The following is a 57,671-nucleotide window of genomic DNA, read 5'->3' as shown; positions in this document are numbered from 1 at the left end:
TCTACGATGCTGGGATGCGTTTGACGCTGCCCGGATCGGTGGGCGCGCCGAGCACCTTCTTCGTTCGCGTTCGCAGTAACAATCAAGCCCCGACCAATCCCCAGCCACGCGATATTCAAAACGATCCAGCCGATGGGATCGCGTATGAAAACGACCTCGTTGGCGACGGCCTAACCAGCGGCACCTACCAGTTGCAATTGAGGATTGGCGAACTGCAGGAGCACGGCGGTTCGACGATTCGCCAAGCCGAGATTCGTTACGCAACGGCCGGTATCGAAGTTCGCGGTCTGCCATTGCACAGCCCGCTGTTGGGCGAAGCCTCCGAACCGATGACCGGTACCAGCGACGGCAACGATACGATCGGCGGTGCGATCGACCTGGGATCGCTCAATGCAACCGATCGCGCAGCCCTGTCGGCCGCCGGCCAGATCTTTGATCTTTCGGGGAGCGGACGTACCGACGACGTCGACTGGTTTGGATTCCAGATCGCACCCGATTCGGTCGATCCGTTGATCGCTGGCGCACAGCACACACCGGTTGTGATCGATGTCGATTACGCCGACGGCTTGGCCCGACCCAACACAACGATCTGGCTGTTTGGACGGCCTGACAACGGTGGTGTCTCCGGCAACGAAATTCGCTTGTTAGCATTTGGTACCGATTCAAACATCTTGGACGACCAAGGTGGACCCAACGAAGGAGTCGATCAAGACGACCTGTCGCGCGGATCGGGCGGTCCGTTGGATGCCTGGTTGGGAACGATGGAGTTGAGCGCCGGGAACTACTACGTCGCCATCACCAACAACAGTCGGATCAGCGATCAATTGGAGCAGTTCCAGACGGCGAATCCGAGCAATCCGTTGACCCGTGTCGAACCGATCACCAGTGTCCAGCGGATCTCGTCGGATCATGATTTCAATAACGATGGAGTCCAGGATAATTATGCTTTCGGCGTGATTCCGACCACGGGAGCAGCCACCGCGACACCACCGGTGACGGTTGCGTTTGACGGCAACAGTAATCGCATCGACTATACGCTCAGCGACGTCGTGCTGTACGTGACGACCAGCACGACGCTGTCGACCTACGATCCGTTTACGGGAAGACGCGAGTCGGTCGTTTCCAATTCGACCGATGGCGGCACCGTCTACAGCGTGCGCGACATTGCGATGCGACCCGACGGAAACCTGTACGGGTTTGGAGAGAACGGCGCGATCAACGATGCCAACTACGACAGCTTCTTGCGATTGTCGACCGAGGGTGGTGACTCCGAGAAGGTTGGAGATGCCGGAATTGAAACGTATGAACTCAACGACGCGGAGGATGCCGCTGCACGGGCGCGGAGCAATTCGCAAAGCACCACCGCACGCAACGGTGACGGTCTGTCGTTCGAAGCGATTACCTATGTCGGGGCCAACGGAAACAGTACTTCTCTCGGGCAGAATGCTGACGATCTGGCATTGATTTCGGTCTCGCAGCGCGCCGATTCCAGCGTCGATGCTTTGCACGACACAAATTGGATCTTTCGACACAATCCGTCCAATGGCACAGGGATCAGTTCCCCAAGTAGTGACCGCTCCAACGCGAACAGCGTGGTGGATGGTGGGCCAGGGACGTATGAGTCGGGGACCGAAGTCGTCGAGCGGGGATACATCGATACGGATATCGATTTGATTGCCAATACGCAAAGCGCGATGATCGACGTGTTGTCTTCGGTGAGTTTCGACGAGGAGCTGCTCTCGCTCACGCAGTTCGGCGGGACGGCGACGTTGGAGTTCGATGCCGGTCTGTCGATCGATTTTGACCTCAACTTCGGGGCGTTGGGCGACGGCGACCTCGTCTCGATCACCGATTCCGATGGTGGAATCCATTTCATTGAAGTCGATACGGGAGTCATTCTGCAAGCGACGGAGACGGGCGGGCTCACGAACATCAGCGATGGCGATACGTTGACAGTGACGACCGCATCGGGATTCCCGATCGAATTTGAGTTCGACAGCAATGGATCGTTGAATGATCCCAACCGGACCGCAATTGGATTCCAAGCGACCGATTCGGCAGCGACGATCGCCACCGCGATCGAAACCGCGGTGAATCTGTTGGACATCGACGGATTGTCGGCTGTTGCCGTGGGGGATCAGGTCGACATCACCGGTGAACAATCGATTTCGGTGCTCTCCAGTGGCCTGACGACGATTGGTGCTGCGGGAATTGTTAACGCCGGTGCGGTTCCGCTGTCGATCAACGCGTTTGCGACAAGCGAACAGATTGCCGAAGCGTTTGGCACTTTTGAAGGTGTGAACTTTCCGTTTGACTTGGATTCCGTAGCCGTTGGCTCTTCGACCACTTTCGCGGGTGCGACGGATATCAGCGTGCTCACCGCTTCGGCTACCTACATGACGGTCTCGGGCGATCCGTTGACCGCGGGCGTTCAGCCGGGCAACCTTCCTGTGGCAATGCTTGTCGGGGAATCCGAGGGTGAGCTGGCGACACGATTGGCTGATTTCTTGAAGTCGATCAATTTTGACGTCGACCAATACGGCACGAAGCTCGTCTCGGTCGATGGTTTCTTCAATCATCCAGGGACCAGCGCTGCATTTGGCGTGCAAGATTCACCTAACGTGCAAGCCTTATCTGGCGTGGGAGGTTCACCGTTTGGGCCTGGAGAGATCACCGGCCTCGCTTCGGTTGAAACCAATGCCTTCGGCGGTGGCGGGGACCGCGTCGAATTGTTTGCGGTTAGCGAGAAGGGTGATCTGTATCGCGTCGTCGGCAACACTGGTGGCAGTGCATTTCAACTTGGTTCATCCAGCAATCGTGGCGACTACATCGCTTCGTTGACCGATGCCAACGGCGATGCAATTCGCTTTTCGGGACTAACCGTTGGGCCGCGAAATCTCGACGGCGGTCGCTTGAGCGAGACGTTGTTTGGTGTTGCTGCCGACGGAACGATCTATGCGTTTGACACGATGGGGCGGCCTCAAGCCGTCTTTGCCAACGGACAAACTTCGCTGGCAACGGGACAATCGGGAGTGACCGGTCTCGCCTTCTCGAACCTCGACGTCAACCTGTGGCACGTTTCCAACAGCAATCCCGATAATGGCAATCCGTCGAGCGGCCAAGATGGTGTCGGCGTCGACCCAACCCCCGATGGCAACGTCTATCGAGGTGTTGAAGGTTCGGGCGGCGGCAACCACTTGTATTTTGGATTTGATAATCCACGCACCTCGGGCAATCTTCAAACGGGCCAATGGGGCGGAATTTACGACATTGGAAACACAGGAATCGTTGGAGATTATTCTGGCGACTACCTGACGTACAACTTCCCCGGCGGTGCGTTGGGGTCGATGGAGAGCAATCCGTTGGATCTTTCGGCTTACAGTTCGGCCGATCGTCCCGCGCTCTACTTCAACTACTATCTCGAAACCGAAAACGCCAACGAAGATCTCACCGGGGCTCGTTCCTCCACCAATCACGACGACTGGATGCTCGATTCGTTCCGCGTGTTCGCCGCGGGCGAGGATGGCGTCTGGCGTTTGCTGGCGACCAATAACAGCGACCGCACGGACGCGGGCGGCTCGCCCGATGGATTCTTCACAAACGGCGGTTTGAATCCCAGCCAGCCGCAAGCCTACAACGGTGGCAGCCGCGACGAGTTCGATGAGTTAGTCGCCGGTGGAACCGATCTCGTTCAAGAACTCTATGACGTGGGAGACAATGGAGCCCCCGACAGCTGGCGTCAAGCACGTGTTTCCCTGGACGATTTCGCTGGCCAATCGGGCGTTCGCATCCGCTTCGACTTCTCGACAGCCGGATCGATGGGCGTTGGGAATCCGTTCCAAGGTGGTGAAGAGTTGCGGGCGGTCGCCGGATCGCAGATCGCCGACGAACAACTCGTAACTCTGCAGGGCGGTATAAACTTAGAGTTTGACAAAGGGTTGGAATTGCGCATTCCCAGCGCGGTCAGTCTTCCCACGGGCGGCTACATACAGATCGACCAACATCGGTTTACCTTCCAGGAGGGCGGACCCGAGGTGGTGGGCGATGGGACCGTTAACTTTAGTTTGACCGACACCCCGGCGGCGATCGCCGCGCGTCTGCAGGCCGAACTGACCAGTGCGGGACTGCCATCCTTCCTCGATCCTGTTCAAGGGAATCGGTTGAGCGTGGTCGATGTCACGAGCAGTCGACTTTCGGTCGACCTTCCTGCGGATATGGTTGTCAGCCAGCCGGGCGTTGCTCTGGGGAATACGCCGATCGTCGTCCATTCGGGAATGACGGCCGATGAAGTTGCCCTCGCGGTCCAGGCAAGCCTTGCCACAGCGCTTAATGTCGCTGGGACGGAAGACTTCACCGATGCCTATCCGATTCGCAACGGCTATCTGATCAAGGTCTACGGTTACAGCGTGGTCGATTCAGGGCCGTTGGGGCTGACGCAAGACAGCAATGAATTTGATGGGTACGACCTTCCTGGCGACCAGTTTGGGCAATTCACTTCCAGCAGTCTCGACAACTCCTTCCGCGCTCAGGACAACGCATACCGCGGCGTCTACATCGATGACATCATCGTCGGCTTCCGCGAACGAGGCGAGATGGTGATCAATTCGGCGAGCGGTCAAACCGCGTTCACCGCCAATCTGGAATACGAACCGTATCTGGAAAATGGCGTGAAAGCGGAAACCGATCTTGGATATTACCAAGTCGAGATTCGCATCGGCGCCGACTACGGATACGATGGATCGGATGGTGGGATTCGCGATCTGGTAGTCGATCGAACGTTTAACACCAATGATCGCTTGGCGACCGGTGTGTCGTTGATTGCTCCGGCACCGGACCAGGTCTACGACGGGCAAACCTTTACGTTGTCCGATGGTACCGACACCGTCACGTTCGAATTTGACGACTCTACGTTGTTGCCCGGCTCGCTCGGATATGGGCTCTCGGGTGCGGGCAATGTTCGCGTGCCGTTTGATCCTAGCGGTGCGATGTCGCAAGCTGGTTTGGGACGCAGCATCCGCGATGCGATCAATGGTGCTCAATCGCAATCCGTCCTGGATATCACCGCGTCGATGTCCGATGGATCGGTCGACGGGGCGGCGACGGTGCTCGGTTCGACCAGCAATTCGCACATTGTAGCGCTGCATGGCGTCGTCGCGGTCGACAATTTTGGCAACGCCAATTTCGCCGACTTGAACAACCAGTTGCCAACGGCGTTCGACGCCGATGGGAATCCGATTCCCGACGATTACATCCTGCATGGCGTCGATATCTTCAACAGCGCAGAGGGGGGCGACCGCAATCGCCGTCGCGACCAAGGTCAGGTCCTGTTGCAAGGCAACGTGATCTCCGATTCGTTGCTGTATGGAATCAACATCATCCCGGGAGACCGCGACGCCGATAACTCGCCACTGGCCGGCACGCTGCCGCACGCCGGTCCGCCACGAGCGACTCAAGAGTTCAACGATGAACGTTTGGCTCCCGGCGTTTCGGTCTTTAACAACATCGTCGTTGCCAGTGGTACCGCGGGGATTCGCATCTCGGGTGAAGCGACGGAAGACGCCGCCGTGCCATTTGCGCGGATCGTGAATAACACGGTCTATGGCAACAGCGACACCGCAGGGATCGGTATCCAGGTCCAGAACAATGCGGGCCCCACGCTGTCGAACAATATCGTTGCGAACGTCGGCATCGGCGTTTCGGTCGATGCATCCAGCGATGCGACAACCGAAATCAGCACGTCGTTGTACTATCGCACCGGCACGGCGAGCACCTATCGCGGTGGCGATCTGGGAACATCGTCGGTTTTGATCACCGATGCCACGACGCCTGTGTTTGTCGATCCCGAAAACCGCAACTTCTACCCGGCCGTCGATTCGCCGGCGATCGACAGTTCGCGCGAAGGGATCAACGATCGCAGCTACCTGTTGACGATCAAGGGTCCGTTGGGGATCGGCGCCTCGCCGATCTTGGCTCCCGACCGCGACGTCACAGGCCAATTCCGTAACGATGATCCGAGCACGTCTGCTTCGGGAACTGGGCAAAACGTCTTCAAAGACCTCGGCGCATTTGAACGCTCCGATTTCACCGGTCCAGTTGCTTCGTTGCTCACGCCACAGGACAACGACAGCGGCGGGCAAGACAAGGATCCCAACGACACCTATGTTCAATTGACCCAAGGCTCGTTGAACTTCTTTGAGATCTTGATCTCCGATATCAACGGCACCGGGCCCGACGTGGCGACGATCGATCCCAATTTTGGTCCCGCCCCGGATCCCGCCGATCCGACGATCGATCTGTCGGCCGTCAGCATCACCGAAAATGGCCGTCTGTTGGTCGAAGGCGTCGATTATTCGCTTGGCTTCTCGCCCACCAACGGCAAGATTCTGCTGACTCCGTTGACCGGTATCTGGCGTCCCGAAAGCATCTATGAGATCACGCTGAACAATCGCGATCGAATGGTCCTCGCCGCGCCGACTGGATCCGCGGTTCAGGATGGCGATCAAGTCCAAGTGACCGATGAGAACGGCGTCGTGGCCACGTTGGAATATGACAGCGGCTACGTCTTGGTCGTGCCCCAAACATTCACGTTGGTCGTCCCGACCAACGGCGGAAGCGGGGTTCAAGATGGCGAGACGTTTACGCTTCAAGATCAGAATGGTGTCGAACGCGTCTTTGAACTCAACAGCGATTCGAACTTCAGCGCTTCGCGAACTCCGATCGAATTCGAAACGACCGACACCGCGACACAGTTGCGCGACAAGATCTTGGCAGCCATCAATGCGGTGATTACCAATTTGCCTGCCGGCGAGAGCACACAGTTGCAACCGGTTGCCGTGGGGACCGACAGGATTCAGATCGGCAACCATCCATCGCTCGATCTCAGCACCACGGGCGACGAACAGTCGGGCCTCACCCAGGAAGGCACCGTTGCGGCTGGGGTTCAAGATGGCGAATTGATTACGGTCACGCATCCCGGTGGCACGACGGTCTTTGAATTCGATACCGCTGCGGTATCAATGATCACCAATGGCAATCGCCGGATTGCGATTCAACCGACGGCGACGCACGAAGAAATCGCGGCTGCGATCGCTCAAGCGGTTCGCTCCGCCGGCGTCCAGTTGGATGCCGCTCGCGATCTCGGACAGGGCGTTGTTCAATTGGGCGGCACGTCCGATGTGACGGTCGATGTGGGCGGTTCCGCGGTGGGTGCGATTGGTACTCCCGGTGTCGAGCACGGTCTGCAATTGACGGTGCCGGTCGATGCCGCGGGTATCCCGTCGGTGGCCGACGGTACCAATTTCTCGTTAACGATCGCTGGTTCGACGGTTACGTTTGAATTCAATGATCTGGATGTCGATCCCGCGACGACTCCCGGTACTCAAGTGATCGGCTTGCGAAAGCCCGATCCGGCGAACCCCGGTTCGAACGTGCTGCGAACTGCGGATGAATTGGCCCAAGAAATCGCGAGCGTCATTGAAAATTCGAGCCTCGATCTTGTCCCGACTGCGACCATCGGCGGCATCGTTGAATTAAACGAACCGTTGGGGACGACGTTTGATCTCAACACCAGTGGTCTGACGGCCAGTGGAGTTGCGGGGGGAGCGATTCCGGTCGCCTTTAGCCCGTTGAACTTTGACAGCAGCCAGATGGCGTTGGAGCTGGTCCGTGCGATCAATGGCATCGATATCGCATCGGATCCGAACGATGGTCCGTTTGCCGGATTGGCTTCGCTTCGCGGCAGCGACACTCTGTTCTTGAGTGGCGTGACGAGCGTGGTCGATGCCAACAACGACATGATCGTTGGCAGCGTTGCGGCGATCCGCGACGTCGCTGGCAATGTGTTGAGTCCGAATCGCGCTAACAGCGAGACGCAGTTCACGATCTTGACGCCCGGCTTGAGTCTCGATTTTGGCGACGCGCCGATCGATTCGCTGTTGGCCGACAATGGGGCGCGACACGTGATCGTGCCCGGCAGCGTCTCGCTGGGATCCCAGCCGACGACATCGGAAATGGATGCAAACGTGGTCGGCGGCTTGGCCGACGGTGATGCCGGGGAAGATGGCGTCGATTTCCGTCAAGCGTTCTTCCATCCCGACTACACCTCGTCGCTGATCCAAGTCGACGTGCAAGGCGTTGGCATCTTGGATGCTTGGGTCGACTTCAACCGCGATGGCGACTTCGACGACCTGGGCGAGCAGATCATCTCGATGCGTTCGGTTTCGACCGGCACCGAAATGATCGCGGTACCGGCACCGATGGAAGGTACCTTCAAGGTGGGACCAACCTACGCCCGATTCCGCGTCAGCCAGATCGGTGGCGTGGACAGCACCGGGATCGCCGTGGGTGGAGAGGTCGAAGATTATCTGGTCGAGAACCTGCCTGGGCCGCCACCGGTAGCCAATCCCGGCGGTGTTGTCGACACTTACACGACCGCCGAAGACACGCGGTTGATCGTTTCGAGTCCATCGCTGGGGATTTTGCAAAACGATGGTCCGGGATTGTCGGTCTTTGATGCCGACGGAACCGGTTTCCCGAAACAGATCGAGATCGATGGTGGGGCCGGGATCGTTCAATTGGAAAGCGATGGTTCGTTTGTCTTCGAACCGGCACCAAACTTCTTCGGCACGGGAACTTTCACCTATCGCGCGTTTGATGGCCAAATGCCATCGAATGAGTTTGGCACCGTGACGTTGACGGTTACCCCGGTCAATGATGAACCGGTTGCCGTCGACGATCCCGCCGGAACGCCAGCCTTCCGCTATCTGGAAGACCAAGTCGTTCGCATTCCGTTGTCGGTCTTGTTGGCAAACGACGGTGGATTCCCCGCCAACGAAGCGGCCTTGGAGAATCTGCGGATTTCGTCGGTCGCCGGCATTACGCCAACGGTGCCAGGTTCGCCAACCGTGCCTGTGACCGTCGAAATCATCGACGATGCCAGCACGACCGAACCAATGGTCGAGATCCACCCGCAGCAGCACTCGGTCGGTATCGCCCAGTTCATCTATCATGTGACTGACGACGGAATGACCGATGGGGAGTCCCGTCCAAAAACATCGGCGATCCCCGCAACGGTGACGCTGGAGTTCTTGAAAGTCAACGACGCCCCGGTTCCAGACGAAGCCGCGCACGCGGGATTGAATTTGACGGTGTCGGAAGACTTGCCGTCCGATATCTCGATCGATTCAATCTTGAACGACGATGATCCCGCGCCCAACCGGATCAGTGATCGCGACATCTTTGAACTTACGTATCAGGAAGTGGTACTGTCACCGGACGCGGAGGGTTTGTTCCCCGGTGGAATTCAATTGGCCACCGAAAACGGAGGGACAGCCGTCCTTAGCACAAATGCCGCAGGGGATCCTGTCATCCGCTACACGCCACCAGCGAACTTCTTCGGCACCGACGCGATCTTCTACCGCATCGGCGATGTCGATACGGCGACCAACGGATACGAACCGCCGGTTTCGGCAACGCCAAGCGGAATGCCGCAATCGTATCTGCCGACAACCGCGCCGGCCGATCCCGACAATCCACCAGCGGACTATTTGCAATTGGCCGATGGCAGTTGGGTCCGTTTGCAAGACGATGCCAAGTCGACGGTGGGACGAATCACGTTGACCGTCAGCCCGCAGAATGATCCGCCGGTCATTGGCACCACGCAGTTCGAATCGCTCGAAGATCAACCTGTTGTCTTCGACGATGCGATTGCGTACTTCGGAATCGCCGACGGTCCCAATGAAACGGGTAGCGTCACGATTTCAGCGACCGGCAACGTTTTGACGACCACCGAAGGGGGCACGATCGAGATCGTTGGCAACCGCTTGACCTACACGCCGCCAGCGAACTTCTTTGGTCTCGACGAGATCCATTTGACCGTCACCGACGCCGGCACGCCATCGCTGCACACCGATGTCACAATCACCGCGACGGTTCGTCCGGTCAACGACGCACCATTCGACCCCAACGCTTCGACGCCGACATCGGTCAACGCGATCGAAGACGATAACAATCTGATTATCGACTTGGGCCAAATGTTTACCGACAAATTGGTCAACCAATCGGGGACCGATGAATCGACCGATCCCGACAACGTTGGCAACGTGCCGCAGACGTTGGTTGTTCAAGGCGTGCGACTCGCCGCCGGAGCCCCAGCGGGGGCGGCCGTCTCGCTGCTGGAAAATGGCAGCGTGCGAGTTACCTTGCCACGCGACTACTTCACCGAGATCGACGCGGTGACATCGGCTCAATCGCCGTTGGATCTGATCTACACGCTCAGCGATCAAGGGATCAGTTTTGTCGACGATGGAAATGGTGGCTTTGTCGCTCAATCCGACCCCAAGACGGTCGATGTGCCGTTGCAGTTGAAGGTCTTCCCGGTCAACGATGCACCGCTGGGCCGCGTTCATCGGTTGGTCGATCGGGTCACCGAAGACACTGCGTTGACGTTGGATGTCAGCGAATTGATCCCGACCGATGCGATTGTCGCTGGTTTGGGAGTTGGCGAATCATTGCCGGGAACGCTCGATTCGGCAGGGCCAAGCGAAGATCTTGGCGGCAACGCGATCAAGGACGATGCCAACGAAACGCTTTCGCAACACTTGATCGTATTGTCCCCCAACGCGAGTTCGGCAGAGATTACGACCAGTCGTGGTGGAACGGTTCTGTTCATCGATACCGATAGCGATGCGACCAACGGATTTGAACAGATTCGCTATACCCCGCCGTTGAACTTTGCCAGTTCCTCCGCTTCGGTTATCGATACGTTCACCTACACCATCCAGGACGATGGCGTCTCGTATAGCTTGGATGCAAACGGCAATCCGGTTGCCAACGCGACTCCCCTGCGTTCGACGGCAACGGTGGAGATCGAAGTTGTGCCGGTGAACGATCCGCCACAGTTCGTGATCGATCAGAATGTGACCGTCAGCGAAGATACGACTCTGTACGATGTCAACGATCCTGGGCACGTGACGCTGCCAGGGTTTGTGAAATCGGTTCGCCCAGGGCCCGCGGATGCATTGGATGAAGCGTCGCAAAACGTTCGATTCCAGATCACCACGACGAACCCTGGTCTGTTCGATCAATTGACGATCGACGAAGGGGGCGTGACAACCCAGCGACCCGATATCAGCATCGCCCCTAACGGCGATCTTGATTTCAAGTTGCAATTGAATCAAAACGGGATCGCGATCGTGACCGTAACCGCGATCGACGACGATCCAAGCAATCCGATGCAATCGAGCTCGCAAGAGTTCACGATCACGGTCGGTGCTGTCAACGATCCGCCCGAGTTTGGGTACCCGAATGCTCCCGATGATCCCAACCGGATTATCGTCCCCGAGGGAAGCGGATTTTATCTGGACGCCGACTGGGCTTCCCCGATCGCTTCAGGTCCCGCGTCGGCACTGGACGAACAAGGGCAGGCTGTCAACTTTGATGTCACGACCGATCGCCCCGAACTGTTTGCCTTGGCACCGTCGATCACCGCGGCGGGAGCGTTGCGGTTTACACCCGCGCCAAATCAAAATGGCGACGCGGTCGTCACGATTACTGCCGTCGACACGGGAGCGTCGGACGGCGGCAACAACAACCGTTCGCAATCGGTGTTGATGACGATCACGATCGTTCCCGTGAACGATATTCCGGTTCCCATGAACGATACTTACACCACCGATGAGAACACGTTGTTGCAGATTCCCGGCCCGGGCGTCTTGATCAACGATACCGACGTCGATGGCGACGTGTTGTTCGTCAACGCCTTTGGCGGAAAAGATCCGGGCGTCTTGACGGGAACGACCGCGCTAGGAGCGACGGTGACGTTTGTTCTCAACGGCCAAAATGAGGCGGATGGCGGATTTATCTACGATCCGACCGGTTCGGTCGCGTTGGACCGATTGACCGACGGAGAGTCGTTAGTCGATTCGTTCACCTACCAAGTGGTGGATTCGAACGGATTTCCCGGTTCGGTATCGGGCCGCGTCTCGATCACCGTCGCCGGTCGCAACGACGCGCCGCGTTTGGCAACCGACGGAATTCGTGTCGCCAGCAATCGCGTTACGATTATCGATGTGATGGATCTTGTCGAAGATCCTGAGTCGACGCTTGGTAGTGGAGCGGGGGTCGATGCCGAATCGCTTGCGGTGGCACTCGCGGCGCAGAATGGCACGTTGACCAACAATGGCGACGGTACGCTCAGCTACAATCCTCGGGAAAACTATCGAGGTTCCGATTCGTTCCAGTTTACGATCGCCGATGAACAAGGCAATCGCAGCGGACCGTTGACGCTGTTGTTGGAGGTTGGTGAAACGCCGATCACGGTCAACGATGCGGTCCGAACTTCGCTCGGTCGACCGGTCGATATCGATGTGTTGGCCAACGATCAAGGTGTGGCGGGGGCTTTGGATCCAAACAGTCTTCGGATTACAACGCCTCCGGCCGTCTCGGTTGGAACGGTTCTGGTGCAAGCCAACGGGGTCGTGCGGTTTGCTCCAGCGAACGGTTTTGTTGGGGTCGCGCGGTTCGAATACACCGTCGCCGATGTGTTTGGTTTAAGGTCCGATCCGACCAGCGTCGTCGTTTCGGTTTCAGAATATCCTGGACAAAACCCCAGCAACTTCCGAGACGTCAATGATAGTGGAGAGGTTTCGCCGATCGATGCGTTGATCGTTATCAACCATCTCAATCGCCAAACCGAAAACGATGTCGATCAGTTGATCGCCAACGGAACGATTTCAATTTCCGATGGTCCGTTTTTGGATGTCAATGGCGATGGATTTGTGACGCCAGCCGATGCGTTGACGATCATCAACTACTTGAACAGTACAAGTGGTACCAGCGGCGAGTTCCAGCCGGCACCGACTCCAGACGTCTCGAGTGTGGTTGTCGGAGCGGCGACGTGGATGCAACCGGAGCCCGAAGAGCCCGAGGAACTGACGGTCGAAGCCGCCACCGGGCTCGCGTTGGGCCAGTGGGCTGTCGAAGCCAGCCGGGGCGATGATCTGGATCAAGCGATCGATGAGATTGCCGATGCCAAGGAATTGGAGCCAACCGCCGAAGGACTCGACGAGTTCTGGAGCAACTTCTAAGCGTTGAGAATGTGCGAACAATCGGTTCAAGTCTTGTTAATCTGAACCGATTTTAGGGATTCTGAGGACATTCATCCCGCAGATTCGTTAGTAACGCGGACCGCTGCAGCGATTCTTTTGCTGCGGCGCTAGGCCACTGCGCGCACCGACATGGAATCGACGATTGCTTTCGTAGATTCCGGTCGTATCGATTTGTGCGAATTTATTGCATGGACTACTACGCGTAGCTACTATTGGGGCTACCCCCACATTGCGGGTGTTGTCGCCATGGGCAATGGCATAGGCAGATCGCTGCACCACGCATATTTAGAGCTCATTTCTCTGCATTTGTTTCACAAAAATAGCAATTAAACGATCGTTTTTTGTAAGGGCGAAATCGCATGACTTGGCGGACAGCAAAGAAGACTTTCGAGAACAAGACCCGCATCAAAAGCCGTTTGGAAAAGCGACGCCTGCTCAATGAGATCTTAGAACCGAGGCAAATGCTTTCGGTCGAGCCAAATTCGTTTTTGCCCTCTCTGCATGCCGAAACGCATGCGACCCAATACGGACCGTACGCTGCCGACGCGTTTGCAGCTTCGGTAGCCGCCGCGGAATTGCACGACCATGTTGTCGTTTCGGCGACTCCGCTGAACAACGCGGTAGCCGGTTCGTCCGGCACGGTTTACGCCGATCACGGCTTGCTTGAGACGCAGGCGATGCTCGAAGCCGACTTGGCCTATTATCAATCGCTTTCTTCGCAGGGTGATTCGGCGGTTGCTGGCCTCGCCTTTGCGCCGCTGGCCGATACATTCCGGCTGCACAGCAACCCCAGCGCAAAGCACACGCTCTTCATCGATGCCGACGGCGCTGTGACGACATCCTTTTGGGCGGGAGGTGCGACGATCACGTCTCCTGCGTATGATCCCGAAAATAACGGGGCTGGATTCACGACCACGGAGTTGATGCGGATTCAAGATCTTTGGCAACGCGTGGCCGAGGATTTTAGTCCCTTCGATGTGAATGTCACGACCGAAGATCCGGGCGAAGCGGCGTTGGTCAATACCGGCGCGGGGGACGATGCGTGGGGCATTCGGGCGATCTTGACTGTCAACGATTCGGGCGTTTGCGTTGGGTGTGGTGGCGTTGCCGGTTATCACACGTTCAGTGCCGGATATGCTTTTGAGGGTGCCACCGACTCGCCGGTCTGGGTCTTCAATCAAGGCGTCAATTCCGTGGCGACAACCATTTCGCATGAAGTGGGGCATTCATTGGGGCTAACCCACGACGGCGTGATCGGCGACGGGGATGACTACTATGACGGGCACGGCACCGGCGAGCACAGCTGGAGTTCGATCATGGGGGTTGGGTTCTATAGTCAGATGGATACCTGGGATTCGGGTGAGTATTACAACACGACCAACCCGGGCCAGGACGACTTGGCGACGATGACCAATTATGGTTTTGGTTTCCGCCCCGATGATCATGGCAATGCGATTGGCACCGCCACCAACCTGAGCGTGGCCGGAGGTTCGTTGACCGAGGATCTCGTGGCGTCGCAGTTTGGCGTGATTGGCGATCGCACCGACCGAGACTACTTCGGTTTTCAAACGGGATCGGGAACGATCGAATTAAACTTCGATTCGTACGCGGCGCGACTGTACACATCCAACGGTGCGGGAAGCTATTCGGTTAGTTATGAGAATAGTGAGGACTTTGGTTCCAGTCTCACCGAGACGCAGCACCGCAGCAATTTGAACATCGATGCGCGGTTGTACGATGTCGCGGGCAATGAGATCGCCGTGGCAACCGGTTCAGGGCTCAGCAAAACCCTGACCACCGATCTCGACGCCGGTTTCTACTACGTCAGCGTCGATGGCATCGGGTTTGGCAATCCCGCCAGCAGTTCGCCGACCGGCTACACCGATTACGGCAGCCTCGGTCAATACATGATCACCGGCACGGTGCCGAACTTCAACCAGACCCATCCTCAATTGATCGCCGTGGCGCCTAACGGAGGCGATCTGTTCGATTTGGATCCGGACGACCAGGGTGTCGCCAATGTTCGTCAAGTTGCACCGACCGAATTGACGCTGTCGTTTGCCAGCCGCGACGCGATCCGCCAGTCATCGGTCGAAGGGGCGATCTCGGTTCAGTACAGCGAAACGGGCGACTTTGCTAACGGGTTTGTCGATGTGCCGGTTGGGTATGTCGATGTGCAAGGGAGCCAGGTGACCGTCCGGTTCGCCGAGAATCTGCGCGATGGTTTCTATCAATTGTCGGTGACTTCCGATTTGACCGACGCGTCGGGCGTTCCGTTCGAACCGATCTATCCCGAATCGGTACCGGGAAATCCGACAGCCACTCGTGAAGTGATCGGGTTTGAATTGGAATTGGGAGCCAAGGTGACGGCGGTTGTTCCGCATCCGGGCACTCCAGCAACGAATCCGGACTATTTGAATCAAATCGAAGTCTATTTCGACGATCTCGATCTATTCCAAAGTGGGTCGGTGATCAACGAACCTTCGTTCTATCAATTGATCGACAATAAGGGGACGGTCAGCACCGAAGACGATGTTCCCGTAACACCAACCACGGTCGCGCGCGACGACGATGATCGCAAGGTCACGTTGACCTTTGCCGCTTCGCTGGCCAGCTTTGGCACCCATCTGCGACTCCGCGTCGGCGATGAATTCCAACCGGCCGCCGCGGTTTTGGATCGTCCAGCTGTTTTGACCGATCCCGGCGTGTTGGCTGCGGATGCTGCATTGCTTATCGCTCCATCGGCCAACGGAAATTGGTCGATCATTGTCAATGAAGAGATCGACAATGCGACTTCGTTCGACGCCTATCGCATGGCCGATAATCCCGGAGCCGCCAATGAACCAGGCCATCGCGATATCGACGTGACGCATCCCGGTGGCAGCGAAGATCACTACGCCATGCCAGGCAGTCGCGATGGCGACAACGGGATTTCGACGATGGCCTATACGTTCATGCGGAACATTCCGATCGGAACGCTGATTGGCCAACCGCAATACAACCAGATGAGCGCCCAGCAGGAAGAACGCTTTCGCGAGATTCTCGACATCTACGGAGAGGCTTACGGAATCGATTTCTATGAAGTTGAGGGGGCCGGCGGATTGCAGTTGTTGGTAAGCGATCTGAGCCTGCACGATCCCGCTTTGGTCAGCGGCGTGGGGGGCGTTGGCGGCGTGGCAGGTGGTGGCAAGGTCACGATGGATTACGTCGATTACCAAGATAGTTCGACCAATACCTTCGGTGGTGCGTTCTTCGATGTTGCCTTGCATGAGATTGGCCACATCTTGGGACTCGGTCACTCCTACGATCTGCCGCCGGGGACGTTCCAAGGTTCCACGGGGACATATCCCACAACTCCTGGAGTCAACACCGGTTCGGAATGGTCGTTCCCAGGGGAAGCCGATCTGATCCATGGCGAACACCTGCTGCAAAAGGAAGCTTTGGATGTCGATCTCTACCGAATCGATGTCGACCGGCCGGGCACGTTGGAAGCGCAAACGATCGCCGAACGGATGAGCTTTTCGAGCCTATTGGATACGCGGTTGACGCTGTTCCAAGAGCTGACCGACGGGGTTGGAAATACCCGGCTGGAATTGATCTCATCAAACGACGACTATTTTGGAACCGATTCGTTTATTCAATACGCGGTCCAACCCGGAACGTATTACGTTGGCGTCGCGGCGGAGGGGAACAACTTCTTCGATCCCAACGCTGGAACCACATCGGCCGGAGGCGTCAGCCAGGGAGACTACGATCTGCGACTGGACTTTAAGTCCGACGCGAATCCCAGCACGCCGTTGGATAACGGCGGCGCGTCCGTTTCCGCCGCGGCAACGGATGTCATCGTTGCCGATGGCAGTCTGTTTGTCGTCGGTGATCTTGTTCGTATCGGCAGCGAAGTTGCGCGCGTGACTGCAATTCCCGCCGCCAATCAACTGCAATTGGATCGCGCTCAACTGGGAACCGAAGCTGTCGACGTGGTCGATGGAACCTTGGTCACCAAGATCAGCACCTTGACCGATGGCGCGGGCAGTCCATTGGATGGCGATCGCGATGGAATCGCCGGCGGAAACTATAACTTCTGGTTCCGGCCTATCGAAGATCTCAACGGGCAGCAGACGTTGTTTGTGATCCCCACCGGGCAAGATGTGGTCGATTTCGATGGAGGCTTGGGGAATCCAGGCTCCTCGAGTAATCCATATCAAAACATTTCAGCGGCGCTCGATGCTGCCAAAACGATCATCGAGGACACTTCCAATTCGATCGCTCACGTGGTCGTTCGATTGTTGCCCGATGCGGGTGACGACGGCAATTTGCAAACGACCGACGACAATCTCGCCTACGAGATCGGTTTCGTTCAATCGTTGACCGACACCTTGGCCGATGGTCGCAATCTGATCCTCCCCGGCGGCGTCAGCTTGATGATCGAGCCGGGCGTGATCATGAAGTTCCTGGACAGCCAGATCTCGGTCGGCAGCAGCGGCGACGGCGACGACCGCAGCGGCAGTTCGATCAAGGTGCTCGGAACACCTCAAGATCCCGTTTATTTCACAAGTTACAACGACACCACGATTGGGCAAAATTCGAACCGCGATATCCGTCGGCCGGTTGGCCCCGGCGACTGGGGCGGGATCGAAATTCGCAACGACGTCGATCGCCAACAGGGGCTGGGAGATCTCGAATTCGAAGGGATCTTCGGCAACTACATCAACCACGCGCAGATCTCCTACGGCGGTGGGCAGGTATCCACAGTAGGTCGCACGATCGATCCGGTCCACCTGTCGGCGGCGCGGGCGGAGATCTCCTACAACACGATCCTCGACAGTTCCAACGCGGCGATCTCGGCCGATCCGAACACCTTCGAGGTTTCGGAGTTTGTCGCGCCGCGGTACCAGCGTTCATCGATCGGCGACGGTTTTGTCGCCGATTACGATCGCATCGGTCTCGATGTGTCGGATAACACTTTGTTGGGGAATTCGACAAACGGTCTGTTTGTTCGGTTGGATACCCCCGCGGGCGATGAGCTGTTGAAATTGGAGGTCGCGGCGCGATTCGACGACACCGATATCGTTCACGTGTTGGGCGAGAACCTGGTCATCAACGGGAACTCCGGTGGAGCCCTGCAGCACACAGTGAATGCATCGCCAATCGTCGGTCTGATCCCACAGGCGGGCGGCAATCTGCCCGCTGGCGACTATGAATACAGCTATACCTACGTCGATGCGTTTGGATATGAAAGCCTGCCTTCTGGGGATGGGAATCCACCAGTAGTTGGTCAAGCCGTTACGCTTTCGGGTGGTCAATCGGTGAAGCTGGAGAACATTTCGCCTGCCACCGGCGACTTTGTTGCGCGTCGGCTGTACCGCCGCGATTCGAGCAGCGGCGGGGACTTCTTGTTGGTCGCTGAGCTCGATAAGTCGACGCTCGATTACGTCGACAATCTTGTCGTCGCACCCGCGACCGCGGCAGTGCTCGAATTGGACTCGCTTCGTCCGCGGACCGATGCCAGTTTGGTGATCGATCCGGGATCGATCGTCAAGAATCAAGGGGCTCGGGTCGAGCTGGAATTTGGTGCCAATCTGATCGCCGAAGGGGTGTTGGGACGCGAGATCATCTTTACAGGTCGCGCCGACGATCGCTTCGGCCGCGGCGGAAGCTTCGACACCAACGACGACGGCGCGAGCGAAGGAAGCAAGGGCGAATGGGCTGGTATCTACGCTTCGCCCACCAGTGGGCTCAGCATCGATCATGCTCAGATCTCCTACGGCGGTGGAACGACGGGAACCGACGGCGGTACCGCGTTCTACAACGTGATCCAGATCCACCAAGCCAACGCGCGGATCGCGAACACTCTGTTTGAAGACAACGCCGACGGCGTCGGATCGCAACAGGACGCGGGACGCAGCGATCTGGCCCCCAATTCGAGCGCGACGATTCATGTCACCTCGGCTCAGCCAACCATCGTTGGCAATACGTTCCAGTCGAACGACGGCGCGGCGATCACGATCAACGTCAACGCAATGGATGCTGAATTCCGGTTTGACACCGGCCGGCAGACCGGCAGCGTCGACGCCTACGAAGTTCCACCGGCCAACGTCGGTCCCGTGATTCGTGGGAACCAGTTTGGGTTGGGAACTGACAGCGACGGAAAACTGCTCTCCAACGACATCAACGGCCTGTTGGTTCGCGGCGAAGTGTTGATGAACGAAGTCGTTTGGGACGACACCGACATCGTGCATGTGCTGCGGAACGATATCGAAATTCCCGACTTCCATACCTACGGCGGTCTGCGACTGCAGAGCAGCAACACCGAATCGTTGGTCGTTAAAGCCGACAGCGATGCGCAGATCCTGGCGACCGGGCGATCGTTGGATATCACCGATCGCATCGGCGGTCGGTTGTTGGTCCTGGGACAGCCCGGGTTTCCTGTGATCTTCACGTCGACAGCCGACGACACCGTCGGTGCCAGCTTCTCGCCGCTGGGCGAACCGCATCGCGATACGGTTCTGTCGCCAGCCAGCGAAAACTGGCAGGGCTTGAACTTTGATCCCTACAGCCACGATCGCAACGTCGCCACCTACACCGAACGCGAGGGATCGATCGGGGCGTTTGGCGATATCAACGGCCAGATCGGCAGCCATCAAGAATTGGGACTGTTGGCCAAGGATGAGAAATCGGGAGACGAAAACCTCCGCTTGGGCTACACCGTCTATGGTGCCATCGCCGACGTCGGCGATCAGGATACGTACCAGTTCGAAGGGGTTGCCGGGACGATGGTCTGGATCGATATCGACCGGACCGACCCACGTCTGAATTCGATGATCGAGATCATTGAAGTCGACGGCAGCGGGACGGGCAAAGTCTTGGCTCGCAGCACCGATTCGGCGACCGAAGATGCGAACCACAACTTGACCTACGTCGACCCATCGATGCGCGATGGGCATGCGATGCCGATGCGATTGGATCTCGATCCGGCGACCAATGCCGACGGCAGCTACCGCGATCTGTATTCGCTCAATCCGGGCGATGCCGGTTTGCGGATCGTGCTTCCCGGCACGACTGGATCGACGAAGAAATATTACGTCCGTGTCAGTGGAGAGAATGAGACGACGGGTGGGTACCAGATGCAGATCCGGTTGCGCGAGACCGATGAGGTGGGCGGTTCGGTCGTCCGTTACTCCGATCTCCGCTACGCCGACACCGCCATCAGCGCCATCGGTCTCCCCGCGCATTCGCCGCTGGCCGCCGAGATCATGCATCCCGGAGGGACCAGCACGATCAATATCGGCAGCTTCGCCAATACCGATCGCGGTGCGGTCTCCGCGGGCGGTTATCTGAATGCAAGCAGCAATCCGTCGGATACGTATACCTTCCAGATCGACCACGATTCGTTGCAACGTACTGTCCCTGGAATCAACACCTCGTTGGTCTTCGATATCGATTGGGCCGATGGCTTAGTCCGTCCCGATACCACGTTGTATGTGTTCGATCAAAGTGGCAACTTGGTCGCTTTGGGAACGAATTCGAACATCCTGGACGATCAAGTCACCCCGGTGGTTCCCGGCCAACCGACCACGCAAACCGACCTGTCGCGCGGATCGCAGGGAACGCGTGATGCGTTCATTGGCCCGTTGGAATTGCCCCGTGGCAGTTACTCCGTCGTCGTCGGCACCGCTGCGGAGATGCTGGCCGATATGCAGCAGTACACGCAGCAAAACGCGACAAACAAAAACTTCCGCCTGGAGCCGTTGGATCCGACGGTCCGGATTATCGACGACCGCTTCAGCACCGACGACTCGCGGTTCGAGACGATCAATCCGAATCCCGACCAGTTGCCATCTGCCAAAGAGGTAGCCTTTACGCCCGAGAGCGTGATCGATTGGCACTTTGGCGACATCCCGTTGATCGGAATCAGCCGCGTTGGGGTGCAGGACGGCAATAACTCTCAGATCAACATCTTTAATCCTTACACCGGTCGCCACGATGCGATCATCGATGAAGATACCAACCCGATCAATGCCGCGGCGCAGCGTTCGACGGGACTTGTACTCGCGATCGAACGCAATATCGGCACCAGAAGCGACACGAACACCGACACAGTCTACTCGATTAACGCCGACGGATCGTTTTCCACGGCTGGAACCACTGGAATTGAAACCTATGAATATTTCAATACCCGAGCCGCGACAAACAACCATACGAATCGGCGAGATAATGAAGGGATGTTGTTTAGTAGCCTCGCGTTCTATGAGGACAGCAATTCCTCAACCAGTTTTTTGTATGGGCTCGCTAATCGCGGTTTATTTGACGGTAGCGCGCTCGGTCCAAATAACGTGGCAAACGACACGGCCGACGTGATCAGTGGCGACGTAAGCGTCAATGCGAATAACCTGATTTATCTTCTGGACCCGATCACGGGGCGGGCCATTTCCCGCAACGGCTCGGATATGCCCGGAGGGTTTCAATCAGCAAACCCGCAGGACAGCAGATTCACAAACAATAGAAGTACTGAAATCGATGTGCCGCGCGAGGCGCCTTGGGCTGGTACCGACGTTATCGCCCAGATACAGGTCCCGACAAAAAGTGAAGCGGAGGACGAGACAGGTAATGTGAATTCGTTGGTGACCGCAATCAGCGGAACGACCCTCTATGCGTTCACGGATGCAGGTGCGGTTTGGCAATTTTCAATTGATGAGAATGGTAGCGGTATAGATTTTGCAAACGGCGACTTAGATGCAGATATGATTGTTGATCCGACCGCTCCGTCAGGATATCGCGTTTCGGATGCCAACCTGTTGCTCGATGGTCAGACGGGCGGCACCTTTATCCGCAACGAGGCAGGGGACAAGTTGATATTCGATCAGGTCACCAAGGGGCCTGCGAACTATACCGACCCTGTCAACGGGATTGCCGGTGTTCAGGACATGTACTTTGGCGTGGAGAGTGGAACAGGGAACCTGTACGCTTTTACAATGGATGCCACTGGTGGCGTTGCTCAACGCATCTTCCAGTACGGAGCCGAGAACGCTGCTGGGATGTACGCGCCGAGCACTCTGGCTGGTACCGGTCTGGCCGGTTTGTTCTTCAGCAACCTGGATCAAAACCTGTGGCATCTCTCCAGTAGTGCACCGGAGGCTGGTCACGGGATGGATGCGTTGGATGATCGTTCCGATATTCGTGGTGGCGGTAGCCTGCGATTTGGTTTCGATAGCCTCGGCGAAGACTACAACCACCTCGGCAACGATATCGGCACCGTTTACGCCGAGGATCTGCAAAGCTTCTCGGGCTACAACTTCCTCGGTGGTGCGCATGGAAACATCCAAGGCGAATCGATCGATCTGTCGGGAATCGATGCCGCCGACCTGCCGAAGCTGTACTTCAATTACATCCTCGATTCGGAAGATACAAACGCCGATGACAGTCCGTCGTCGTTCAGCGATGCAAATCTCGACGATGTGATGCGCGACTCGCTTCGCGTTTACGTCGCCGGATCGGATCAGCAATGGAAGCTGGTTGCCACGAACAACATGGACGATTCGTTAAACAATCGCGTTTGGGATGATTCGCGTGGAACCGTACACGAATACGATCCCGTGGGCAGCGGTGGCTACACGAATGTCGCCAATCAAGTCTTCGTCCAAGAACTGTTTGATGACAACGTCTTCCGACAAGCCCGGATCGATCTGGGCCCTTGGGCGGGAGACAGCGATGTCAAGATTCGCTTCGAATTTTCGACAGCGGGTGAGAGTCGCCCCGATCAAACCGATCTGCAGATGTTGCCGAGCGATCAAATTGTCGACGGGCAAGCGTTTACCGTCGACGGTTCGGTCGGTGGCAGCACTTACTCGGAGACCTTTGAGTACGACCTCGGACTTGTTGTGCGGATGCCTTCGGGAGCTCAGGTCGATGCGGCTGGCGGTACGTTGAACCTGACCCGTGATGGTGGTGCCTCAACAGTCGTCTCGCTGCAGATCGGTGGGAACATTTCTGCCAGCGACAGCGCCGCGACGGTAGCGGAAAAAATTTCAGCGTTGGTGGGCGGAGCGTTTATCAATCCAAGCGATCCGTCGCTGTTGCAATTCAGCAGCGAAGTATCGACGGGAATTTACCAATTTAGCGGTTTCGACAGCTACATCGTTGGTACTCCAGGCGTGCAAGGAGGGGCGAATCCGATCGCTGTCGATTACAGCATGGACATCGATCAGGTGCTGTTAGCGACGCAAAGCGTCTTGGCCACCACGATCAAAGATCCGACAGCCCCGGTTCAGTTGGAAAGTTTCCCTGCGATCGCCACCTCCAATGCGCTCCGCTTCTACGATGCAACCGTTACGCAGGATGCATCGACCTTTTCGACGGCCCCATTGGCACCTGCTTACAAGCCGATGGCACTGATCGGCGGTGAACACGCCGGCAATACGACGCTGCCGGGATCCGATTTTGGCGTCTACACCGACAAGACCGATGCGGTCTGGGAACTGTTGCGAGCGGGTGAACGTTCGCGCGGGCTGGGAGGATCGATGGGTGTCTATCTAGACGACATCGTTGTCGGTCTGGCGGAACGAGGGGAATCGTCGACCGGCGGCAGCAGTCCGAACTTGGTCGATGATCCCTATCACGAAGCATTTGTTTATTCGTCGAAAAACGGTGTCGCTCCGGTCGCCTTGGCGGTTCCCGAGGGGCCTTACCAATTGGAAGTTCGATTGGGACGCGAGTACCTGATGGATCCCGCGGGAACCGGAGTCCAAGTGGGCAAGGGAGAACGCTTCGATATCAACGACCGCTTGGCCGAAGGCTTTAATATTGAGATCGGCGATGGGGGAGCGCACGTCGTCGACGGCGACACCTTTAACCTTTCCAACGGTTACGAAACGCTAACCTTTGAATTCAACGACGTCACGCTCGGTGCACCGACTTCCGGAATCGATCCCGGCAATGTCGAGGTCCAGTACCGCATCAACAGCAGCGCGGGGGAGATCGCCGATGCGATCCGCGATGCGATCAATCGAAGCTCGGTTCGCGCCGTGCTGGGGATCGAAGCGACCTCCAGCGGCGGCCAGCTCAAGGACTCCAGCGACACCACCATCGTCTTACACGGCTACGCCGCGACCGACAATTTTGGTGGATCAGCATTTTCGGCCGCAACGAGAGTTGCCGATGCGGACGCCCGATTTGGTGACATTAATCTTACTTTTCCCGCATTCACGCTCGAGTACACTTCGGCAGCGCAAAGTCTCGACGACGAGCTTTACGAACTCGCGGTTGCTCCCGATGGCCAAGTTCGTCCTCTAATCAAGATCGCCGGCGAAGGCAACACCGTCGAACGCGCCGATCATTATCGGTTCACTGTCGACGAGCCCGCTACGACGGTCAATATCGAGATGCCCGACCCGACCTTCAACAGCATCATCGCGTTGGTCGATCTTTCCGATATCACCAATCCCACCCTGCTCGGGGCTAGTATCCTGGGTTACCCAGCATTCGTGGAACATACCCTCGACACCCCAGGCGAATACCAAATTGTCGTCGGAAAGATCTCCGACGCAGATCTGCCGTTGTTCCTGGATCCGACGAACCTGCCAAGCTTTTCCGACTTGCTTGACTTGAGCGGAGTGCCTGGGGCAGTTTCGCCATTCAGCCGCTTCCGGCTCGATCCGACCGACGACTATCAGTTGATCGTTGCAATCGATGGCAAGCGGACGCCGGTATTAAATCCCGTTGTCACCGGTCGTAACAACGGACGTGGCGAAGACAACGGCGATCGCAATCTACATCGCGATCAAGGGCAGTTTGTTATCGATTCGAACACGATCAGCTTCTCGACGTCGACCGGCATCGTCGTCGACGCGGGGGATGTTGGTAACGGAGTGAAGGTGCCGAACGAAGGGGATCGGCCTAAACCGGGAGCGGTCCAGAACTTCCCAACGCTTAACGTCAGCAACTTGGTCCCTGGCGCGGTGGTTCAGAACAATCTGTTGATTCGCAATGCCAACGGCATCTTGATCAGTGGCGATGGGACCGCGGCGGGGAGCAATCTGGGAGCCCCCGCTCCGTTTGCTCGCGTCGTTAACAACACGGTTTACGGTCCGGGAACCGGTATCCGTGTCAACGACGGGGCAAGCCCCACGCTGTTGAACAACGTCCTTGTCGAAAACGCCACCGGGATCAATATCGCCGGTGCCGGGACGACGGTGATTCGGGGAACGACGGTCGTCAACGAAGGGGCGATGGCATCGGTTCCTGGCACGGCGACTGAAACCGATCTAATTTCTATCGGTGGTGCGATCCAGTGGGACGATGTCTTTATCGTCGGCGACACGGTCAGCGATCCATCCCTGCCCGATTCGTTGGATCTCGGGGCGTCGGGACTGTTTGGTATGTTCGAATTCGATCCCGCCAGCGGCGTGCCGAATCTGTATCCTGCATTTGGCAGCCCGATCATCGATAAGAGCATCGAAAACCAAAACGATCGTTTGCTGTTCGTCTCCACGAAAAATTCGGTGGGGATTAGCCAGAGTCCGATCAAGGTGACTAATCGGGACGTGGTCGGCCAGTTGCGAGAAGACGATCCGTACGTCAACAACAACTCCGGCCAAGGTCAAGCGATCATCAAGGATCGCGGAGCAATCGATCGATCCGATCGCAGCGGGCCGTTGGCTCAGTTGTTGACGCCGTTTGATGGCGAACAATCCCAGGGCGTGTTGATCGACGGCGACGCGCGTGCCAATTCGGTCTTCCGCGACACACGCTTAAACGGTGTGCTGTCGTCGTTCCGTGTGCAGTTGAGCGAATTCAATCAAATCGGCCCCGACGCTTCGACGATCTCGGCGTTGTCGGTGATCGTCCGTGAGAATGGCCGAACGCTGGTCGAAGGGAAGGACTACACCTTTGGTTACAGCAAGACCAGCCGTCAGATCTCACTGACTCCCACTGCGGGAATCTGGCGTCCCGATGCCGTCTACGAAATCATCCTGCTGAACCAAGATGCCAATCTGTACGAATTCGGCTCGGGCGTCGCTCAAACCGACGGCGACACGTTCACGTTGTCCGATGGCGACACGCCGGTTGTGTTTGAATTCGATAGCGGTTTTATCTTGAACCTGAACCAACCGTTGGTCCTGAATGTGCTCTCGGGGATCACCACCAGCGGGATCGGACTGGGGGACCAGTTCTCGATCGCGCTGCCCACCGGTCCGGTGCGGGTCTTCGAATTTGTCGATGCCAGCGGAGCGGATGCGGTTCGAAGCGGAGGCCGCATTCCGGTGATCGTCGCCAATGGCGATTCGGCGACCAACGTTCGCGACGCGATCATGGTTGCGTTGCAGGGACAGGTCAGCGTCGATCTTCAATTGTCACCGGTCGTTGTCGATGGGGGCGTGCAATTGGGGGCGACCGCAGGTCAGATCGTGACACTGGCGACCGGTTTGGCAATCTCTGGTTCGGCCGACACGGTGGCCGACGGCCAGACGTTCTCCTACTTGGACGCGGGGGACTACGAAGGGACGACCGGCGTTTCCAAGACGTTTGAGATCAAAACCTTGACCGAAGTCGTTGGAACGACGATCCGATTGACCGAAGGAAATGCGACAGCGATCGATGCGGCCAATGGTTTGTCCGCTACCAGCACTTCGTTGCCTCTCTTCAATGCGTCCGGAATCCTGCCCAATGCGTTGCTGAAAATTGGCGACGAATTGGTCCGCGTTGTCAGTGTCTCGGCGAACACCGTGACCGTCGAACGGGGCCAATTGGGGACCGTTGCGGCCAGCATCGGCCATGGTGCGTTGGTGGAGAACACGGGAGCGGTGTTCGCGCTGGCGACCCCGGTTTCCGTCAACGAATCGGCGCTCGACAAGAGCGGCTTCGATGCCGACGAGACGCTGCTGACCGTTTCGGATGCTGCAGCGATCAAGACGAAGTTCGACAGCGATCAAGCACTCAACCCGCCGCAGAACACCTACATTCGCGTCGGCGATGAAATACTGAGAGTTCGTTCGGTCGACGGCGACACGTTGAAGGTCGTGCGTGGCCAGTTCGCCACGACGGCCGCTGCGGCGGCCAATACCGATCCGGTCTACTTGGTCGATGCCCTCGACGTGGCAACGATCGCAAGTCCCGCCGGTCAGGTCTTTACATCGACTAGCACAACGCTGACCGTTGCCAACGTGGCTCAACTGGGGCTGGCCCCCAACGATTACCTGCGGATCAACCACGAGATCGTTCAGGTTCTCGGTATCGCGGGCAACACATTGACGGTCGAACGGGGCGTCTTGGGAACGTCGGCCGCGCGAGCTGTCGACGGCACGTTCATCTTCCCCGTGGCGGCGTTTGACGCCAGCGATGGGCTGCGGTTGAACGGACTTAGCACCGCTGGCGGCAATGCGTTGGCAGACGGCGATTTCATCCGCATCAACAACGAAGTCTTTGTGGTCAGCGACGCGTCGACCAATCCGATCTCGGTGGTCCGAGGCCGATTCGGTACGGTACCATCCGAACCGGCGGTCGATGGCACGACGGTCACGCCGGTGACGGCCGACCAATTGTCGACACTGACGACAGCTGTCGATTCCACGCAGACGACGATCGATGTCACCGACGTGACGGCGCTTGGAATCGTGCCTGGCGATTACATCGTCGTGCGAGGCGGGCATTCCAGCAATCTGGCCGCGGCGACTTTGAAGACCCCACTGGATGCCGCGTCGCTCGCCGCCAACGATCCGACGTTGACCGTCGATACCGAAATTCCAGCTGGTTTGTACGAATTGAACGGTTCGATCGTCCAGGTTGGCGATCTCGTCGACTTTGCTGCCGACAGCTTCACCTATCGCGTGTTGGTGATCGAATCGACCGGCTTCGCTGCAGCGACGACTCCATTGTTCGCCGCCAATCAGACCGAAGTCATGGCGGTTCGCAGCATCGATTATGCGAACAATCGTTTGACCGTCGATCGTGGACAACTGGGGACCTCGCATCCCGCCGCCGGCGGCGTTCGCGTGGGAGCTGAGTTCTCGGCCTTCAATCTGGTCGAAGGCTTGAAGAGCCCATCGGGGTTGACGGCAACTCTCGACACATCGGGACTCTTCCGCGACGACGAGACCGTCCTGAAAGTCGACGACGTCGCCTCACTGAACGTCGCGCCAATCGACTTCATCATGATCGCTGGTGGCTTCACCACCGGACTGCAGGCGGGTGCGTTGACCCAGCCGTTGTCGGCAACCGATTCGACGTTGGTTGCTGGGGCCGGACTACTCAACGGCTACTACAACGTCGGTGACGAAGTGGTGCGAATCAGCGGCACCGTTAGCGGGTCGCCAGGGACCTACAACATCGAACGCGCTCAATTGGGAACGGTTGCTGTCGCAGCCGCGGCTGGGGCCGCGTTGTTGCCCGCGACGGCGACGACCCAGTCGGCGGAATACATGAAGGTTCTGGCTGTCAATCACGCGACCAACGAACTGACGGTCGCGCGAGGCCAATTGAATTCGGTCGCGGTGCATCATGCCGACAGTTCGGTTGTGACGTCACAGAATTCAGCGACCGCAACGACCATCACGACAGGTATCACCGGGGTCGAATCGACGTTCACCGTCGCCGATTTGTCCCGCTTGGCCGCGGAACCTGGCAACCTGTTGCAGATCGGTAATGAAGTTGTCCGCATCGTCGCAATCGACGGCAACGACATCACCGTCCTGCGTGGCTTCTATGGCACGCCGCAAGCGGATGTGGTCGCCGGTGCGAGCGTTGTGAAGCTGAGCCCTCGCAACGTCCCGATCTACGTCTTTGCCAGCGATTCGGTGGACGATCAAGTGGTCGACGGCGTGCGACGCGACGGGATTGCGACCAAGATCGCCGATGCGATGCGTTCGGCCGATCTGCGATTGGATCGCGCTCAAGCGATCGAAGGGGGCCGCGTTTACATCGGTGGAACCGAAGGGGATCGGTTCGATATCCAAACGCTTTCGGGAACCGTGGTCGGTCAGCCGGGCGTCACCAAGTCGCTGTCGATTACTGTTCCGGTAGGCGATTATTCGTTTGTTGGCGGCGTCGCGGGAGCGAACGATCTGCAGGGCCAATCGTTCGAAATCGCAAACCCTGCCGGTCAGATGGAGACTTTCGAGTTCGTTCGCGGCGGCATCGCCATCATCCCTGGAGCAACCCGCATCTTCCTGGACAACGAGACCCCCGAATCGTTGGCTCAAAAGGTTGCCGCAGCGATTCGTAACTCGAGCATCCTGGGCTTGCCCGATGCCGCGGTCGACGCGGCCGATCCGACGCGTGTGATTTTGAACGAAGCCTATGGTTATGCGATCCTGGAGACGGGAACGTTGTTGGCTGAAGGCGTTTCGGGCGGGGCCGTGCCGGTGATGTTCATCCCAAGCGTGGCGTTCGACAGCGATGCGTTGGGGGCGCAAGTGGTGGGTGCGATCAGTAAGGTCCACGACGCGACTGCGACACTGCCGACGGTGGGGCGGTTTGACGTTGAGGCTTCGGTCAGCGGCGGAGCGGTCTATTTGACGGGACTCGACGGCGATAGTTCATCGCTGTCGACGATCTTCGTTTCGGGCATCAAGGATTTGGCCGGCAATTCGTTGCAGCCGAATCGCCCCAATGGCGAGACCAAGTTCATCGTGATCCTGGGCAATGGGGAATTGGGACTGGGCGAACCCGGCTTCGATTTTGGCAACGCCGATGTCGCTGAATCGCCTCTGACGCCGTTGGACGCCGACGCTGCTGGCGGAGCGCGTCACGTGATCCTGCCACAGCAAGCCGATTACGCGATCCTTGGCAACAGCATCGATCGGGAAGCCGATTGGGACACGCCAGTCGCACCGGGAGCGGGACTGGATCCCGATGGCGGCGTTGCCGATGGGGTGCGTTTCCCCGAATACCGGGCCGTCTTTAATTACGACTTGAATAAGGTCCGCCCTGCGGAGATCGATGTTTATGTATCGGCCAACGTCGTCGATGGACTGCGCGATGGCGTGCTTGCATCGGGACTGTTGGACGGCTGGATCGACTGGAACCAAGATGGCGACTTCGGCGATCCAGGTGAGCAAGTCTTCCGCAACCAACCGGTCTTCGAAGGGGTCAACACCGTTCAGATCGTGACGCCGGTCAACGCCAAAATCGGCGGACTGACCGACATGCGCGTTCGCTTGAGCAACGGCGGCAATCTGTTGGCCGACGACATCGCCGTGGGGGGTGAAGTCGAGGACTACCAGATCACCGTGTTGGGCGGAAACGCACCGATCGTCGCGAACGATTTCTTCCGCTTGACGGAGGATCAAAACGATCCATCCAGCGAGGCTGCGGGTGATCCGTTGGTCGTGAAGGCAAACGATATCGCCGCGAACGTGCTGGAGGTTATCAATCCGTTTACTGGCCGGAAGCAGACGATCGAGATCGGCGGTTCGACAACCTTCGTCGACTTTGAAGATTCGTTCGGCGACATCGCCGGTACGCTGACGGTGTTTGCCAACGGAAATTTTGAGTTGGATCTAGCACCGAACTACAACACCGACAACCTGCCGCTGTTGGCGGGGAATCCGAATCCTGCAGGCATCGGTGGTCGCGAGCTGTTGTTCTATTACAACGTGCTCAATACCGAAGGTGGGATCGGTGTCCCCAGCGTGCATCAAGACGGCACCAGCCGTCCGGCGACGGTCACGTTGGTTGTCGATCCTGTCAACGATCGTCCGCTGCCACGTCCCAACGGAACATCGGATGTCGGCGACAGTGCGATCCCACGGATCGATGTGTTGGAAGACTTCGACGGGGAACCGTTGTGGTTTGCCGACCCTCAAGGTCTAGGAGATCGCGTCGCGGTTTCGCGAACCTATGAATTGGTCGACGTCGGCGGAATCCCGCGCGTTGGCATGGCGAACACGCCGGGAGCGGTAACGATCGTCAACGATCTGTTGTTGCCGGGCGATCCCAACCGAGACGTTGCCGAACCGGAACTCGCACCATTCGATTCGCTGTTCGATATCGATGTCGATGCCAATTCGATCCGCTTCGATCTGGCAACCGTTCCCGCCGATCCGTCGTTGATTCGCGGCACGCTGCAAGCCGGGCAATTCGATCGCTATGAATTCCGCTTCGAAGGCCTGGCAGCCGATGAGATCATCACGGGCTTTACGGTCGACGCATCGGCCAACGCTCAGCCGACGGTCACGATCTCCGACGATGGCAAAGGCTTGGTCGTACTGTTCGAAGAAGGGATGACAATCGCCGATGGATATCAAGCGGGGATCGACATCAGCACCACCGTTGCCCCTGCCATACTGCAGCCGACGCCAACGTCGCTGCTAGGCCAGTCGGTGGTGGTCGAGCGATTTGAGAACAGCGATGCCACGGGTGGCGTCGAGGTCTTCAGTCGTTTCAACAGCACGATTGCGGACGATCTGACCGATCCAGAGTTGACGATCCCAACGGGCTACGAGATCGATCTCGATCCCGGGCAGATCACGTTTGATTTTACCGCGGATTCGCTTGTCCTCGGGGCGGGCCAATACGATCGTTACGTCTTCACGATCGAGAATTTGGACGCCAACGAGAGCCTCGCCGATGTGGTCTTGGATGCCAGCAGCACGATCGCACCGACCGTGACGATGCTGTCGCGAAACCAAATCGAAGTCGTCTTTGAGTCGGGGACGACGTACAACGACGGCGATCAAGTGTCGATCACGTTCGGCACCGAGATTGTTCGTTCGACCTTACCGCTGGAATTTGGTGGCGAGACGTTCGAAGCGATCGTGCAACGCAACCTTGGTTTGTACGGTGACGCACCGGGATCGGCTCGCTTGGAGATGATTCTGCCCGCGTCGGCGTTGCTGATTGGCGATCTGCCAGGGCCTGTCAACGAAGGGGGCCAAACGCTGCGTGTTGTTGCCGCCAGTGGGATCCGTCCCCTGGCGAATCCGGACGTCGATGTCGAATTGAACGTCAACTTCTTGCCGATGTACGACTTCGGTGACGGCCGTATCGAGGACGCGATCCGGATCGTGCCGCAAGAGAACAGCGTCGGTTTGGCGCAGTTCACCTATACGCTGCGTGACTTCCACGAGATCCTTGCCGATGGAACGCAGGTCCTTGCCGACGGCACGCGGATTCTGAACGATGCCACCGTGCTGGCCAATGGCACCGTGGGCAAAGATGCGACGACGGTGATCATCCAATACGACAACGCCCCCACCAGTCCTTCGGTGGAGCTTCGCGATGGTCTCTTGTCGCAACCTTTGTTGGCCGGCGCAGCGACGATGGTGGTCAACAGCGCGATGCCATTGGATGTCAACGCTGAATATCTGATCGGCGACGAATTCGTTCGCGTGACCGGTCGGGTAGGGACGTCGAATGTCTACAACATCACGCGAGCCTTGTTTGGTACCAGCGAGTTCGATCTGCCGGCGGGATCCGATGTGATTCCTGTCGATGTGACGCTGTTGCATCGCGATTTCGATGGCGACATTACCGAGATCACGTTGCCCGGCACGACGGTTCCCGTCAATTACGCCCCTGGGACACATCCAAGCGATCCGCTCTCGGAGAACGAATCGACAGGAACGATCGAACTGAACTTCAACAAGGTCAACGACGATCCGTTGACCGATCTGTCGGACAACCATCGCGCTCGCGACTACACCGTCGTCGAAGATGGTTCGTTTACGATCGATGTCCGCGATCTATTGATTCAGAACCAGACGAACGCGGGAACCGGTGGTCTCTATGCCGTCGACGAACCAGGACCTCGCCGCGACGCCTCCGGCGGCAGTTTGGCGATCGATGAAACCGGCGATCAAGGCGTTCGAGTTGTGGGTGTGATCAGTCCGACCCGGTATGGTGCGACGGTTGAATTCGACCCGATCACTCAAACGATTACCTATACCCCCGCCGCGAATTTCTTTACCGATGGCGGCGAACCCGATCTGATCGAATACCTTGTCGAAGACTACGAAGCGGTGAAGGTCACGTTCGGCGATGGTACCAACGCAGCCGTTGGTGTCAGCGACGATGATCAGATCACGCTAACCGATTTGGCCGGCAATGTGATCACGATCGGTCTCGATACGATGGCGGATGGAACTGCCAGCGACTACGACGTGGAGGTCCTTGCCACCGCGACCGGACAGGAGATCGTCGCGGCGATCGTTGCGGAATTGAACGGCGTCCTCGGTGATTTCAACTTCTTCGTCGACTATCTCGATCCGCATACGCTGCGGATTCCAGGTGCCCTGGGAGCTGAATCGACTGTCGCGTATGTGACGGCGGACGGTCCAGTTGGTTCGGGGGCTGCTTTGCCATCTCCAGCCAACTTTGTCCGTCTGCCCGACGGAACGGTCGTCAACATGCCGACTTCGCTGCGAGCGATGCCCAACGGTTCGATTGCGGTGAACGTGACAGGTGTCAACGACTCGCCGGTCATTCCCGATGAGATCGACGACGATAACGATCCTGCGACCCAGTACCCCGACGTGGGCGAAGCGATCCAAGTGATCGTCGATGGGGCCGTGGTCGAAAGCAGCTCGCCAGTCACCTTTGCTGATTTTGTGAAGAACTACGTCGGTGCCGAATCGGGACCGATCGCTGTCAACGCAGCGGGCGATCCGATTCTGGATTCTCAGGGGAATCCGATCCGCGAACGCGATGCACTCTTCTTGGATGACATCGTCGGGACGTTGCCAACAAGCCAGGGAGGAACGCTGACGCTGGGATCGAGGAACGGCAACGGCGACTACGACGTTGTCTACACTCCGCCAGCCGGCTTCTTCGGAATCGATACCGTCGACCTGACGTTGTTTGAAAAGGATATCCTCGGCAATCGCATTAACGACGTTCCGTTCCAGACGCGGATCTATGTCTATCCGGTCAACAGTGCACCGTTGGGTGTTAAAGACAGCATTCACATTCTTGAGGACACCGTCGCATCGTTTGATGCCCAGTTCCTATTGAATAACGATCGGCCTGACGCATTCCCACGGCAAGACCCTCGCACGGGGATCGCGCCGCCGGAAGACACCGTCGTGTCACCAGATAACGCCGATGTGATGCATATCGTCAATAATGCGAATCTCGATCTGAACGACGACTTCGATCCGACGACGCTTTCGTTGACGGGGCAGTTCACCGACATCCACGGCAACCCGCTGCCGGCCACGCCGAGCGATCAGGTTTCGGTCGTCTGGGATGGAACGACGGTTCAGGTGCGGGCACCGCAGGACATGTACACACGCGATCGCGATGGGAATGAAATTCACGCCCCATTTGTTTTCCGTTATGAATTCCGCGATACCGGAACAACGTATGTCGACGACGGTAACCCCGAGACCCCATTGGGTGCCCCGATCGAAGATTCGCAACTGGGCTGGGGGACGGTCACCGTTAACGTCTGGCCCGTCAACGATGCTCCGATCGGTAACACCGTCGAGATTCGCGACGCAGTCGAAGAGACGCCACGAGTGATCACGCAGGACGAGCTGTTTATCGATATCAGCGACCTGACCCTCAACGCACCTCCGGCGGCGGCCGATCAAGCTTCGGCGGGAACGTTGGAAGACGTGGGACCCGACGGAATCTACACCGCCGCGGACAACGGAATGCTTACGCAAGCTTTGGCCCTGGTGCCTGCGGGTGAATACACAACCGCGCGTGGTAACACGGTGAAGGTGGAACTCAACCCAGGCACCGGCCTGAACGAGATCACCTTCATCCCGCAAGACGATTTCTTCAGCGTCAATGCCGCCGATACCGATTCGTTCACGTACAGCTTCTTCGATGACGGCTGGACGTTCTCGATCGGGGGGGCGAATTCAACGGCCACGTTGGACATCAATGATGTTCAGAACAACGGTGCTGCCGCCCCACGCACGGGAACCGGCACGGTTGTAATCCAAGTGCTACCGCAGAACGATGCACCGGTCGGGACACCATTCCGATTCGACGCCTTGGAGGATTCAGCCCAGCCGCGCATCGTTCAGAACGTGTTGGCGTTGGCTCAAGTCAGCAGCGGTCCAAATGGTGAACCAACCATTCCGTTTGATCCGAACAATTCTGACAGCGGGTTTGCACTCTCCTTCGATGGCGGGACATTAAACGGCGATGGCTCGATGTCGATGACATCCAACCTTGGCGGCGTCTTGACTCTGAGTGTCCGCAAGGCCAATGGCGACTACGATCTGGAATACTCTGCCCCGGCCGATTATTTCGGTGAAGATGACTACACGACGCTGACGCTCCGCGATTCGCACCCCGATGCGGCAGCCAGCTATTCGACGTTCCGCGTCGATGTCACCGTCCGTCCGGTCAACGATGCCCCGGCGGCAACCGATGATCGCATTCACATCATCGAAGACCAGGCCGCGACGATCTTCCCGAACTTGTTGACAGGCAACGACCGCTGGGATTCGTTTGACAGCAGCGCTCCAGCCGATGCGGGCAAGTTGGAAGACCGAGCCGTTGCCGGGAACATTCCTGGGCAATCGACGGCGGGATTGACGTTGGCGGGTGCGGCATCGGTTCCGTTGAATCGGGAGATCGCCAAACTGACCGCTCCGTTGACCGAACTGGCAACCACGGCGACCTTCGATCAGAAGCCACCGCTGGGCTATTACAAGCTGGGTGGAGAGATTATCGAAGTCACGTCGGTCAGTGGTGGGACGCTGGGCGACCCGGTGATCACCGCGCAGATCACACGCGCTGCGTTTGGTACCACCGCTGCCGCTGCGGCCGCAAACGATGGGCTCTATCAAGCGATCGATGCCAGCGTGCTTGCTGGGACGACGATCACCTACAATCAATCGGATCGATCGATTCGCGTTCTGCCGCCGACGAATTATTACACGATGTCCGAAGCGGGCGTGCGTGTCGCGCCACCGATCTTGGTGGAGTACACGCTGCAGGATAACGGTGTCAGTTACCGATCGATCAATCAAACGATGTCGCCGTTCGGACCGTTCGCCGATCCGAAAACCTCCACCGGAACGATCGCTGTCGATATCTGGCCGGTCAATGACAATCCGCAAGGCAGACTGCATATCGATCCGATTACGGTCACCGAAGGAAGTATCGGTCAACCGATCGACGCAACCGATCTGTTTGTCTCGTTGGTCGGATTGGGCGATGGCGATACCCTGACGACAAGCCTCGATTCGGCGGGGCCTGGCGAGGATCTTGGCCCCGACAACGTCTATTATGTCGGCGAACCAACCTCGCAAACGCTGAGTCTGTTTGGTGTGGGGAACAACGTGAACGGGATGGCAAATGCTGGTCCGATCACAACGCTTCGAGGGGGGACGGTTCGCATCGACACAGGCGTGAATCCGCCACGTTTGCTGTACACTCCGCCAACGGAATTCAACTCGTCGACGGGATTGCGCGACTCGTTCAACTACGTCGTGCAAGATGATGGATCGACCTATTATTTTGCCGGTGGCAAGACGGCCGATACCGCGATGCCAACCCGCGATCCGAACGCCCAGCGTCGCAGTGTGGGAACGATCTCGTTGTCGATCGAAGCGGTCAATGATCCGCCTGAGTTCTTCATCGGATCGGATAAGATCTTCCGCGAGGATCAAAGCGTCTCGGGAGCTGATTTTGCCTTCGATCCGGAGGACGGCGACATCATCGTCGTCAACTTCGCAGTGGGGGTTCGAGGCGGACCAGATACCGCTCAAGACGAAGCGAATCAGCAGGTGACGTTCACCGTGACGCAGGTCTTAGGTGAAGCTCAAGTCCCTGCCGATTCGATCTTCGACGACGCGAACTTCGTGCTCGATATCAACGGGCTTCCCACGAATCAGTTCGCCGCGCCATACGGAATCGATTCCGATGGAACGCTGCGATTGAAGCTGAAGGAAAACGCAAACGGCCGCGCGGTGCTCGACATCGTCGGCAGCGACGATCAAACACCTCCGGCGTCGTATCCGGGCGTGGGCGATCCGAAGGAGCGGTTTACGATCACCGTGGGGGCAGTCAACGACGCTCCGACCTTCGATTTCACCGCCGCCGCAACCGAGACGCCAGCCGATCCGGCGACTCCGCAAATCGCGCAGGTCACGGTCGCGGAGAGTTCGGGGCCGTTCAATCAACAGGTGGTCGATCCGGCGACGATTTCGGTTGGACCTCAAGATGAAGTCAACAGCAACCAGGTCGCGACGCTGCATCTGCAATTTGTCGATCCGAATCAGGCCAGCCTGTTCTCGGTCGCCCCGACGTTGGGGGCCAACGGCAACCTGCGGTTTACCGCCAAGCCGTTTGTTTCGACGCTTCCCGATGCCCCGATCTTGGTCCGTGTTTACGCGACCGACAACGGACTCAGCCAGGCACCCAACGTAAATCGCTCGATCGATCAGACGTTGGCGATCAACATCTCCCCGGTCAACGATGCACCCGTAGCGTTCCCAGGGCCACCTGCCGGGCAGACCTACACGACCAGCGAAGATCCGGCGACGTTGTTGGTGATCTCTGGAATCGCGGGACCTGCGGGAACGGCTGGGTTGTTGGTGACCGATTCCGATGGCGACGACACGCGCGTCCTCGACTTTGGCAGCAACGGTTTGGTCGTGACCACGACCTCGCTGGGGGCGACGGTGACGTTGTTGCCCGATGGATCGATTCAATACGACCCGTCGACGTCGACGCAAATCGATTCGTTGACAACCAACGGTATGCTGACCGATTCGTTTGTCTATCGGGCGATCGATGATCCCGCCGGGGATCAAAGCTTCCTGGGACTGCCGAGCAATGCGGCGACGATTCGCGTGGAAATCACCGGCGTGAACGATCGGCCGACGGCCGTCTCCGATGGAACGTTGGCGACTCCGGTTGCCGTGCCCGCCAATCGAACCACCGATCTGAATGTTCTGGGCAACGATTTCGATGTCGATGGTCAGATCGCTGCCAACCGAGTTCAAGCGAACCAGCCCGCTCACGGTACCGTGGTGATTCAGCCCAACGGTGAGATTCGTTACACGCCAGTCGATGGTTATTTGGGATCCGATCAGTTCACCTATACGATCGAAGATGCACAGGGGCTCCGCTCGGCAACGGCAACCGTCTATCTGGACGTCACGCCGACGCCGCAGATCGATACGGTGGTTGCTCGCCAGATCGTGTCGGGTGGAAGCATGGCCCTGAATCCGGTCACCGATGCGGGGATCAACGGTGGACTTACGCTCGATCCAGCCAGCATCCATGTCTTCGGATCGGCGGACCCCGCCGTTCCCGGTGCCATCGCGACCGTCAACGGTGGTTCGGTTTCGGTCGACCCCAACACTGGCGAGATGATCTACCGCAGCCCCGGCGGGTTCAGTGGTGTCGATTCGTTCTTGTTTACGATTCAGGACGCGTCGGGCTTCGCGTCCGATCCGGTCTTGGTCACGATTCCGATCGCGGCGAGCATGGGGCAGAACGCGATGAGCGTTACCGATGTGAATGTCAGTGGGTATGTCTCGGCGATCGATGCGTTGGTGATTCTGAACCATCTGAATCGCAGTACCGAGAACAACGTCGACGCCCTGGTCCAAGACAATGTGATCGATCCGGTCAACGGACCGTTCTACGACGTCAATGGAAATGGCATCGTTCAACCGTTGGATGCGTTGGTGATCCTGAACCACTTGAATCGGCAGACTCGCGCAGCGGGTGAGGCGGAACAGACGTGGGCGCTTCCTTCCCAAACGTCGATTGTCGCCAGTGGAACGCTGCTGACCGAAGCCGATTCGTTCGGCGAGCAATTGCCAGAAGATGCTGTCGTGTTGTCGATGGATGACGATTCGGTCGCCAGCGTCGCGGTCGTTGAATTCGACGACGTTCTGGATCAGATCGCTGTCGATGTGATCGACGACGAGAAGGATGAAGACGAATCGGACGCTTCGCTGGATCAGTACTTCAGCGAGTTCGGACTCTAGATCGTTCGCGATAAAAAGCTTGTCGAGGCAGCTAGGCTCCGCCGGTTGCCTCCTTCACGCTATCGGCCGGTGTCGACGCGTTTTCCCCGTGTCGGCGTCCGGCCTTTTTGCTTTGACGTGTCTGATATTGACGAACCAGTGGCGGTTGCGACCGGCCGGTCTCGTGGCGGGCGCCACCTCTCGATCGATTGGAGAGGGGGGGCGATGAGACCTTGGCGTCGATCGATTTGGATGGCTATTCGCGAATCAGCCGCGAGAAGTTTTTATCGCCCAAGTGTTGCCGTGCTTTCAGGCTCACAAAGGCTTCGCGGCGGACCTGTTCAAACGGCCGCGAGGTGTCGATCAGTTTCAGATCGTACGCCAGTTTGTCGCTGTGTCCGGGCATCATCAATCGCCAATCGGTCATCAGGCTCGCCGGGGCGAACGGGGCGATGTGATCGGCGACGTTCGTGGCACAGCTGTTCCGCAGCGAGTCGTAGAACTCGGGCGTCTGCCGCAATTGATTGCAGCGTTCCAAGACGCTACGCAAGATCTGGGCCGATTGTTGCGGTGTCGCTCGCGAGCGGTACAAGAAGATGTCGTTGCGCCGCACCTCGGCTCGCAATCCCAACAGATCGGTTTCGTCCCCAAGGATGTAGATCAGATCGAACTGCTTCGCCACTCCGGCGATCGGTGAATAGGTCTCCCCCGCTTCCAGCCGGGCTTCGACGCTGAGTGCCAAGTAGCGATCGTCACCCAGATCAAAGCTGATCATGGTGTGAGCTAGCATTGGCGTGTCTTGAAACGGCACGACGATGAAGTCGACAGCTTGGACATCCTCCCATCGGAACTTCCAATCGGAGTGTTTGACGTCGTAATCATCGCTGGAACGCCAGCGGCATTGCCGTACGTTGTGGATGACCGCTTTGTCTTTATCGTCGTCCAGTTCCGCAAACGGCAACACGCTCAGTTCGGGCCGCCAATCGCGGCGCTGCGATGGCCCGGCCGATGAGGCTAGGTCGACGACCAGCTTGGCCGGCGTCGGTAGACTCTCGGCGATCTCTTGGGCGGGGACGTCGCCGCGCAACACCCCACAGCCACTCGCTGCACCGATCAGGCAGAGCACGTGGAGCAGGAGTAGATTCGTTGCGTTAAGCCGTTGCCGCATCGGAACATAGATCGTCGAACGGGCGGCGCGTGTCAAGATCGAATTGCAACCAGAGGCGGGGGCCGCGAGGGGGATTCGCGGTCGGTCGCGCTGCCGCAACAACGCCTTTAGAAAGGCTGTTCGTTGTCGTCGTCGGGGTCTTCGAAGTCCATCAGCTCGTCCAGCTGTTCTTCGATCTCGTCGTCGGACATCCCCGTGTCGGTCAATTCGGAGGGGGCTTCGGTGCCGTCGTCTGGGAACCAACGGACGGTCGGCCGCGGCGGATCGGTCAACGCATCGTCGCACAAGATCGCTCGCCAAACGATGTCGCCGGGACCGTCGGCAGTATCGTCTTCTTCGATCACATCCCCTTCCTTGAGCATGTAAAGCGAAGCGTTTCGAAGGAAACCTTCCACGTCGGTCGCTTCGTATTTATCCGCCTGGTAGGCCGCTTCGACATCGGGCAGGTCGAATTGTCCATTGCCGACGGTGTCCATCAACGACCAATCGTCGGTCGCGCGGAACAGACGTACATTGGTCCACATGTCCAACGGAGGCAGATGGTGGCACCAAGCGTAATTCAGCCCTTCGCGCAGACCGTCCTGGTCTCGCAAGACCTCGCCGCCGGGGTTGAAGTAACAGAGCGCTTCGGGGATCGTCAGCAGCGCCGCAGCGATCTTCGTCAGGTATTCCATCTCGTCGATGGCGTCGTAATCGTCTGGCAGCAGGGGCGCATCGTCGTCGGCAACGCCGATCACATAGCTGCACAGGATCCGGATAAAGCAGGTGTGCTGTTGGATGACGTCGCGGCTGTCTTCCCAGGCCCAAGCTTGCTCGGTCGATCGTTCGAGACAGCCCGGATAGGCCAACGGGCCAAACTGCCCCAGCGACCAAGCGACAAAGACATCGGGCTGGTCTTGGGGATCCCCCATCTCGTCGGGCCAGCGGTTTTCGACAACGCTCAACAAGACCTGGCCGTCGACTTCGGGACGGTATCCGACCAGCAACGATGGCTGGTCGATCAATTCGTCGTCTCCTCCGGTCGGCTGTCCCACGATCTCAAAATCGCGTAGCGCTTGCGCGATCCGATCCAGCGAAACTGGTTCGCTCAATAAAATGCACAGACCTTGCGAAAAAAAACCTTTCGGCATTGCGTTTCCTTGACGCTCCTCTCGCTCACCGTTGTACTGCAATTTGGGGTCACTGACGACCGGGTGACGCGAGGCCTGCGGTGAACGTCGCATCCTTGGTCTTGCCGGTGATGCCACGACAACCAAGGTGACCGCGTGCCGCGGCGTTCGATGTAGGATTTGATAGAAACATGTTTCTGCCGTTGTTATAACATAGCGGCCCCAATCGCCGCGACCATTTTGACAACGCTCCCAGGGCCATTCCGTGTTTCAATTTGAGGTATCAGCCGGCACGCGCGAGCGTCCGGTTTCCTTGGACAATCCGGCGATAACGCGTGCCGGCTCAACGATCTCTCCTTCGTTCTGGAACCCAACTCGATGAAACTACTATCGGTTGCCGCAACCGCTGCTTTGCTGATCGTCGCATCCCACGCCTCGGCGGCAGATCCCCCCACCCGTGCCAACGTCCCTTACGGTGAGCATCGCTTGCAGACGATCGACTTTTGGCAAGCCGAAGGCGAAGGGCCACGTCCGTTGTTGGTCTACATCCACGGCGGTGGCTGGACTGGGGGCGACAAAAAGCGGCGCCCTGCCGACGTTGAACCGTTCCTCGACAAAGGGATCTCTTATGCTGCGATCAATTACCGGTTGACCGGCGAAGTTCCGTTGCCCGCTCCGGTCCACGACGCCGCTCGCGCGATCCAGTTCATTCGCAGCAAGGCGAGCGAGTGGGACATCCGCCCCGACCGCATCGCCCTGACCGGCGGCAGCGCCGGGGCATGCACATCGATGTGGCTGCTGTGTCACGATGATCTGGCCGATCCGAAATCGAATGATCCGATCGCGCGAGAATCGACGCGAGTCACCGCCGCTGCCGTCTCTTCGGGACAGACCTCGATCGACCCCAAGGTGATCGAGCCCTGGCTGGGACCGGGCGTGTTGAAGCATCGGATGATCAACATGGCGGTCGGCGAAGCGACGATGGCCGGGGCGTTGGCCAACTACGACAAGCATCACGATCTGTATGTCGAATTCTCGCCTTACAATCACGTCAGCGCCGACGATCCCCCGCTGTTCATGACCTATTCCGCCGACATGACGCTGCCATCAAAAAATGCGGGGCACGGAATTCATCACCCCGTCTATGGCGTGAAGATGAAAGAGAAAGCCGATAGCGTCGGGCAGGAATGCCATCTGGCGATCCCCGGACACTCGAAGACCCCGTTTGCCAATGCGCAAGCTTTTTTGTTCGCCAAGCTGCTGGCGGAATGATATCAACGGAAGTCTCGCCACCGCGGGCGACCAGGGGGAAGCGGTGGCCGCATCGCATGAACTGCTGTTGAAATCAGAAATCGGAGAGCCGCAGAGAGTCTGCGGCTGCCGAGTCGATTGAGAGAGACGCGATTAGTTGGCGTCGATCTTGGTGGCGTCGAAGCCTGCTTTTTCCAGCTTCGCCAAAGCGGTTTCCAAGTTAAAGGCGTTGCTGTAGGTCACGAAGACGGTTTTGTTGTCCAGTTCGGTCTCGCTTTTCTGTTTGGCCAGTTCGACACCTTGGACTCCGTCGACCGATTCCAACGCTTCCTTGACGGTTGGGTAGCAGCCAAACGCACAGTGCATTCCAGGGACGCTAAGAGCCACGCTTTGGACGTCGACATCCGAACCTGTGTCGACAGCAAGCGTGGTGCTGCTAGCAACGTTCGAATCGCTCGGTTGAGCCGTTTCGGTGGGCTTGCCCATGACAAAGACGATGCCTGCGGCGATCAGAACGGCGACAACATAGACCATGAATCGCATTGGATTCTCCGGTTTGAGTGTTTGAAAATTCGGTTCGTTGAAGGGGGGCGGCCAGCGAGCGGATTCATCGCCGACCGATCAGCGACGCTGCCAGCATCGCGGGTTTTCTATTCTAGGTCGGAACGAAGGCCCAACCAAGAGCGCACGCAGCGACTGCGACAATTCGATTTTCAAATTGAGTCCTTCTCAATATCGATCGGCTGGTGTTATCATGCGCAAACCGGCTCATCGATCGAGGCCGGCGTTCGATGGTCTCTGCCGTTCGCCTGCACGTATGAAGCTGACACTACCCGTTGAGATTGAACCCCAGCCGACGGATTCCGCCTGTGGAGCGACTTGTCTCCAGGCGATCTACCGCTACTGGGGAGTCCATATGCCGGTCGCTCAGATCCTGGCCGACATTCCTCAACTGGAAATGGGGGGAACGCTGGCGGTTCAACTGGCCTGCCACGCCTTGGTTCGCGGCTTCTCCGCATCGATCTACACCTACAATGTCCAAGTCTTCGATCCGACTTGGTTCAATCGTTCCGAAGTCGATCTGGCCGAACGGTTGCAGCGACAACGCGATGCCAAGGGAGATGCGAATCCCCGTTTGAGTGTGGCGACCGATGCCTATCTGCGGTTCGTTTCGTTAGGGGGCCAGGTGCTGATGCAGCCGTTGGAACGGCCGTTGATCCGCCAACATCTAACCGATCGCGTTCCGATGCTCGCGGGACTGAGCGCCACGTTTTTGTATCAGGAATCGCGCGAGCGACCTCAGGCTCCCGATGATCGTGGAATCAGTAGCGTGCCCGATGATTTGACCGGTGAACCGGTCGGCCATTTTGTTGTGCTCAGCGGGTACGACGACGAAGCCGATGCGGTGATGATTGCCGATCCCTTGCATCCCTATTCCAGTGGCGCCTCGCAGCCCTACTATTGGTCGCCAATCGATCACGTTGCCGCGGCGGTGTTGTTGGGCATCGTGACGTTTGATTCCAATTTCTTGGTCTTGCGTCCACTAACCTAGCTGAAGGACTTTGCAGATCGATGGCTGTCGTAATCGTTACCGAGGCAGAACAGGATTGGATACGCAACATCCCCGACGTCGAGATCCTTGACCCGCACGAATATCTGACCAGCCCCGACTGGAATCGTCGCCGGAACATCAAGATCTATAACCTGGCCCGGTCGTACCGTTACCAGAGTTTAGGCTACTACGTGTCGCTGTTGGCGGAAGCTCGCGGGCATCGCCCGTTTCCAAGCGTCGTGACGATTCAAGACTTAGAACAGCGACAGGCGATCCGTTTGGTGCCGTTGGAATTGGAAGGCTTGATCAACCAATGTTTGACGCCGCTGCATTCGGACAAGTTTTCGATGAGCGTCTATTTCGGGCGCAATCTCGCCACCCGATACAACCGCTTGGCCCGCGAACTGTCGACGATGTTCCAGGCACCGTTGCTGCGATTCGAATTTGCGCGGCGGAAAAAGTGGCGGCTGATGAGTGCGCATGCGATCGGATTGGAGGACATCCCGGCGTCGCATCAACCGTTTGTTGCCGAACAGGCTCAGCGGCACTTCAGCCGCGGGTCGACAGGCAAAGTCAAACGGGCGGCCTATCGATTTGATCTGGCGATTTTGCACAACCCCAACGAAGGCGATAATTCGCCATCGGACGAGAAAGCGTTGCAAAAGTTTGTCAAAGCGGCTGCCAGCGTCGGCATCAATGCGGAACTGCTGACGATCGAAGACGCCGGCCGGCTGTTGGAATTCGATGCGTTGTTCCTTCGCGAGACAACCGCCGTCAATCACTACACCTACCGGTTGGCGCGTCGCGCCGAACGCGAGGGTTTGGTGGTCATCGACGATCCGAAATCGATCCTGCAATGCACCAATAAAGTCTATCTGGCCGAACTGCTGCACAAAGCGAAGATCGCCACGCCGCAAACGATCGTCGCGTATCGCGGCAACGCGGCGCGGATCGTGGCCGAACTGGGATTCCCCTGTGTTTTGAAACGTCCCGACAGCGCGTTCTCCCAAGGCGTCGTCAAGGTCGAAACGTTGGAGGAATTGACGCGGCAATTGGAGATCTACTTTGCCGATTCCGAATTGGTCGTCGCCCAAAAATATATGCGGACCGATTTCGATTGGCGGATCGGAATCCTCGATCGACGGCCATTGTTCGCGTGCAAATATCACATGGCCCGCGGGCATTGGCAGATCATCAAACAAGATTCCCATGAAAAAAATGGCAAGTACGGCAAGTGTGAAACGATGCCGGTCGAACTGGCGCCGCGGAAAGCGGTCGCGTTGGCCCAGAAGGCAGCCGATCTGATCGGCGACGGACTGTATGGAGTCGACATCAAAGAGGCCGATGGGCAGTTTTTTGTGATCGAAGTCAACGACAACCCCAATCTCGATTCCGGTGTCGAAGACAAATTTCTCCGCGACGATTTGTATCGTCGGGTCATGGAGTCGTTCCTGCGACGAATCGAGCGGGTTAAATCGATGGATCTCACGCAATGAACCAGCCGCGGCGTTTGTCAATCTTCGAAGCCTTTGGGATCGAGCTGGAATATATGGTGGTCGATCGCGCGACGCTCGACGTTCGTCCGATCGCCGATCGCGTACTCCAGTCGGCTGCCGGTCGCCCGACCAGCGACTTCGATTGGGGCCCCACGACGTGGAGCAACGAACTGGCGCTGCACGTCTTGGAACTCAAGGGTTCGCAACCGACCAGCGATCTAATCGAGCTCTCCAGCAGTCTGCAGCAGAGCGTTGCCCGTTTGCAGCAGGCGTTGGCTGGTAGCGACGCGATTTTGATGCCCTCCGCGATGCACCCTTGGATGGATCCGGCGACCGAGACGCAATTGTGGCCTCACGAATGTGCGGAGATCTACAACGCCTACCATTCCATTTTTAATTGCTTCACGCACGGTTGGGCCAATGTGCAAAGCGTCCACCTGAACCTTCCTTTTGCCAACGACGACGAATTCGCTCGACTGCACGCGGCCGTTCGCCTGCTGTTGCCGATCCTCCCCGCATTGGCCGCCAGTTCGCCGATCGTGCAGCGACAGGTCGGTCCGTGGCGCGATATGCGGATGCAGAAGGTCCGCGAGCATTGCAGGCGAGTCCCGTTTTTGACCGGCGCGATGATTCCCGAACCGATCTACGACGAAGCGACCTATCGCCGCGAGATCTTTGCGGGATTGAAAACCGCGATCGCTCCCTACGACACTGCCGGCGTGTTCGATGCAAATTTCTTGAACGCCCGCGGCGCGATCGCTCGCTTCGATCGCGGTTCGGTCGAAATTCGGGTGATGGATGTCCAGGAGCATCCGGCGGTCGATGTCGCAATTTGTATCGCGGCGATCGGTGTGCTGAAGACACTGGTCGCCGAGCGTTGGCAGCCGCTGGGATCGCAACAACAGATGAGTGTACCGGCGCTGTCGCGTCTGTTGGATCGCGTCTCGGCGGAGGCGGAAGCCACAGTGATCGACGATGCTCCCTATTTGCAACAGTTTGGGATTTCTGATCGCTCGCTCACCGCGGGAGAACTGTGGCGTCACCTGATCGGCGAGGCGGCCAAACACGAACCGTTGATCGACGGTGTCGAAGACGATCTGCGGTCGATCCTTCAACATGGATCGCTGGCAACGCGGATCGTCGGGGCGATTGATGGCGATCTGCGGCAGGAACGCTTGGGCGAAGTTTATCGCGTATTGTGCGATTGTCTGTCCGCCGGACGTTCCTTTCCCGCCGCGTAGATCGATCGTTTTTGTTTATCGCACTCGCTGCCCCGGTGCCAAATCGCGAGGCGACTGAAGAGGCTTTGGGGATGGACTTGTTATTGACCTGTGAGCATGCGACGAATCACATTCCCGCCGAATACGCGGATCTGTTTGTCGATTCGCAAGAGGTGCTCGCCAGCCATCGAGGGTGGGATCCCGGCTCGCTGGCCCTTGGGCGGACACTAGAGCGTCGCTTGTCGGCAGTCCTGTTTCGCACAACTGTCTCGCGGTTGTTGGTCGAGGTAAACCGCTCGCCCGGAAATCGGCAGCTGTTTTCAGAGTTCAGTCGGTCGTTGGATGCGGAAGCGAAAGAAGCGATCCTGCAACGCTACTACTGGCCGCATCGTCGACAGGTTGAGACCTGGATCGAAGACCGGCTGTCGATCGCAACGCGGGTCGTCCACTTGTCGTTGCATACGTTTGTTCCGGAGCTGCATGGGCAGACCCGAAACGCCGATATCGGCCTGTTGTACGATCCACGCCGCGACGCGGAGAAGGCGTTCTGCGATCGATGGCACGACGCGCTGCGAGACGCCAACAAGGATTTGCGGGTTCGTCGGAACTATCCCTATTTGGGAAGGTCCGATGGATTGACGACGGCCCTGCGGCGGCGGTTTCCCGATCCGTTTTACGCAGGCATCGAACTGGAAGTAAATCAGGCCTTGGTCTGCGAGGCGAGCGGTTGGCGGAGATTGAAACGCGGCATCGCCGATGCATTGGACAGTGCGTTGTCGGCTTCGCGATGACGTCATCGCGTTCACGATCTTTCTGGTGTTGCTGCAAAAACGTCCACGGTTGTCGATCATCGACCGGATCCCGCCGTTGCAATCGCGTTTTACTTGGCCGACGGGCCTCTGGCACGACGTTTGCGATTCCCCTGATCCATCGCTTGCGGGTGTTCGCGAGCAAAGCTAACGCAATACAAGGAGAATTCGATGAAGACGCTAACCTCAAGTGCTTTGGCACTCAGTACTATTTTGTTTGTAGGTTGTGATGAATCGGCGCTTGAACAGCAAGCCGACGAAATCCGCGACCAAACGCAATATCAAGCGGAAGAAATCCGTGACGCTTCGCAAATGGAAGCCGAAGCGATTCGCGATCAATCGCAAAACGCGGCGGAGAATTTGCGCGAACGGACCGACAACGCCCCCGACGCGGTGCAAGATCGCGCTGAAGAGCGAGCCGATGCAATCGAAGATCGAGGCGAAGCCGCAGCCGATCAGAAGGAAGTCCGCGGGGAAAACAAGGCCGACGCTGTCGAAGAGCGGGGCGAGGAAAAGGCGGACGAACTGGAAGCGGTTGAATAGTCCGCTTCAAGGTTCCTTGATCCCGCCATTGCGTGGGGATCTTTTGTGCATATCCGATGCCCGACAACTTTGCAGTTGTCGGGCTTCTATTATTGGTAGACTGCATCGCGGACCGCAGCGGCGAGCTAGACTGTGGAGCACTTCGCCCAACGGCAGCCGCGCTGCGCTGTTGATCGCTCCGGAACACTGTCGCGTTGGACGCTCGAGCCGGCGAGAATGTCTCCGCTGATATTCCCTGGTTTTCGGATTCGTAAAAACATGACGACGCAATACGGTTTGCCCTTCGGACTGCTGTTGTTTCTATTTCAACTCGCTGCTCCTTCCTCCGCGCAACCTGCGGTGACGCCACAAATCGGTGCTCCCACGGTGGTTGCCTCGGACGACGATGCTTCGCGTTCGAATAACCAATCCGCGAAGAACGAGTCTGCGGCCGACGCGACCCTGCCAGCCGCTCCGATCACGACGGATCCGGTGCCAGCGCCGACGATGTCCGCCGCCGACGAAGCGGGCGAGTCGTTGCCTAACGAGCCCATTCCGGAATCGGTTGCTGCCGATGCGGTCACCAAAGCGGCGATCGAAGCGGAGCTGGAATCGACTCCATTGGAGGAGTTTGACGTTCGCGCGCGCGATGAGGTCTGGACGATCAGCAGCCGCCATCTTGGATCTCGGAACGCAGCGATCGAATCGCTTCAGTTTCGTCGGCGGATCGACGGAGGACGCTGGGTGAACGAAAGTGCTGCGAACTTTCTCAGCCCTTATGCGGGTCCTGGCAAACAGCAAACGTGCTTTTTGATCCATGGAAATCGGACCCCCGAAATGAAAGCGATTCGGCGTGGTTTGCAGACCTATGATCAAACCGTCTTGGGATCGAGACCGATTTCGACATCCATTCGGTTTGTGATTTGGATGTGGCCAGCGGATCAGATCAAGGGACAGGTTCGGGACGTCCGCGTGAAGGCAGGACGCGCCGATCTGCACGCCTTCTATTTGGCTCGCTTGATAACCGCAGTGCAAACTCAGGAACCGGTTGCGGTGATTGGGTACAGCTTTGGCGGACGATTGGCGATCGGGGCGATGCATCTGATGGGAGGTGGATCGCTGTGTGGATCGCGATTGCCCAATACGCCTGTATCGTCACCTCGCGTGAATCTTGGGTTGGTAGCCCCGGCGATCCGCAACGACTGTTTCATCACGACTCGGTCGCAAGCGTTGTGTCCCGTCAATCGGTTGTTCTTGTTGCACAATACGCGCGATCAGTATTTAAAACTGTATCGCTTCCTGAAGCTCGACGACAATACGCCCGCGTTGGGTTACACGGGAATCTGCGGGATGAACCGATCGCAGATTTCCAGTGATCGCATTCGGCAATTCGATGCGTCGCAAAGCGTCGGAAGCGATCACGATTATCTGGAATACCTCGCGGACAAACGTATCGATGCGTTGGCCAGACAAAATCTGTTTTCGGGAGTGGCCAGCAATCGGACGTCGCAAGTGTCGGCTCCGATCCAGGTCCAACCGATGCGGGGTGGCAGCGTTCGCCTGTCGCAGTAGCCGTTCTTCGTCCAGCGTCGTGCGAACCGCCGCGCGAGCTGACACCCTGTGCCCCGCACCGGGTTAAGACGCTGGTGCCGCTTCGGTCGCTGGTTGATCGATGCGAACGACCTGCGACGGTTCATCAACGTCTGGTTCTGGCGACCGCACCGTGGCGGATGTCGTTGCGGGGGCGGGGTCTGCGGCTCCCAGGATCGTGGCCAACGGTGCCAGTCCGTCGTAAGACTCGCAAGTCATTCGCGCGGCGATCAGGATTGGCACCGATAAAAAGACTCCTACCACGCCCCACATCCATCCCCAGACAACGATCGACACAAACACCAGCACGGGACTCATGCTCATCGAGCGTCCCAAGATCGCGGGCGTTAAGAATTGACCCTCCAGAGAGGTTAGCGCCAAGAAAGTTCCGGTGACCACAAAGGCGTAGTAGGTTGGTTCGAAGTTGACCAGGGCGACGACAAAGATGATGCACGCTCCGGCGATCGCGCCGACCAAGGGGATGAAGTTGAAGGCAAACGCCATCACTCCCCACAGCACAGGCGATGGCATGCCAAGGATCCACAATGCGATCCCCACGCTAAGGCCCAGACAGGCGTTGATCGTCGTGACTTGGGCGAGATAGCTGCCGAGACCTTCCTGTACGTTTTGCAGCACCTCAACCAACCGGCGGCGGGCTGTCATATTGGGTAGCGCCCGAACGATACTGCGCAGCAAGTTGTCGCCGGTGGCCAGCAGGAAATAGAGCATCGCGCCGCAGATCGTTAAAAACGAAACCACGTTTCCAGTGCCACTTAGATAGGACAGGTTGTTTGTCCAGTTGGGTTGTTTGATTTCGACCGGGACCGGTTTTTCTTCCTCCATCTCTTCGGCAACGGCTTCGTCCGACGGCTCGGTCAAGTCCTCCGCGGCGCGGTCGACAGCTTTCAATTTGTCGGTAATCGTCGACAACTTCTCCTTGACGACAGCAACGTGACGCGGCGCTTCGGCGATCGTCTCTTTCGCCGGTTGCAACACCAAGAACGTCCCCAAGCTAAGCAGGACCAACAAGCCGACCATCGTCCCGATGGCCCCTAGGGCAGGCGGCACGCCAAGCCGCTGGGCGTGTCGCACCAGGGGCCTGAGGACCAGATACAGCACGACCGCCGTGACGATCGGGACGATCATGCTGCGAGCGTAATAGGCCCCGTACAAAACGAGCGTGACAGCACAGATTCGCGCCGATAGCACGCCTGCGGTGTTCGGCGGAGGGGCTTGTTTAGCGTGTGCGTTGCTCATGTTTCATGGTGCTCAGTGCGGCTTGGCGGAGGAAGGGACCGACGCGATGCGGATTATTCGTCGACTTCGATATCGATCGCACCGGTATCGCGAGAGCGTTCGATTTCGACGCCGCCTCCGTTGGGCGTGTCGACATCCAGAATCTCTTCTTTGTTGTCGCATCCGACCAGCAGGAGGCTCATCGCAAAGGCCGAGATCAGCAAAAACGTATACATCAGATCTTTTGTCGCGTTCATGGGAATTCCTCGGTTGGGCGTTGCTCGTTCGGAGGCTGACGAGCGATCGAGAGCTCGCCAGCACGTTTGTTATCGTTCGTAATAGTCAGCAGGCACGATGCGGCATCGTCGCCGCTCACTTCTGCCGAAAACTACTTGTTCTTGTAGCTGTCGCGGAGGTCGCGGATCTTATCGTGCCCCGATTTGACGATCGCATATTGCGCCGTCAGAACATCGTTCATCGCGCTGCCGGCGGTTTCTTTCAGCACATCTTCGTAAGCGTGCTTGATGTGATCTTCGCCCCGTTCGGCCTCGATCAAAATTACGTAGGGATCGCCGCCGTTGATCTTGCTGCGGACGTTGATCCAGGCTCGGTGAACACTCGCGGCGACCGAGCCGTCTTCTTCCGCTTCGGCGCCATTCCATTCGACGTAGTTTTGCAGTTCGGTCGCCAGCGCGGATCGCTCCGTCGCGACCTGGCGGAAGAGCGTGGACAAGTTGTTGTCGGCGATCTCGTCGGCCGATTCGCGAAAGCCATCGTAGGCGTCGATGTTTGCGCGGATCAATTTCTGCAACTTGGTAACGGTCGTCTCGTTGAGGTTTGTCTTTGTTTCAAGGCTCATTGGGGTCGCTCCGGTTTGAGGTCGAAAATAAATGTTTGAGCGTGAACGCCGTTGCCACGCTGCCAGCGGTGGAGATGCAAAGAGCGTGCCATGTACTGTCGAGCGTGCAATTCTCCAACGCGGCTGCCAAAAAGAGGCGATGATTCACCAGCCGCGGCAGCGGCGATGCGCTCCTATCGACCAACTTGGTCGAGCGGCGGGCTGACACACCGCCCGGCGCGTGGCATGCGATGTGCTCCACACGACGCCCACCCCGGGTAACTTTGCCTGGGGCGGAAGGTAGTTGACCGGTCGAACTGAATTCTCTTCAATCAATATTGGTGGCTGAGTTTGTATTTCGTATGCCAAGGATCTGCGTGGAGCGAAAGTCCAGCAACATTCCGGCGGCCCAGCTGCAGCGGAAGCTCGTCGGGGGACATCGTGGCGTATTGCCGGAGATTCCTGCACGAGGTAGGAAGTGTGGGAAACCAATCGATCGCGCCGCGATCGACCAGCTCTGTTTTCGATCGAATCCACCGTGACCGCTGGCCAGCCTGGGCTCATCTGTATGAATGATCTGCAAAGCTCGCCGAATCGTTTGAACTCTGCCCCGCGACCGTTGGTCGTTGCTGTCGGCGCGTCGGTTGGTGGATTGGACGCGTTCGAGGAAATGTTGGCCGCGATGGGGGATGCCCCTGGAATGGCGATCGTTTTGGTTCGTCAGGCCGAACCGGATGCCGAGTCGGGTTTGGTCGATCGGATCGCCAGTTGGACTGCCCTGGAGGTGATAGAGCTGACCGATGGCACGATGTTGGAGCCAGGGAAGGTCTATGTTTGTCCGCCGCACAAACTTTTTCAGCTGAAGAGCGGTGCGGCGATCGCGGTGGAACAACCGACACCGCTGCAGCAACCAAAACCGATCGATGGTTTCTTTCATTCGCTCGCCGATGAGCAGCGAGAGTTGGGGATCGGCGTGATTCTTTCGGGATCGGGAACGGATGGCACGTTGGGACTTAAAGCGATCGGCGACCGCGGCGGTTTAACATTCGCACAGGATCCGACATCGGCCAAATTGGATTCGATGCCAAACAGCGCCGCGACGACTGGCGTGGCGGATCATGTGATGATGCCATCGGAAATCGCCGCAGAGCTGTTGCAGTATGGCAAGCATTTGGCGAGCTTGCGGAGCCCGGCAACGCGTCGACGATTGTGCGATCAGATCGAAGAAGCGATCCCAACGATTGCCGAAACCCTGTTCAAGGCGACCGAGCACGATTTTCAGCACTACAAATTCAATACGCTCGCCCGCCGCATCCAACGCCGCATGCGAGTGTTGAAGATCGCCACGGCAAGCGACTATGTCGACTATCTGCAACATCACCACGAAGAATCGCAGACGCTGTTTCAGGAACTGTTGATCGGTGTGACGACCTTCTTTCGCGACCCGGAGGCGTTTGAGACGTTGGCACAGCGGGTGTTGCCAAAGTTGTTCGAACATCGTGGCCCGAATGATTGTGTTCGGATTTGGGTTGCCGGATGCGCCAATGGATCCGAAGCCTACACGATGGCGATCTTGTGTCGCGAAGCGATGGATTCGATCGCCGCGCCGCCGGAGGTGCAGATCTTTGCAACCGATATCGACCAGCGGGCGTTGGCTATCGCCCGGGCCGGTTCGTATCCGATCGGGATCGAAGAACATGTTTCGCCGGCGCGGCTGAAACGCTTTTTCGTCAAACTGGGCAAACGCTATCAGGTGGTCAAAGAGCTTCGCGATATCGTGCTGTTTTCAACGCACAATCTGATCCACGATCCACCTTTTTCTAGGCAGGATCTGATCTGTTGTCGCAATCTGTTGATCTATCTAGGGCCGCATTTGCAGAACAAATTGATCCCCTTGTTCCATTACTCGCTCCGCCCATCGGGATACCTGTTTCTTGGACCCAGCGAAAACATCGCTTCGCATGGCGAATTGTTCCGTCCGGTCGATGCCCGGTTGCGGATTTCGCAACGCAAGGGAACGGCGACGCAGGGGGCCAAGGACCTGACGCTCGGTTCCCAGACACCACGCCGCCGCGACACCACGCCGGACCGCGAGACGGAGGTCGATCTGACGCAGTTGATGCAGAAGATTGCGTTGGACGAATTTACCCCTAAAACTGCAGTGATCGATGCCGCGGGCCAGTTGCTGACCAGTTCGCCTAACATTAATAAATACTTGAACCTCTCCGGAGGGCCCGTTCAAACGAACATTATTAAACTGGTCGACCGCGGGTTGCGGATCGGGTTGCGCGCGGCGATCGCAGAGGCGAAGCAATTGCGGCGTCGCGTGGAGCATGAAAATCTATCGATCCGCGTTGGCGATCTGGTGCAGCGCGTGATGTTGACAGTTCAACCGATGCCGCAAGTGGGCGAAGACGAACCGCTGTTGATGGTTGTCTTTCACGATGTCGGTTTGCCGTTCCGTCGCGAAGAGGTCGAAGGCAAGCAGACGGTCGGAGAGCACGATGTCGATTCGATCATCGCGGAGATGGAGCGGGAATTGGAAACGGTCCGCTGCGATCTGGATCGGTCGATGCAGGACATGGAAGCAGCCAATGAGGAGCTGAAGTCGTCCAACGAAGAACTGCTGTCGATGAACGAGGAACTGCAGTCGGCAAACGAAGAATTAGAGGCCTCTAAGGAAGAGATTCGGTTGGGTAGCGATGCGACGTCGCGAGCCAACGCCGACTTGGAAAATTTGCTCCGCAGCACGCAAATCGCCACTATCTTCTTGGACCGCCAGTTGCTGATTCGCAGCTACACCCCGGCGATTCAAGAAATCTATGGATTGATCCCCACCGACGTGGGACGGCCGTTGGAAATGTTTGTGCCACATGTCGAAAACATGCCGCCGCTGCCCGATCCGGCAACGATTCGCCAAGGGCAAGCGATCGAACATACGGTGGTGGCGAAATCGGGCAGATCGTATATCCGCCGCGTGTTGACCTATCGATCGCACACCGGACAGGCCGAAGGGCTGGTGGTCACGTTTACCGATGTCAGCGAGTTGCGCAACAGTCAGGAATTGTTTCAGTCGTTGGTCGAAGTCTCGGCGCAGATTGTTTGGATCGCCAGCGCGGAAGGGAAGATCGTCGAAGATTCGCCCAGTTGGCGGGCGTTCACCGGGCAAACCTTCGACCAATGGAAAGGGTTTGGCTGGCTCGATGCAGTGCATCCAGAAGACCGCGACGCAACCATCGCGGCATGGCGGATCGCGTTGGACAAGGGGGAACCATTTTCGTTCGAATATCGGCTGCGACATCATTCGGGGATCTGGAAGTGGAATCATGTACGGGCCGTATCCCAGCATCGCCATGACGGGACGATCCGTCGCTGGGTGGGCATGAACATCGATATCGACGATCGCAAGCGGGGCGAATTGAACCTCGCATTTTTAGCCGACTTGCAAGCACAGTTCAGTCCGTTGATGTCCGATTTCGATTTGATGCAAGTCGCGGTCACGCGGACGGCTGAATATATGGGTCTGTCGCGGTGTTGCGTCGTCGAGTTCGATCAGATGGGAGAATCTGCCGAAGTGATCTTTGAATATCACGACGATGGCCTCCGCAGTATCGCTGGCGCGCATCGGGTGCGAGACTTCCACGGCCCCAGCCAACGGCAGGCATTGCTTGCGGGGCGACAGGTCTATCTTTGCGATACGCAACGCGAGTGCGATGACCCGGCGTTCGCTGAGAATTTTCGCGCCATCCAGGCGGGGGCGTTTTGCAATTCGGGGTACGTCACCGAGCAGAAGATTCGGTTTTCCGTCGCGGCGATCAAACCGGCCGCCTACGCCTGGCAACCCGACGACTTAAATCTGTTGCAAGAGATTGCCAATCGATTGTTTATCCGAATCGACCGGGCGCGGGCGGAGATGGAAACGAAGCGTCGCGAAGCGCATCTGCGTCGCGTGATCAACAATCAATTGGGGCTGGTTGGTGTGATCGGGCGCGACGGAACGCTGTTGGAGGTCGATGATCGTTCGATGGGGATCGCTGGCCTGACGCGCGACGATGTGATCGGCAAGCATTTTGCAGAATGTCCCTGGTGGACCTACGACGCTCAGGTCCAGACGCAGATTCGCGAAGCGATGCAAAAAGGGTTTGCCGGTCAACGGGTGCGGTTTGATGTTGGGCTGTTCGCTCGCGGCGACGACCGTCTGATGATCGACTTTATGATCGCGCCGGTCTTCGACCACCGGGGACAGGTCGAATATCTGATCCCGTCGGGAGTCGATATCAGCGATCGCAAGGCGGCCGAGGATCAGGTGAGGGCGCATGCCGAACAATTATCGATCGAACGGACCAAATTGATCTCGCTGTTGGCCGATTATCGAAAAAATGAACAGTATCTGAAGCTGTCGCTGACCGCTGGTCGGTTGGGCAGCTGGCAATGGAATCCCAGCGAAAACCAAATCACACTGTCGGATGAATTGCTGGAAATCTTCGGGATGACGGCGGAAGATTACGATGGTTCGTTCGAATCGTCGCTGCAGGTCATCCATTGCGACGATCGCGATTTCGCTGCCTCCCAGTTGCGGGCGCTGTTGGAAGGGACCAGCAATGAGTTCCGTTTCGATTGGCGAATCGTCCGCGCTGACAATGGCAAAATCTGCTGGACCGAGACGCGGGGGCTCGTGACACGCGATGAGAACGGGACCCCGGTGTCGCTTACCGGGATCACTAGCGATGTGACCGACCGCAAGAAAGCCGATTTGGCATTGGTCGAAAGCAATCAACGAATGTCGATGGCGCTGAAAGCGGGACGCATGGCGGCGTGGGAATGGTCCGAGGACAAAAGCGTTTGGGAACCGGGGATGTTCGCCTTGCTGGGCATCGAACCGATCGAGAATCCGACGATGGATCTGTTCTTCCAGTATGTCTATCCCGAGGATGTGCCGGCGCTTCAATCGGTTTGGAAACAGGCGGCTGCGGGGCAAGACGATTATGACACCGAGTTCCGGATCGTTCGTTCCAACGGCGAGATCCGTTGGCTGGCGGGGGTTGGGACGGTGCTCTGCGACGATCGCGGCAACGTCGTTCGGATGCATGGCTTGAACTGGGATATCACCGACGAAAAACAATCCGAACTGGCAATCAAACTCAGCGAGGAACGGCTGCGAAGCGCCGCCGAAGCGGCCGGCTTTGGGATGTTGCACGCCGATCTGGTGAAAGGGACCGTGACGTATTCGCAAGAGCTGAAGCGGTTGGTCGGAATTGTCGACGCGGGTGAGGACCAGGATGAATCGCAGATCCCTGTTGGCAAAATGTTGGACTGGGTCCACCCCGATGACCGATCGGCCTGCGACAGGCACTACCGTGAATTGGTCGAACATCCCCACTCGGCCGACCGCAGAATCGATCATCGGATCGTTTGTCCTAACGGTGATGTTCGCTGGGTCCGGTTGCAGGCCAAGCCGTTGTTCACCGGCGAGGGGATCGAGGATGGTAAAGCGACTCAGTTGATCGGAACGTTATTGGACATTACGCAGCAGCGACAGTTCGAACAATCGTTGAAAGAAGCACGCGAACAAGCGGTCGCAGCCAATGAGTCCAAGAGTGCGTTTTTGGCCAACATGAGCCATGAGATCCGCACGCCGATGACCGCGATCTTGGGGTACACCGATTTGATCGCGGAAAAGTTAAACGACGACGAGACGTTGGCGTATGTTCGCACGATCCGTCGCAACGGCGATTTTTTGTTAGATATTATCAACGACATCTTGGATATTTCCAAAATCGAAGCGGGGAAATTCGATATCCGCAACGAGCGGTTTGCACCCAACCGATTGGTCGAAGATGTCCGTTCGATCATGGAGGTGCGGGCGACCGAACGGAAGCTGGAACTCGATGTCGAAT

The 57,671-nt window shown here is 57.9% G+C and carries 16 protein-coding genes (2 of these 16 running past the window's edge); 10 read left to right on the top strand and 6 right to left on the bottom strand.

Going from position 1 to position 57,671, the window contains the following annotated elements:
* Together EC9_RS23860 and EC9_RS23855 are read left to right on the top strand one after the other, a co-directional pair.
* A protein-coding gene (locus EC9_RS23860; protein ID WP_145348532.1) for a DVUA0089 family protein crosses the window boundary here: on the top strand, positions 1–13,085 show its 3' portion. The gene continues 6,904 nt to the left of window position 1, outside the view; only the last 13,085 of its 19,989 coding nucleotides appear in the window; its start codon lies beyond the left edge, outside the window; its stop codon occupies positions 13,083–13,085.
* A gap of 380 nt (positions 13,086–13,465) precedes the next feature.
* A complete protein-coding gene (locus EC9_RS23855) occupies positions 13,466–39,004 on the top strand; it encodes an Ig-like domain-containing protein (RefSeq protein WP_145348531.1) in 25,539 nt (8,512 codons plus the stop codon).
* 235 nt (positions 39,005–39,239) lie between these two features.
* Here EC9_RS23855 and EC9_RS23850 read toward each other — a convergent pair whose 3' ends face one another.
* Together EC9_RS23850 and EC9_RS23845 are read right to left on the bottom strand one after the other, a co-directional pair.
* Positions 39,240–40,187 carry an Lnb N-terminal periplasmic domain-containing protein gene (locus EC9_RS23850; protein ID WP_145348530.1) on the bottom strand — a complete coding sequence of 316 codons (948 nt, stop codon included), beginning with the start codon at positions 40,185–40,187 and terminating at the stop codon, positions 39,240–39,242.
* Positions 40,188–40,258: 71 nt separating this feature from the next.
* Positions 40,259–41,281, bottom strand: coding sequence for a DUF4261 domain-containing protein (locus EC9_RS23845; RefSeq protein WP_145348529.1), 1,023 nt, complete (start codon positions 41,279–41,281; stop codon positions 40,259–40,261).
* A 357-nt stretch (positions 41,282–41,638) separates the two neighbouring features.
* Here EC9_RS23845 and EC9_RS23840 point away from each other — a divergent pair, with 357 nt between their 5' ends.
* Entirely contained in the window at positions 41,639–42,532 is an 894-nt protein-coding gene (locus EC9_RS23840; protein WP_145348528.1) for an alpha/beta hydrolase, read from the top strand.
* A 132-nt stretch (positions 42,533–42,664) separates the two neighbouring features.
* On the opposite strand, the gene EC9_RS23835 is transcribed toward EC9_RS23840, so the two are convergent.
* Positions 42,665–43,054 (bottom strand): heavy-metal-associated domain-containing protein, encoded by a 390-nt coding sequence (locus EC9_RS23835; protein WP_218934387.1) that lies wholly within the window; start codon positions 43,052–43,054, stop codon positions 42,665–42,667.
* 274 nt (positions 43,055–43,328) lie between these two features.
* Here EC9_RS23835 and EC9_RS23830 point away from each other — a divergent pair, with 274 nt between their 5' ends.
* The 6 genes from EC9_RS23830 (at position 43,329) to EC9_RS23805 (ending at position 49,682) form a co-directional block, all read left to right on the top strand.
* Positions 43,329–44,063 carry a cysteine peptidase family C39 domain-containing protein gene (locus EC9_RS23830; protein WP_145348527.1) on the top strand — a complete coding sequence of 245 codons (735 nt, stop codon included), beginning with the start codon at positions 43,329–43,331 and terminating at the stop codon, positions 44,061–44,063.
* 20 nt (positions 44,064–44,083) lie between these two features.
* Positions 44,084–45,559 carry a RimK family protein gene (locus EC9_RS23825; protein WP_145348526.1) on the top strand — a complete coding sequence of 492 codons (1,476 nt, stop codon included), beginning with the start codon at positions 44,084–44,086 and terminating at the stop codon, positions 45,557–45,559.
* Positions 45,556–46,800, top strand: coding sequence for a glutamate-cysteine ligase family protein (locus tag EC9_RS23820; protein ID WP_145348525.1), 1,245 nt, complete (start codon positions 45,556–45,558; stop codon positions 46,798–46,800). Before EC9_RS23825 ends, EC9_RS23820 begins: the two co-directional genes overlap by 4 nt.
* Positions 46,801–46,871: 71 nt before the next feature.
* Positions 46,872–47,570: an N-formylglutamate amidohydrolase gene (locus tag EC9_RS23815; RefSeq protein WP_145348524.1), complete on the top strand. Its 699-nt coding sequence runs from the start codon at positions 46,872–46,874 to the stop codon at positions 47,568–47,570.
* Positions 47,571–47,759: 189 nt separating this feature from the next.
* Positions 47,760–48,131, top strand: coding sequence for a hypothetical protein (locus tag EC9_RS23810; protein ID WP_145348523.1), 372 nt, complete (start codon positions 47,760–47,762; stop codon positions 48,129–48,131).
* Between the two features lie 216 nt (positions 48,132–48,347).
* Positions 48,348–49,682, top strand: a complete 1,335-nt coding sequence (locus EC9_RS23805; RefSeq protein WP_145348522.1) for a hypothetical protein — start codon at positions 48,348–48,350, stop codon at positions 49,680–49,682.
* A 63-nt stretch (positions 49,683–49,745) separates the two neighbouring features.
* Here EC9_RS23805 and EC9_RS23800 read toward each other — a convergent pair whose 3' ends face one another.
* From EC9_RS23800 to EC9_RS23790, 3 genes are all read right to left on the bottom strand, one after another.
* On the bottom strand, positions 49,746–50,957 hold the full coding sequence (locus tag EC9_RS23800; RefSeq protein WP_145348521.1) for an AI-2E family transporter: 1,212 nt from the start codon (positions 50,955–50,957) through the stop codon (positions 49,746–49,748).
* Between the two features lie 53 nt (positions 50,958–51,010).
* Entirely contained in the window at positions 51,011–51,193 is a 183-nt protein-coding gene (locus EC9_RS23795; protein WP_145348520.1) for a hypothetical protein, read from the bottom strand.
* Between the two features lie 131 nt (positions 51,194–51,324).
* The gene (locus EC9_RS23790; RefSeq protein WP_145348519.1) at positions 51,325–51,795 is read right to left on the bottom strand and encodes a PA2169 family four-helix-bundle protein; all 471 of its coding nucleotides are present in this window, start codon (positions 51,793–51,795) and stop codon (positions 51,325–51,327) included.
* Between the two features lie 547 nt (positions 51,796–52,342).
* On the opposite strand from EC9_RS23790, the gene EC9_RS27090 reads away from it, so the two are divergent.
* Positions 52,343–57,671, top strand: the 5' portion of a protein-coding gene (locus EC9_RS27090; protein WP_145348518.1) for a PAS domain-containing protein. Its footprint extends 839 nt past the window's final position; the window shows 5,329 of its 6,168 coding nt (coding positions 1–5,329); the start codon lies at positions 52,343–52,345; its stop codon lies off the right edge, out of view.

The sequence above is a fragment of the Rosistilla ulvae genome (assembly GCF_007741475.1).
Lineage (GTDB): Bacteria > Planctomycetota > Planctomycetia > Pirellulales > Pirellulaceae > Rosistilla > Rosistilla ulvae.
Note: the sequence above shows the minus strand (reverse complement) of the source record. Positions and strands in the feature narration are given on the sequence as shown.

Bases quoted from the DNA above. Each gene is read 5' to 3' on its own strand.
- EC9_RS23810 (WP_145348523.1), top strand. From the start codon at position 47,760: ATGAAGACGCTAACCTCAAGTGCTTTGGCACTCAGTACTATTTTGTTT.
- EC9_RS23835 (WP_218934387.1), bottom strand. From the start codon at position 43,054: ATGCGATTCATGGTCTATGTTGTCGCCGTTCTGATCGCCGCAGGCATC.
- EC9_RS23840 (WP_145348528.1), top strand. From the start codon at position 41,639: ATGAAACTACTATCGGTTGCCGCAACCGCTGCTTTGCTGATCGTCGCA.
- EC9_RS23830 (WP_145348527.1), top strand. From the start codon at position 43,329: ATGAAGCTGACACTACCCGTTGAGATTGAACCCCAGCCGACGGATTCC.
- EC9_RS23820 (WP_145348525.1), top strand. From the start codon at position 45,556: ATGAACCAGCCGCGGCGTTTGTCAATCTTCGAAGCCTTTGGGATCGAG.
- EC9_RS23855 (WP_145348531.1), top strand. From the start codon at position 13,466: ATGACTTGGCGGACAGCAAAGAAGACTTTCGAGAACAAGACCCGCATC.
- EC9_RS23845 (WP_145348529.1), bottom strand. From the start codon at position 41,281: ATGCCGAAAGGTTTTTTTTCGCAAGGTCTGTGCATTTTATTGAGCGAA.
- EC9_RS23790 (WP_145348519.1), bottom strand. From the start codon at position 51,795: ATGAGCCTTGAAACAAAGACAAACCTCAACGAGACGACCGTTACCAAG.
- EC9_RS23805 (WP_145348522.1), top strand. From the start codon at position 48,348: ATGTCTCCGCTGATATTCCCTGGTTTTCGGATTCGTAAAAACATGACG.
- EC9_RS23815 (WP_145348524.1), top strand. From the start codon at position 46,872: ATGGACTTGTTATTGACCTGTGAGCATGCGACGAATCACATTCCCGCC.
- EC9_RS23795 (WP_145348520.1), bottom strand. From the start codon at position 51,193: ATGAACGCGACAAAAGATCTGATGTATACGTTTTTGCTGATCTCGGCC.
- EC9_RS23800 (WP_145348521.1), bottom strand. From the start codon at position 50,957: ATGAGCAACGCACACGCTAAACAAGCCCCTCCGCCGAACACCGCAGGC.
- EC9_RS23825 (WP_145348526.1), top strand. From the start codon at position 44,084: ATGGCTGTCGTAATCGTTACCGAGGCAGAACAGGATTGGATACGCAAC.